The 56,174-nt window shown below is 71.4% G+C and carries 54 protein-coding genes and 2 pseudogenes (1 of these 56 running past the window's edge); 39 read left to right on the plus strand and 17 right to left on the minus strand.

Going from position 1 to position 56,174, the window contains the following annotated elements; translation table 11 throughout:
* Positions 1–87: 87 nt before the first annotated feature.
* Positions 88–843: a DNA-methyltransferase gene (locus tag ACQRUO_RS02960; protein ID WP_428314088.1), complete on the minus strand. Its 756-nt coding sequence runs from the start codon at positions 841–843 to the stop codon at positions 88–90.
* 562 nt (positions 844–1,405) lie between these two features.
* Here ACQRUO_RS02960 and ACQRUO_RS02965 point away from each other — a divergent pair.
* From ACQRUO_RS02965 to ACQRUO_RS03000, 8 genes are all read left to right on the plus strand, one after another.
* On the plus strand, positions 1,406–2,548 hold the full coding sequence (locus ACQRUO_RS02965) for a C40 family peptidase (protein WP_428314089.1): 1,143 nt from the start codon (positions 1,406–1,408) through the stop codon (positions 2,546–2,548).
* Between the two features lie 84 nt (positions 2,549–2,632).
* Complete coding sequence (locus tag ACQRUO_RS02970; protein ID WP_428314090.1) at positions 2,633–2,941, plus strand: DUF6112 family protein; 309 nt, start codon at positions 2,633–2,635, stop codon at positions 2,939–2,941.
* Positions 2,941–3,648, plus strand: a complete 708-nt coding sequence (locus ACQRUO_RS02975; RefSeq protein WP_428314091.1) for a hypothetical protein — start codon at positions 2,941–2,943, stop codon at positions 3,646–3,648. Before ACQRUO_RS02970 ends, ACQRUO_RS02975 begins: the two co-directional genes overlap by 1 nt.
* A 28-nt stretch (positions 3,649–3,676) precedes the next feature.
* A complete protein-coding gene (locus ACQRUO_RS02980; protein WP_428314092.1) occupies positions 3,677–5,107 on the plus strand; it encodes an SCO6881 family protein in 1,431 nt (476 codons plus the stop codon).
* A 66-nt stretch (positions 5,108–5,173) separates the two neighbouring features.
* On the plus strand, positions 5,174–6,646 hold the full coding sequence (locus tag ACQRUO_RS02985; protein WP_428314093.1) for an SCO6880 family protein: 1,473 nt from the start codon (positions 5,174–5,176) through the stop codon (positions 6,644–6,646).
* 37 nt (positions 6,647–6,683) lie between these two features.
* Entirely contained in the window at positions 6,684–7,133 is a 450-nt protein-coding gene (locus tag ACQRUO_RS02990; protein ID WP_428314094.1) for a DUF6238 family protein, read from the plus strand.
* A 25-nt stretch (positions 7,134–7,158) separates the two neighbouring features.
* Positions 7,159–8,664, plus strand: a complete 1,506-nt coding sequence (locus ACQRUO_RS02995; protein ID WP_428314095.1) for an ATP-binding protein — start codon at positions 7,159–7,161, stop codon at positions 8,662–8,664.
* Between the two features lie 19 nt (positions 8,665–8,683).
* The gene (locus tag ACQRUO_RS03000) at positions 8,684–9,019 is read left to right on the plus strand and encodes a hypothetical protein (protein ID WP_428314096.1); all 336 of its coding nucleotides are present in this window, start codon (positions 8,684–8,686) and stop codon (positions 9,017–9,019) included.
* 1,184 nt (positions 9,020–10,203) lie between these two features.
* Here ACQRUO_RS03000 and ACQRUO_RS03005 read toward each other — a convergent pair.
* The gene (locus ACQRUO_RS03005) at positions 10,204–12,414 is read right to left on the minus strand and encodes a caspase, EACC1-associated type (RefSeq protein WP_428314097.1); all 2,211 of its coding nucleotides are present in this window, start codon (positions 12,412–12,414) and stop codon (positions 10,204–10,206) included.
* On the minus strand, positions 12,411–12,746 hold the full coding sequence (locus ACQRUO_RS03010) for an effector-associated constant component EACC1 (protein ID WP_428314098.1): 336 nt from the start codon (positions 12,744–12,746) through the stop codon (positions 12,411–12,413). The genes ACQRUO_RS03005 and ACQRUO_RS03010 overlap by 4 nt, the downstream gene beginning before the upstream one ends.
* A 609-nt stretch (positions 12,747–13,355) precedes the next feature.
* Between ACQRUO_RS03010 and ACQRUO_RS03015 the strand changes: the two genes are divergently transcribed.
* The 14 genes and pseudogenes from ACQRUO_RS03015 (at position 13,356) to ACQRUO_RS03080 (ending at position 26,563) form a co-directional block, all read left to right on the plus strand.
* Positions 13,356–13,973 carry a hypothetical protein gene (locus ACQRUO_RS03015; protein WP_428314099.1) on the plus strand — a complete coding sequence of 206 codons (618 nt, stop codon included), beginning with the start codon at positions 13,356–13,358 and terminating at the stop codon, positions 13,971–13,973.
* Between the two features lie 191 nt (positions 13,974–14,164).
* Positions 14,165–14,923, plus strand: coding sequence for a hypothetical protein (locus ACQRUO_RS03020; RefSeq protein WP_428314100.1), 759 nt, complete (start codon positions 14,165–14,167; stop codon positions 14,921–14,923).
* Positions 14,924–14,950: 27 nt separating this feature from the next.
* A complete protein-coding gene (locus ACQRUO_RS03025) occupies positions 14,951–15,448 on the plus strand; it encodes a hypothetical protein (RefSeq protein WP_428314101.1) in 498 nt (165 codons plus the stop codon).
* Between the two features lie 171 nt (positions 15,449–15,619).
* On the plus strand, positions 15,620–16,894 hold the full coding sequence (locus tag ACQRUO_RS03030; RefSeq protein WP_428314102.1) for a hypothetical protein: 1,275 nt from the start codon (positions 15,620–15,622) through the stop codon (positions 16,892–16,894).
* 35 nt (positions 16,895–16,929) lie between these two features.
* Positions 16,930–17,565: a hypothetical protein gene (locus ACQRUO_RS03035; protein ID WP_428314103.1), complete on the plus strand. Its 636-nt coding sequence runs from the start codon at positions 16,930–16,932 to the stop codon at positions 17,563–17,565.
* Positions 17,566–17,594: 29 nt separating this feature from the next.
* A complete protein-coding gene (locus ACQRUO_RS03040; protein WP_428314104.1) occupies positions 17,595–17,990 on the plus strand; it encodes a hypothetical protein in 396 nt (131 codons plus the stop codon).
* A 31-nt stretch (positions 17,991–18,021) separates the two neighbouring features.
* Positions 18,022–18,438 carry a hypothetical protein gene (locus ACQRUO_RS03045; RefSeq protein WP_428314105.1) on the plus strand — a complete coding sequence of 139 codons (417 nt, stop codon included), beginning with the start codon at positions 18,022–18,024 and terminating at the stop codon, positions 18,436–18,438.
* A 101-nt stretch (positions 18,439–18,539) separates the two neighbouring features.
* Positions 18,540–20,331 (plus strand): annotated as a pseudogene (locus tag ACQRUO_RS03050) (type IV secretory system conjugative DNA transfer family protein).
* Positions 20,332–20,475: 144 nt separating this feature from the next.
* Complete coding sequence (locus ACQRUO_RS03055; RefSeq protein WP_428314106.1) at positions 20,476–20,712, plus strand: hypothetical protein; 237 nt, start codon at positions 20,476–20,478, stop codon at positions 20,710–20,712.
* Between the two features lie 4 nt (positions 20,713–20,716).
* Positions 20,717–21,340, plus strand: a complete 624-nt coding sequence (locus ACQRUO_RS03060) for a hypothetical protein (protein WP_428314107.1) — start codon at positions 20,717–20,719, stop codon at positions 21,338–21,340.
* Between the two features lie 67 nt (positions 21,341–21,407).
* Complete coding sequence (locus tag ACQRUO_RS03065) at positions 21,408–21,599, plus strand: hypothetical protein (RefSeq protein ID WP_428314108.1); 192 nt, start codon at positions 21,408–21,410, stop codon at positions 21,597–21,599.
* A complete protein-coding gene (locus tag ACQRUO_RS03070; protein ID WP_428314109.1) occupies positions 21,599–22,954 on the plus strand; it encodes a DnaB-like helicase N-terminal domain-containing protein in 1,356 nt (451 codons plus the stop codon). Before ACQRUO_RS03065 ends, ACQRUO_RS03070 begins: the two co-directional genes overlap by 1 nt.
* 30 nt (positions 22,955–22,984) lie before the next feature.
* Positions 22,985–23,602, plus strand: a pseudogene (locus tag ACQRUO_RS03075) (methyltransferase domain-containing protein); the annotation flags it as partial.
* A 186-nt stretch (positions 23,603–23,788) separates the two neighbouring features.
* A complete protein-coding gene (locus ACQRUO_RS03080; protein WP_428314110.1) occupies positions 23,789–26,563 on the plus strand; it encodes a BTAD domain-containing putative transcriptional regulator in 2,775 nt (924 codons plus the stop codon).
* Here ACQRUO_RS03080 and ACQRUO_RS03085 read toward each other — a convergent pair.
* From ACQRUO_RS03085 to ACQRUO_RS03095, 3 genes are all read right to left on the minus strand, one after another.
* Positions 26,541–27,017: a cupin domain-containing protein gene (locus tag ACQRUO_RS03085; RefSeq protein WP_428314111.1), complete on the minus strand. Its 477-nt coding sequence runs from the start codon at positions 27,015–27,017 to the stop codon at positions 26,541–26,543. The genes ACQRUO_RS03080 and ACQRUO_RS03085 overlap by 23 nt on opposite strands.
* Positions 27,018–27,070: 53 nt before the next feature.
* A complete protein-coding gene (locus ACQRUO_RS03090; protein ID WP_428314210.1) occupies positions 27,071–27,451 on the minus strand; it encodes a DUF3592 domain-containing protein in 381 nt (126 codons plus the stop codon).
* A gap of 113 nt (positions 27,452–27,564) precedes the next feature.
* Complete coding sequence (locus ACQRUO_RS03095) at positions 27,565–28,506, minus strand: ribosome-inactivating family protein (protein WP_428314112.1); 942 nt, start codon at positions 28,504–28,506, stop codon at positions 27,565–27,567.
* An 850-nt stretch (positions 28,507–29,356) separates the two neighbouring features.
* Between ACQRUO_RS03095 and ACQRUO_RS03100 the strand changes: the two genes are divergently transcribed.
* The 10 genes from ACQRUO_RS03100 to ACQRUO_RS03145 all read left to right on the plus strand — a co-directional run bounded on the left by ACQRUO_RS03100 (position 29,357) and on the right by ACQRUO_RS03145 (position 37,024).
* Positions 29,357–30,562 carry an MFS transporter gene (locus ACQRUO_RS03100; protein ID WP_428314113.1) on the plus strand — a complete coding sequence of 402 codons (1,206 nt, stop codon included), beginning with the start codon at positions 29,357–29,359 and terminating at the stop codon, positions 30,560–30,562.
* A gap of 31 nt (positions 30,563–30,593) precedes the next feature.
* On the plus strand, positions 30,594–31,310 hold the full coding sequence (locus ACQRUO_RS03105) for an HAD family hydrolase (protein WP_428314114.1): 717 nt from the start codon (positions 30,594–30,596) through the stop codon (positions 31,308–31,310).
* Between the two features lie 147 nt (positions 31,311–31,457).
* Complete coding sequence (locus ACQRUO_RS03110) at positions 31,458–32,039, plus strand: DUF4913 domain-containing protein (RefSeq protein ID WP_428314115.1); 582 nt, start codon at positions 31,458–31,460, stop codon at positions 32,037–32,039.
* Entirely contained in the window at positions 32,036–32,527 is a 492-nt protein-coding gene (locus tag ACQRUO_RS03115) for a hypothetical protein (protein WP_428314116.1), read from the plus strand. Before ACQRUO_RS03110 ends, ACQRUO_RS03115 begins: the two co-directional genes overlap by 4 nt.
* Positions 32,527–33,171: a hypothetical protein gene (locus ACQRUO_RS03120; protein ID WP_428314117.1), complete on the plus strand. Its 645-nt coding sequence runs from the start codon at positions 32,527–32,529 to the stop codon at positions 33,169–33,171. The genes ACQRUO_RS03115 and ACQRUO_RS03120 overlap by 1 nt, the downstream gene beginning before the upstream one ends.
* Positions 33,168–33,587, plus strand: coding sequence for a hypothetical protein (locus ACQRUO_RS03125; RefSeq protein WP_428314118.1), 420 nt, complete (start codon positions 33,168–33,170; stop codon positions 33,585–33,587). Before ACQRUO_RS03120 ends, ACQRUO_RS03125 begins: the two co-directional genes overlap by 4 nt.
* A gap of 354 nt (positions 33,588–33,941) precedes the next feature.
* Positions 33,942–34,760, plus strand: coding sequence for a winged helix-turn-helix transcriptional regulator (locus tag ACQRUO_RS03130; protein WP_428314119.1), 819 nt, complete (start codon positions 33,942–33,944; stop codon positions 34,758–34,760).
* Between the two features lie 105 nt (positions 34,761–34,865).
* The gene (locus ACQRUO_RS03135; protein ID WP_428314120.1) at positions 34,866–35,639 is read left to right on the plus strand and encodes a DUF317 domain-containing protein; all 774 of its coding nucleotides are present in this window, start codon (positions 34,866–34,868) and stop codon (positions 35,637–35,639) included.
* Positions 35,640–35,663: 24 nt separating this feature from the next.
* Positions 35,664–36,506: a DUF317 domain-containing protein gene (locus tag ACQRUO_RS03140; protein WP_428314121.1), complete on the plus strand. Its 843-nt coding sequence runs from the start codon at positions 35,664–35,666 to the stop codon at positions 36,504–36,506.
* 29 nt (positions 36,507–36,535) lie between these two features.
* Positions 36,536–37,024, plus strand: coding sequence for a hypothetical protein (locus ACQRUO_RS03145; RefSeq protein WP_428314122.1), 489 nt, complete (start codon positions 36,536–36,538; stop codon positions 37,022–37,024).
* Between the two features lie 7 nt (positions 37,025–37,031).
* Here the strand turns inward: ACQRUO_RS03145 and ACQRUO_RS03150 are convergent, their stop codons facing one another.
* Complete coding sequence (locus ACQRUO_RS03150; RefSeq protein ID WP_428314123.1) at positions 37,032–37,295, minus strand: hypothetical protein; 264 nt, start codon at positions 37,293–37,295, stop codon at positions 37,032–37,034.
* A 195-nt stretch (positions 37,296–37,490) separates the two neighbouring features.
* Here ACQRUO_RS03150 and ACQRUO_RS03155 point away from each other — a divergent pair, with 195 nt between their 5' ends.
* The 5 genes from ACQRUO_RS03155 to ACQRUO_RS03175 all read left to right on the plus strand — a co-directional run bounded on the left by ACQRUO_RS03155 (position 37,491) and on the right by ACQRUO_RS03175 (position 39,865).
* Entirely contained in the window at positions 37,491–37,838 is a 348-nt protein-coding gene (locus ACQRUO_RS03155) for a DUF317 domain-containing protein (RefSeq protein WP_428314124.1), read from the plus strand.
* Positions 37,839–37,866: 28 nt separating this feature from the next.
* Complete coding sequence (locus ACQRUO_RS03160; protein WP_428314125.1) at positions 37,867–38,295, plus strand: hypothetical protein; 429 nt, start codon at positions 37,867–37,869, stop codon at positions 38,293–38,295.
* A gap of 67 nt (positions 38,296–38,362) precedes the next feature.
* Positions 38,363–38,575 carry a hypothetical protein gene (locus ACQRUO_RS03165; RefSeq protein ID WP_428314126.1) on the plus strand — a complete coding sequence of 71 codons (213 nt, stop codon included), beginning with the start codon at positions 38,363–38,365 and terminating at the stop codon, positions 38,573–38,575.
* Entirely contained in the window at positions 38,566–38,991 is a 426-nt protein-coding gene (locus ACQRUO_RS03170) for an esterase (protein ID WP_428314127.1), read from the plus strand. The genes ACQRUO_RS03165 and ACQRUO_RS03170 overlap by 10 nt, the downstream gene beginning before the upstream one ends.
* A gap of 163 nt (positions 38,992–39,154) precedes the next feature.
* Positions 39,155–39,865 carry a PP2C family protein-serine/threonine phosphatase gene (locus ACQRUO_RS03175; RefSeq protein WP_428314128.1) on the plus strand — a complete coding sequence of 237 codons (711 nt, stop codon included), beginning with the start codon at positions 39,155–39,157 and terminating at the stop codon, positions 39,863–39,865.
* A 376-nt stretch (positions 39,866–40,241) separates the two neighbouring features.
* Here the strand turns inward: ACQRUO_RS03175 and ACQRUO_RS03180 are convergent, their stop codons facing one another.
* On the minus strand, positions 40,242–46,724 hold the full coding sequence (locus ACQRUO_RS03180; protein WP_428314129.1) for an acyltransferase domain-containing protein: 6,483 nt from the start codon (positions 46,722–46,724) through the stop codon (positions 40,242–40,244).
* A gap of 130 nt (positions 46,725–46,854) precedes the next feature.
* Here ACQRUO_RS03180 and ACQRUO_RS03185 point away from each other — a divergent pair, with 130 nt between their 5' ends.
* Positions 46,855–47,622, plus strand: a complete 768-nt coding sequence (locus ACQRUO_RS03185; RefSeq protein WP_428314130.1) for a thioesterase II family protein — start codon at positions 46,855–46,857, stop codon at positions 47,620–47,622.
* 349 nt (positions 47,623–47,971) lie between these two features.
* Here ACQRUO_RS03185 and ACQRUO_RS03190 read toward each other — a convergent pair whose 3' ends face one another.
* The 9 genes from ACQRUO_RS03190 to ACQRUO_RS03230 all read right to left on the minus strand — a co-directional run bounded on the left by ACQRUO_RS03190 (position 47,972) and on the right by ACQRUO_RS03230 (position 54,948).
* On the minus strand, positions 47,972–48,373 hold the full coding sequence (locus ACQRUO_RS03190; RefSeq protein WP_428314131.1) for a hypothetical protein: 402 nt from the start codon (positions 48,371–48,373) through the stop codon (positions 47,972–47,974).
* A 116-nt stretch (positions 48,374–48,489) separates the two neighbouring features.
* Positions 48,490–50,238 carry a relaxase/mobilization nuclease domain-containing protein gene (locus ACQRUO_RS03195; protein WP_428314132.1) on the minus strand — a complete coding sequence of 583 codons (1,749 nt, stop codon included), beginning with the start codon at positions 50,236–50,238 and terminating at the stop codon, positions 48,490–48,492.
* Positions 50,235–50,585, minus strand: a complete 351-nt coding sequence (locus tag ACQRUO_RS03200) for a MobC family plasmid mobilization relaxosome protein (protein ID WP_428314133.1) — start codon at positions 50,583–50,585, stop codon at positions 50,235–50,237. Before ACQRUO_RS03200 ends, ACQRUO_RS03195 begins: the two co-directional genes overlap by 4 nt.
* A gap of 263 nt (positions 50,586–50,848) precedes the next feature.
* A complete protein-coding gene (locus ACQRUO_RS03205) occupies positions 50,849–51,073 on the minus strand; it encodes a hypothetical protein (protein WP_428314134.1) in 225 nt (74 codons plus the stop codon).
* An 84-nt stretch (positions 51,074–51,157) separates the two neighbouring features.
* Positions 51,158–52,195 (minus strand): DUF2637 domain-containing protein, encoded by a 1,038-nt coding sequence (locus ACQRUO_RS03210; protein WP_428314135.1) that lies wholly within the window; start codon positions 52,193–52,195, stop codon positions 51,158–51,160.
* Complete coding sequence (locus tag ACQRUO_RS03215; RefSeq protein ID WP_428314136.1) at positions 52,192–52,761, minus strand: WhiB family transcriptional regulator; 570 nt, start codon at positions 52,759–52,761, stop codon at positions 52,192–52,194. Before ACQRUO_RS03215 ends, ACQRUO_RS03210 begins: the two co-directional genes overlap by 4 nt.
* A 108-nt stretch (positions 52,762–52,869) precedes the next feature.
* Positions 52,870–53,577: an ATP-binding protein gene (locus ACQRUO_RS03220; protein WP_428314137.1), complete on the minus strand. Its 708-nt coding sequence runs from the start codon at positions 53,575–53,577 to the stop codon at positions 52,870–52,872.
* Positions 53,577–54,620, minus strand: a complete 1,044-nt coding sequence (locus ACQRUO_RS03225; protein ID WP_428314138.1) for a hypothetical protein — start codon at positions 54,618–54,620, stop codon at positions 53,577–53,579. Before ACQRUO_RS03225 ends, ACQRUO_RS03220 begins: the two co-directional genes overlap by 1 nt.
* A gap of 1 nt (position 54,621) precedes the next feature.
* Complete coding sequence (locus ACQRUO_RS03230) at positions 54,622–54,948, minus strand: transcriptional regulator (protein WP_428314139.1); 327 nt, start codon at positions 54,946–54,948, stop codon at positions 54,622–54,624.
* 504 nt (positions 54,949–55,452) lie between these two features.
* Between ACQRUO_RS03230 and ACQRUO_RS03235 the strand changes: the two genes are divergently transcribed.
* A protein-coding gene (locus tag ACQRUO_RS03235) for a helix-turn-helix transcriptional regulator (RefSeq protein WP_428314140.1) crosses the window boundary here: on the plus strand, positions 55,453–56,174 show its 5' portion. The gene runs 154 nt beyond the window's last position; the window shows 722 of its 876 coding nt (coding positions 1–722); it begins with the start codon at positions 55,453–55,455; its stop codon lies off the right edge, out of view.

The raw sequence follows: 56,174 nt of genomic DNA on the forward strand, positions 1-56,174 counted from the left end.
AGGGCGGCTGGAGCGTGGTGCTCCAGCCGCCCTTCCGTTGTGTCGGCAGGCGGTGGTCGGGTCCGGGTCTGGTGGTGGTTCTCATGGTCAGGCTTCCGGTCCGGCGAGGACGAAGTCGTCCTGAGTGCGAATCTGTTGCATCGTCTGCAACAGTCGCTGTTCGGCAATGTCGGCGTAGTGGGGCGAGAGTTCGACGCCGACGAACTGCCGGCCTTCGCACAGGGCGGCGACGCCGGTTGAGCCGCTGCCGGTGAAGGGGTCGAGGACGGTGCCGTTCTCCGGGCAGATCCGGACGAGCTGCTGCATGATCTCCAGCGGTTTCTGGGTGATGTGGAGGCGGTCCTTGCGGGGCTGGGAGGCGCTGAAGTGGCCGGGCAGGTAGAGGTCCCGGTTGTGGTCGAGGGTGCCCTTGGTCCCCCAGATGATGAACTCGGCGGACTGCTTGAAGCCGCCCTTGCGGGGCCGGCTGGCGGGCTTGATCCACGGGATGGTGCCCTGCCAGGTCCAGCCGGCCATCTGGAGTGCGTCGCTCGTGGTGGGCTCCTGACGCCAGTCGGAGAAGACCATGGCGACCGCGTGTTCGGTGGAGGCCCGGTAGGACTCGGTGAGCAGGTCGGTGAGCCAGGAGCGGTAGGCGCGCTGGTCGCGGTTCTCGCCGGGGAAGGTCTGCAGGTCGTGGGCTGATCCGCTGGTGACGTACTTGGCGCGGGCGTCGCGGCTGGTGCGCTCGGAGCTGGTACGCCCGCCGGAGTTGTACGGGGGGTCGGTGATGACGGCGTTGACGGACTCGTCGGGGAGGGTCTTGAGCACGGTGAGGGCGTCGCCTCGGTGGAGCTTGTACATCGGAGGCCTTTCTGCGGGCAGGGTTGGACCCGCTCCGGGCGGCGCCTGGCGGCGGCCGCCGGGAGCGGGGATGCCCGGGACGGTAGCGGCGATCGGCGGCCGTACCTAACGGCCGGCGTCGGGGTGATCGGCCTGGTCAGGGGCTCGTTTGGTGCGGCCGTCTTTCGCGTCTACTGTCCTGCCATGCCAACCGGGCAGCAGGCCAACTCGGCCGGGCCCGGTGCGTGTTGATCCGTGCTGCCCTGTCCAGGCGGGAGCGTGCGCGGATCACGTCCCCGTCCTTGCCTGCCTTGAGGAGTGCTGTGTTTCGGCTGAGATTACGAGCGCGGCCGGCTGCCGCGCGTGACCCGAGACCGGCGTCCGGGAGCTACCAACTCCCGTGACCCGGGCCCGCCCTGAGCGAGGGCGGTTTCACTACCAGCGCGGTGCCGGCGGCTTCTTCGCACGAGAGCCGGCAGCGCGCCTCCTACAGCCTCCGAGGAGCCGCTGCGATGCAGCACGCCCCGAACCACCCAACCACCCTTCCCTGTCCTGCTGTCGGTGCCGGCGATCGGTGCCGGCGATGAAGAAGACCGTTGCCGTCGTCGGCGTGCTGGCCGCGCCGCTGCTGCTGGCCGGGCCGATCCTCATGGCGACCGCGGGCACCGCCTCCGCCTCCTGCTCCACGGGCAGTCCACAGTCTGTGGACAGTTCGGCGGTCGCCTCCCAGGTGCAGACGATCCTGGCCGGGGGCAGCACCAGCTCAGTGTCCGTGCCGGGGCTGGACGACCCGGCACACCAGGTGCCCAACGCGAAGGCGATCGTGGCCACCGGCGTCGCCATGCACGTCTCGGCGCGGGGGCAGATCGTGGCCCTGTCGACCGCACTGCAGGAAAGCGGGCTGCAGAACCTGACCTCCGGCGACCGCGACAGCCTGGGGCTGTTCCAGCAGCGGCCCTCACAGGGCTGGGGAACAGCGGAGCAGATCCTGGATCCGGTTCATGCGAGCACCGAGTTCTACTCGGCGCTGCTGCAGGTGCCGGGCTGGGAGTCGATGACCGTGACTGAGGCTGCCCAGGCGGTGCAGCGTTCGGGCTACCCGGACGCCTACGCCCCGTGGGAGCCCCTGGCCACCGCGCTGCAGCAGGCCATCACGCCGCTGCTCGCACCGTCCAACGGATCCTCTCCGAGTCCAGCTCCGTCCAGCTCGCCCACCACGGGCAGCCCAGCACCGAGTACCGGCGGCGCCTGCTCGACCACTGGCGGTGGCACCGACGTGCTCGGGACCCTCCCGGCGGGCACCCTGCCGGCCGGCTACACGATCCCGGCCGATGCTCCGCCGCAGGTGCAGACCGCGATTCGCTGGGCGCTCGGCCAGCTCGGCACCCCGTACCAGTGGGGCGGGACCTGCACCGATCCGCACGGCCCGGACCCGATGGGCCGATGCGACTGCTCGGCACTGATGCAGGCCTCCTACCGAGCGGCCGGCGTCACCCTGGGCCGGACGACCTACGAGCAGGTCACCGACGGCCAGCCCGTCTCACCCGACGCGCTCAAATCGGGCGACCTGCTGTTCATCGAGGGCACGGCTCAGGCCCCGGACCACGTCGGGATGTTCATCGGGTCCGGCCTCGTGGTGCAGGCCCCGCACACCGGTGACGTGGTCAAGATCTCGGCTCTCGCCGACTGGAAGCCGCAGATTCTCGCGGCCCGCCGAGTCGTCTGACCGGCGCGTTCTCCCCTCCCCCTCCCCCTTTTTCCTTCCCCGTCGGGCCGCCTTCGCGTGCCCATATTCGAACTGGAGCTCGGCATGCTTCTCGCCGACAAGGCCGTTCAGCTGGCCTATGACCCCGGAATCACCCCGAACGAGGGCGGCCTGCCCGGCCTCGCGGTCCTGAAGGAGGTGATGGGCAGCATCAACCTGTTCGCAATCATCGCGATCGTCGGTGCCATGGCCGTCAGCGCCGGAGTGTGGGCCTGGGGTCACCACTCGGGCGGTCACCAGGCCGAGGCCAACGGCAAGAAGGGCGTCCTCGTCTCCGCCGGGGCCGCGCTGTTGATCGGCGCAGCCAACGGGATCGTGGCGTTCTTCTCCGGGCTGGGCGGTCAGGTCCACTGATGCAGAAACGTTCCGCCTTCTCCGCGGGCGGGTCCGGCGGCGCATCGCGTGTGCGCCGCCGGGCGCTGCTCGGCACCGCCGTCCTCCTGGTGCTGGTCGCCGTGGCCGGCCTCGTGGCCCACCTCACCCGCAGCAACCGGGCCTCCGCCAAGGCCCCGCTGGCCCAGACCAGCCCAGCCGCCCTCCCGGCCTCCTCGTCCGCTTCGCCCAGCTCCCCCGGCGCGGCGCCGTCCGGTGCTCGCGCCTCGCTGCCCGTCCCGCCGTCGACCAGCGATCCGATCGCGTTCGGCAAGGCCGCGGCGGTGGCGCTGTGGTCCTACGACACCCGCGCGTACTCGCAGCCGCAGCTGCTGGCCGCCCTCCACGGCTGGCTGACCGGGGAGATGAAGTACGCCGACCCCGGGTCGGTGGACGCGCTCGTCCCCTCGCCAGTGCTGTGGGGGCGGATGGCGGACAACGGGCAGTACGCCGCCGCCGGCGTGGACGAGGTGCACTTCCCGGCCTCCTTCACCCAGGCCATGCAGGCCGATCCCGGTGCGATCACCACCGCGTACGTGTACGCGGTCACCGTCACCGGCCGGCAGTCGATCGGCTGGAACGGCACGCCGGCCGGTGGTGCGGAGACCCGCACCGCGACCCTGGCCGTCCAGTGCCGTCCCTCCCAGCCCTGCGCTCTGGTCGGCGTCCTGCCCGCCGTCGCGCCCTGACCCCCAACTTCGAGAGGAGGAACCCGTTATGGGAGTCTGCGACCTCCCGCTGATGAGCACCGTCTGCGGCGCCGTCGACTTCGCGAGCAATCCGGCCGGGGCCATCACCGACGGCATCGGTGCCTGGATCGCCAAGAGCATGGGCGAACTGGCCGCAAGCGCCGCCGACCTGGCGGCGCAGGCCGTCGATGCCACCACCACCATCGACCTGAGCGCGCCCTGGTTCCGCAACAACTACGAGCTACTGCTGCCCATCGGCCTGGCCCTGACCGTCGGCTTCTTCTGCCTGCAGCTCATCTTCGCCGCCTACCGCAGGGACGATCGCGCCCTGGCCCAAGCCGCGGTGGGCACCATGACCGGCGTCCTGTTCTCCTTCTGCGCCGTCTCCTTCACCGCGGTCGCGGTCACCGTGGTCGACGCCCTGAGCGACGGACTGTTCAAGGCCGCCGGCACCTCCGTCAGCGACGCCGTGCGACGGATCGTCAAGGTCTCCGAACTCGGCGCGATGTTCCAACTCGGCTGGGTCATCCCGACGGTGGTCGCCATCGGCTGCGCGATCGGGGCGTTCATGTACTGGGGTGTGATGGTCGCCCGCAAGGTCGGCGTGCTCATCCTGGTAACCCTGGCCGTGTTCGCCGGAGCCGGCGGCGGCTGGGAAGTCACGCGGCGCTGGCGCCGGGGCTGGATCGAGGCCACCGCCACCCTCGTGGTCAGCAAACTGTTGATGACGATCGTGTTCCTCGTCGGGGTCTCGGCAATGGGCCAGTCCGACGCCAAGGACGGCCTGGGCGCCCTGTCGGACGCGATGGCGGGCATCGTCGTGATGGTCCTGGTCCTGCTCTGCCCCTACGCGACCTACAAGTTCGTGCACTGGGCAACCGACGGCGGCGGCCACGACGACCTGCACCGCACCGGCGTCGCCGGTGTCGCGGTCGCGGCTGCGGCTGCGAAGACCGCGGGCAGCCTGGCCATGCGCGCCGGCGGTGGCGGTGCTCCCGCACCGCAGGGACCCGGCCAGGTCCCCGGCATGGGCTCGGACGGCGTGGCCTCCGGCATCGACCCCAGTGGCGGCCGGATCAGCAAGGAAGGCATCGACGCCGGGCCGACCCAGCAGCCGACGAACTTCCGCTTCGGTGAGGACACCGGTGCCGGCGGCGACCGCGGACGCGCCCTGGTCACCCGACCCGGCATCCCGAACCTGATCACCCGCGCCTCCTCCGGCAACGGAGGTGGGCAGGAAGGCTCCGCCAGCCAGGCGGCCCCGGCTGTGCCCGCCACCCAGGGCATCACAGCGACTCAGCCCGGCGCTCCCGCCGGAGGTGGTGCTTCACCGGCCCCGAGCGCACCGGCGCCGACTCCGCCCGCGTCTGCGGTCGGCGGCCCGCCGCCGGCAGGAGCACCAACACCGGAACCGGTCCGGTTCACCTACCCGAACCGCCCCGCTGAGCCCGGTGCCTGACCACCATCCCATTCCTGGGGCGGGCGGCAGCCCGCCGCCCGCCCGCTCACCCACCCTGGATCACCGATGTCCTCCAGCCCCACCCCCGACGCCGCACCTGCAGCGGTCAAGTTCCCCCACCGCAGCCGCCGAGGCATCCTGCTGGGCCTGAGCGCCTCGCAGCTGATCGCCGTCACCGCAACCGGCCTGCTGCTGCTCGCCGTCCTCACCACCCGCGGCGTCACCGGCGCAGTCGAGCTCCTGCCCCTGTGGGCCGCGGTCGCCGCCTTCGTGTTCGTCCGCTACCGCGGGCGCACCCCCGCGGACTGGACCCCGGTCGCCACCCGGTTCGCGCTGCGGCGGCTGCGCGGCCAGCTGATCTGGCTCGCCCGCCCCGCCTCCAGGCCGGTGCGCGATGGCCTGCTCAACCTGCCCGGCACGGCAGCGAGCCTGCGTGTGGTCACCGCCCCCGACCGCCGATACGGCGCCGTCCACGACCCGCACGCCGGCACCCTGACCGCGATCGTCAAGGTTTCCTCCCGCGCGTATGCGCTGCTCGACCCCGGCACGCAGAACGCCAACGTGAACGCCTGGGGCCGGGCGCTGGCCGCCCTCGCCCGCACCGGGCAGGTCGCCCGGATCCAGGTGATCGAGCGCACCGTGCCCGACTCCGGTGACGCGCTTCGCCGCTACTGGGAGGAGCACGGCCGGCCCGATGCCCGGCTGGCCGGGGCCCTGTACGGGGAGCTGATCCAGAACGCGGGTCCGGCCGCCGCCCCGCACGAGTCCTACGTCGCCGTGGCCCTGGACTTCAAGGCCGCGAGGCGGCTGATCAACCAGGCCGGAGGCGGCCTCACAGGCGGGTTTGCCGTACTCGCCCAGCTGACGTCCTCGTTCGAGCAGTCCGCGCGCACCGCGGGCCTGAGCCCGGCCGGCTGGCTGTCCGCCACCGAGATCGCGGCCGTAGCCCGCACCGCATACGACCCCAAGTCCCGCGCGGCACTGGACCGCTGGTCGCCCGACGGACGCCCGGCCGCCGACCCTGCCGCCGCCGGTCCGGTGGTCGTGGTGGAGAAGGCCGACCACATCAGCACCGACTCCGCCCACCACACCACCTACTGGGTGGAGAACTGGCCCCGCACCGAGGTCAACCCCGGCTTCCTGCACCAGGTGCTCTTCGCCTCCGGAGTCCGGCGCACCATCTCCCTCTCCTACGAGCCCAAGGACCTGAACTCCGCGATGCGCGACGTGCAGCGCAAGAAGGCCTCGGTGATCGCGGATTCCGCGGAGCGTGCCCGCAAGGGCCAGGTGTCCTCCGAGGCCGACTCGGTGGAGTACCAGGACATCCAGACCCGCGAGCGCCAGCTCATCGCCGGCCACGCCGACGTCGCCCTGACCGGTCTGCTGACCGTCAGCGCCGACACCGAGGACGAGCTGCGCTCCGCCTGCGCGGTGGTGGAGACCGCCGCGGTCGGCGCCCAGCTGGACCTGCGCCAACTGACTTGGCAGCAGCCCACCGCCTTCACCGCCTGCGCGCTGCCGTTCGCCCTCGCCGCCTGATGCCGGCCCACCCTCCCCCACCCGAAAGAGCACCCCGATGCCGGCCACCACCCCCGCCGCGCAGGACGACCTGCGTCATGCGACCGCCGCGATCGACTTCCACCGCGCGCTCAACGTCCACACCGGCCCGCTCGTCGCCTCCCGCCCCGAGCTGGACGCCCTGCACGAGCACCTCCTCGTGCTCCACCGGCTGCTGGACGCCCACACCCAGCGCACCAGCCCGCTGCTACCGGTCGAGGGCGACCACCTCAAGGCCGCCCGCACCCGCCTGTGGCAGGCCGCCGATCACCTCCACGCCGCCTACCACTGCGCTCCCCGCCCCGGCAGCGGCGAGGTCCCCGAGCCCGACGCGTGCCGCGCGCGCCTGCCCGAAGGCGCACCGGAGTTGACCATCTGCCGGCGCCACCAGGAGAGCGCCCAACTGGTGCGCCGCCGCACCACCCCCACCGACCTGCACACCCCGTTCACCGGCCTCATGCGCCACTGAACCCGACCACTTCGGAATCGTGATCATGCCCAGGAACCGCGCCACCACCTCATTCCTGTTCGTCCCGCGCAAGAGCACCCGCGCCCAACAGCGCACCGCCCGCGCCAAGTTCGCCCAGGCCCGCACTCAGGCTCGCCGTGTGGCAGCCCCGATCGAGCAGCGCGAGCATGAGGGCGCCGACCCCGAGCTGCAGCCCACCTACCCGCTCTCCGGTCGGCCGGGCCCCGCCTCCGCCCGCGGCGGCAAGCTGCGTCTGCCAGCGCACCGCATGACCACCGCGGTCGCGGGCGGCGCCTACCCCTTCCTCGCGGAGGCCGGGCTCGGCGCGGAGGGGATGTTCATAGGCCGTGACCTGCACGCCGAGGCCGCGTTCTGCTTCGACCCGTTCTCGCTCTACAACTCCGGGCGGATCGAGGGGTTCACCAACCCCAACGGGATCCTGTGCGGGGTCATCGGCATGGGCAAATCGGCGCTGGCGAAGTCGATCGCCCTCCGGTCCATCGCCCACGGGTACAGGATTTACGTGCCGTCCGACCCGAAGGGTGAATGGTCCGGCCTCGCCCAGGAGCTGGGCGGCCAGACCATCGCCCTGGGCCCGGGGCTGCCGGGCAGGTTGAACCCGCTGGATGCGCCGCCGCGCCCGGTGGGGGTGAGCGAGGAGGACTGGACCAGCGAGGTCCGCAAGCGCCGCCTGTTGCTGCTGGCGAGCCTTGCGGCCACCGTCCTCAAGCGCGACCTGCTGCCGATGGAGCACACCGGCCTCGACATCGCCCTGGACCTGGCCGTCGCCGACGCCCAGGGCGCCGGCGCGGTGCCGCTGCTCGGCGACATCGCACACATCCTCGGCCGACCCGAACGCCTCGATGCCGCCCTCGGCGGACAGGCCGGCAGCCTCGGCCACGCCGCCGACGACCTCGCCCACGCCCTGCGCCGCCTGGTCCACGGCGACCTGTCCGGCATGTTCGACGCCCCCTCCACGGTCACCTTCGACCCGAGCGCGCCGATGCTCTCCATCGACCTGTCCCGCCTCGGCAGCAGCGGCGACGACACCGCGCTCGTCCTCGCCATGACCTGCGCGAGCGCCTGGATGGAGGCCGCCCTCGCCGACCCGAACGGCGGCCGCCGGTGGGTGATCTACGACGAGGCGTGGCGGATCATGCGCCACGTCGGCCTGTTGGAGCGCATGCAGCAGCAGTGGAAGCTCTCCCGCGGACTCGGCATCGCCAACCTGCTGATCCTGCACCGTCTCTCCGACCTGCTGTCCGCGGGCGATGCCGGATCGCGCGGACGGGTCCTCGCCGAGGGCCTGCTCGCCGACTGCTCGACGCGAATCATCTACCGCCAGGAGCCCGACCAGATCCCCGCCGCCATGGCCCTGCTCGGCCTCACCGGAGTCGAAGCCCAGGCGATCGCCGCTCTCACTCGCGGCCGGGGCCTGTGGAAGGTCGCCGGCCTGTCCTTCATCGTCCAGCACCTCCTCCACCCCCGCGAGAAGCCGCTGTACGACACCGACTTCCGCCTCGCCGCCTGAACAGAGAGCACCAACTCCCGTGACCTACCTCGACCACACCCACCTCACCGGCGTCGACTACGCCGCCTTCGAGCAGCTGCTCGCCGCCCAGCACGACTCACGCCCCTACCCCGACTCGGACTGGCAGCTCGTCCTCAGCGAGACCGAGCAAACCGCACGACATTGGGCCTCCACCTTGGCGATCTTCCGACCGGGCGCCTTCAACACCGCACCGCAGGACCACGAGGTCTACGTGCAGGTGTACTTCGACGAGCGCGGCCGGGCCCTGCCAGATCGACCCGACCAGCCCATACCCGACTCACCGCTCGGCACCGAGCTGACCGAGCACCTGCCCGGCTGGTCCATCCAGCCCTGACGCACCAGGCCAGGCCGGGACCTCGCCGACCTGCGGGACCAGACGTGGGGCTGGGGCACGCCGCCGTGGAACATCGCCACCGCCCCGCACACCGCCCTCGCCCTGACCGGCCCGACCGGTGAACGCCTCCTCGCCATCCGGCTCAGCGAGCACTCCCCGCTGCTGGTCGGCTTCGCCCGGCCCGATGCTGTCCACTGGTCCTCCCTGGATGCCGCGGAGGTACCCACTCCGCTGTCGTTGCCCGCCGGCACCGCGCCGGCCACGGTGGCCTGCGAGATCACCACCGCTCTGGGTCCGCGCTACCAGCAATCCCCCTGGCAGGCGCGAACGAGCGCCGTCGCCCACTCCTTCGAGGTCATCCAGGACTTCAGCACCACCTGGATCCCCGCACCCGACTCGCCCTGGCGCAACCATCCCGAGGCCGTCGTCTTCGACTCCGAGGCCGACCGCAACCGCGCCGCCTGGCACCGCATCGAGACCCTCATCGACCAGGGCCCACACCTCGTGGCCGGCATCCGGGCCGCAACCGTGGCCGCGGACCACCACGACCCGGCCATCGCGCCCGCCCTGCGACAACTGTCCGGCACCGAAAACGCGCTCACCCGCCTCCAGGATGTCCGCAGCTGGTGGCAGAACGTGCAGGCCACCACCAGCGGCCCCGACGCCGGACCAGGTCTGGCAACACGCCGAGGACCTGCGCAACCAGCATGCATGGACGAGCGCCTTCGAGCTCGCCAACGGGCCACTCGTGGCCCTCGCCGCCCACCTCACACCGAGGATCGGCCAGCCGCTCCCCACCCGGGAGCAGCAGGTCAGGGCGGCCACCACGCGCACCGGACGGCTCCAGAGCCACAGCGGGCCTGCCCCCGAAACACCAGTCCCGCCGCGTCACTACTGGGGACTGTAGCCAGGTGCTGGCCGCGCGGCCATCCCCGCGCAGCTCCTTCAGATCGGGGATTTGGTTGTAGATGGTGCCGGGGCCCACGCCGAGCAGGCGGGCGATCGAGGTCATCGACTGGCTCGGGGTTGGGCAGCAGGCTGCGGGCGGCCTGGATGATCTCGAGGGTGGCGACGACGGGCCGGCTGCCGACGGCGAAGACGTGGAAGATGAACCTGGCCGTCTCCAAAGCCGCCTGCACGGATGACTGAAGTTCCCTGTACGCGCTGATTGGTGAGCCGCCGGCTCAATCGAGTGGATCTCCCGGGAGGAAGCGGGGCAGGAGGGGGGTCGGGATGCCAGTCTTGGCGGCGATCTCGTGGTAGTCGGCACCCCGGTTCCTCAGCATCCGCGCATGCTCAACGTTTTCATCGGCGCGGGGTAGAGCCTGGACGATTTCAAGCAATTTCCTAACCTGATTTTGTGGGTCGCCAATGGTGCGTGCCAGCCGTACGTCCACGGCTGGGTCCTGCTTGACTACCTCGTCGGCTGCGGCCGGATCCGGCTTCGCCTGCGCACGCGCAATGTGGTTGAATGCTAATTTCCGGTAGCCCGGCCTCTTGATGGCGCGGGCCACACGCTCGGCCTCCGCGCGGTCCACCGCGCCCAGCGCGCCTGCGATAAAAGAAGAAATTATGTCCCCTCTGTCGCCCCTGTTGATGCTGCGTGCCATGTGGTTGGCCCCGAGGAGGATCTCCTTGGACGCCGAGGGATCTCGCTCGGCCGCCGTCTTGCCCACCGCCAGCAGCGCCCAACTGCGCCCCTCCAGATCGCTGATGGCATGGGCTAGACGCTCCGCCCTGCGAGTGTCCATTTTGCCCATGGTACCGGCAACGGCTTGAAGCGCCTTGTCCCGGAGGGATTGGTGGTCGATCAGGTACGCCAGGCGTTCGGCTTCGGCAGCGTCTCGCTTGGCCACGACCTCAACGATTTTCAGCAGCGCGAGAGCCTCGCCGCCGGCGATACGCTCGGCTTCGGCTATGTTGCGCTCGGCCATCGAGGCGGCAACCTTCTGCAACGCGTGGCTCCGGCCCTCTGGCCGAAAAATGGTGCCTACCAACTGTTCTGCACTGGCGGGGTCTTGCCAGGTTACGAATTGGAAGATCTTTTGAAGCGCATTGCCCCGGTGGAAGGGGTGGTTGACGGTGCGCGCCAGGCGCAGAGCTTCGGCAGAGTCTCGCTCGGCCATGGCTTCAGCGACACCTCCCAGCGCCTGAGCCTGATCATCCGGATCGTCAATCGAGTGGGCCAAGCGCAAGGCTTCGGCGTAGTCCTGCTCGGCCACCGCGGCAGCAACCAGTGACAATGGCATGTTCCGGCTTAAGGGATATGGAGTTTCGATGGAACGGGCCAGGCGTTCTGCCCTGACAGGATTCAGCCTGGCCAAAGGAGCTACGGTCCACAACATGCCATGGGCCTGGTCGTCGGGGTCTTCGATGGTACGGGCCACTTGTATGACCTCGTCGCACAACTGCTCGGCGGTGTCGGGATTCCACTCGGCCATAGCAGATGCGATCATCCGCAACGATCGGGAACGGTCCTTCGGTTCGTTGATGCCGCGTGCCACAACTGCGGCCTCGGCGAGGATTTCCTCGGCAGTAGTTGGGACGAGCTTGGTCGATGTCTCCACTGCGCCCATTGCCGCCTTGGTCTCGGCATTCGGGTCACTGACGGGCCGTGTCGGATGATCGGTTTCGGCGCTGGTGTTGCGGGCGAAGATGAATTCTTCGGCAGTATCTACGCTCAGCACACTCGGCTCGGGCCTAACCTGACCGTCCGGTAGATCCAAGCGCAGGAAGCGTGCGGCTACCTCCTTGTGGATGTCCGCCAGAGTCAGCCCTGTGCCTGCGCCAGGGATGCCGCCACGCACGACCCGAGCAAAGATCTTGGTGAAGTAGGTCAAGCCAGCTGGGCCGTCCTCATAGATCGCGCTTTGCGATGCGCGCGAGGCGGTCAGCGTGTAGGCGCCCTCTACTTTCGCGGCTATTTTGACCTGGTCGGCTACTCCTGCCCCCTGGGTGTTCCTAGTCCCCAGACCTGAGAAACAGCAGTCAAGGATCATAACCTTCACCCGGGCCTTGCACCAGTTGAGCTCAGTTCGCACGTCGTTCAAGCGTAGGGAGGTACTGTGGCGCATCTTCGGCTCGGCGTGGGTGTCGACCAATGCCATGCCCAGATGCTCGCCAGCCATTAGCTGCCCGTGCCCGACATAGTAGAACAGCAGCACATCCGTACTGTCGTGGATAATCGAGGCAATCTCCTGCATGACGCCGTCGCGCGTGGTTCTGTCCAGGAGCACCGTGATGCGGGATTCCGGCCAGCCACACAGCGGCCCGGTCAGCAGGTCCGTCATGGCAGCAAGGCTGTTTCGCGCGGCGGGCATCTCAGTGAGCCCGTGGGTGTAGTGGGCGGTGCCGATCAGAATCGCCCGAGACTGGGCGAAGTCGATGCCGCTCATGGCTTGATCTCGGCCGCCTTGCTGGCCGCTTCCATCAGCCGCGCCAACGCCTCTGGATCAGGTCCGCGGAGCTCCACCTCCACCTCGCCGATCTTGACCTTCGCCTGGGTTGTTTTCGACTCTATCCAGGCGGTCAGGGCGTTGAGCGTGACGGTAACCGCACCGCCGGTGCCGCAGAGCACGCTGAGGAAGTCCCATGCTCCGCCCTGTTCACCGGGGCGCGACGGGCTCGGCACCGGTGTTGCGACGACCTGGGGCACGTCCTCCAGCCAGGCGTGCAGCGAGCTGATGTCGCCGCCGTCTGTGAGGTAGACCTTGATCTCAACGCTCATGCAGGCACCCCATTGTGTTCTGGATCTACGGACCCTGAAAATATCTGCCGCCAGGAGAGTACGAGTACTTGCCGTGTGTGGTCGACTCGTGGAGCCACGCGTGGTGTTCGGGGGTGCCCCAACAGCACTGCCGGCTACTGCCCTTCCCCTCCCCTGTGATGACGACGCCCGGCTCAGCGCTCCACCCACTCGTACCCGTCGTCCTCGCCGAACAGGTCATCGGCGTCCTCGCCGACCTCGTCCAGGTCCAGTGCGTCGGCTTCGCTCGCGTCCATGGGCACCATGATGCCCGCGCGGACGAGCGCCTTGGAGATCGCCGACGGGCCACTCGTGGCCCTCGCCACCCACCTCACACCGAGGATCGGCCAGCCGCTCCCCGCCCGGGACCAGCAGGTCAGGGCGGCCACCACGCGCACCGGACAGCTCCAGGGCCACAGTGGACCGGCCCCCGCAACACCGGTCCCGTCACGTCCCGAAGGACGCCGTCCGAGCCGGTGACCGGCCGCTGTACCACCCTCTCGCGGCCGGTCCAAGCCCGAGATCCCCGACATCCTCAACCCCGCCCCCGTTCACCAGGCCCCTGGGGCCCGTCCTTCGCAGGAGACTGCCGTGCAGCCCGTCACCGTCCAGCTCGCCGAGACGCGCGAGAGCGTCACCGCCGTCGTCTACGGTCCGGGAACGATGCCCAGGCAGCTCGGCAGCCTCTACTCCGCGCTCCACCTGGCCGGCTTCGAGAGCGTCGTCACGCCTGACGGGCTCTACCACCGGCTGCCCGCCGAGATGGACCGCATCGAGCACCGAGCCGCGGTGACGCACGCCGTCGACCGCTTGCAGGCCGAGGGCTACCACTGCGTGGGCCACGAACGCCTGACCGCCCCCGCCCACCCCAAGTCCCCGTCACGATCACTGACCGGCCTCCCCGAGGCGATCAAGCACGCGCGGCACACCGACGAGGTAGCCGCCTCACTGAGCCTGCTGACCACTCCCGGACACGGCGTCCTTGACCAGGCGATCGACGCTCTCACCGATTCGGCCACCTGGCGGGAACAACTGGGCTCCACCGCCTCCGATCCGCACTACGCCGCCCGGCTGCGCTACATCACCGACAGGCTCGACGGGAGATCCGTGCACCGCGCGGCGACCTCGCCGAACGCAACGCCAGCCACCCCGCGTTCGCCGCTACTCAGCGCAACGCGACAAGCGCCTCGACGGACCGCGCGGCCGTAGCCCGCGCGACATCCCCCACCACCGGCACGCCAGCCGGCCAACCGATCGACACGGCCCCGCCACCCGCACCGGCCGTCGCCCGCGGCCCCCGCCGCTAACAACAGGAAGGCCACCACCGTGAAGCACCCGGTCAGACCGCTCCGCTCACCCCCGACGCCAACCACTCGTTCCCCACGAAGCGGAGCCCCACCATGCCTGCCACCCAGCTGCCCGAGGTCGCCATCGGGCGCCACCCCGAGCACGGCATCGTCGCCACCCTCCCCACCCGGTCACCTGCCGCCCAATGGATGCTGGAGAGGCTGGAGTTCCAGCCCTTGCCCGGCCGCCCGGACCTGTACGCGCTCACCGATCAGCACCGCGAACCCGCCGAGCGCACCGCCTGGGCCATCAGGCTCCTGAACGGCGCCGGCTACCGCGTCGACACCGACCCGGCCCTGGCCCACGAGCCGCCCACCGAACAGGCAGCGGCGCGTTCCCGGCCCGAGGCGGCCAAAGAGCAGCGCCCCCAAGCGCCTGATCCCGCCCCGGATGTCGCCTTCGCCGAGCACCCGCGTCTGGGCATCGTCGCCGCCACCGCCGACACGATCAACGCCGTCGAGCGCGGCGGCGAGCTCCTTGAGGCCCACGGCTGGCAGTTCAACCACCCGCTCGACGTGTACACCCTGCCCTCCACGGTCGGCCGAGGCGAGTCACTGGAGCGTCTGACGTCCGCGACTGCGGCCATGCACCTTGCGGGCGACCTACGTGTGGCCGTGCAGCCGCATCTGGCCGCGGACGTCGCCGCCCATCGCAGCCAGGCCCACCAATCGGCGTTCACCACGCGCAAGTTCCGCGTCGACGAGGCGGCCCTCGCGCACCGGCCCGGGCCCGCCGCGTCGCCCGGCGTGGTGCCTGCCGGCCCGCCGCCGGCGGCCATCGACCCGCGCATCGCCTTCGCCCGCTCCCGCTGACCACCCCACCCCGAAGGAACAATCGACATGGCCGTGAAGACGATCTGGCAGATCACCCACTCCTGCGGACACGAGACCGATCGCAACCTCGGCGACCGGCCGGCCGACCGCCGCGCCGGCTTCGCCGAGTGGCTGGCCAAGCAGGAGTGCACCGACTGCTGGCGCCAGGGGAAGGACGAGGACGAGGCCGGCAAGGAGGCGTGGCTGGAGGCCAAGCGCGCCGCCGAGCAGGCCGAGTCGCAGGCCTGGTCCGAGCAGTACCGGATGCCGCCCTTGGAAGGCACCGAGCGTGGCATCGCCTGGGGCATCCGCAGCCGCCACCAGGTGTTGGCCGCGGCCTACAGCGCGCTCGTCCTGGACGGCGGCATGCCGGAGTCCGCCTGGGAACAGGTCGAGGGCCAGGCCCGCACGGTGACCCGGGCCGGGTGGTGGATCGACCAGCGGACCTGCGAGCCCGGTGACCTGCCCGAGCTGCTGGCGGCGGCCACGGACGTCGACCGGCCCACCGAGAACCCGTTCGTGTGAGCGGAAGAGCGTCGCCCGCTGCCGGGCCGGGCTGCCGGCTCCGGGTCCGGGTCCGGTGGCGGGCTTCTATCAGCGATCGGCGGCCGGGCCAAACCCCGGATCCCGCGGATCCTCTTCCTCGTCGCCCGGCCTATCGGGCCGACGACCCGATCGACCCAGAAAGGGGTTGCCGTGATCGTCCACCTGCAGCGCGCCGCCACCACGGCCGCCCTGGTGCCCACGTTCGACCGGCTCGGTGAGTCGGGCCACGCGTTTCGGCCTCGGCTGATCGCTGCCGAATGCCGATCCGACAACGCCCGGGTGGCCGTCCCGGGCGACCCGGGGCAGGTGCTCGGCAGTGGGCTTCTTGAGGTCCCGGTCGTGCGGCTCGGTCCGCTGGCGCCCGAGCGGCCGCTGTGGATGTGCTCGGTGCGCTCCGATCCCCGCCGCCCGGACCTGAGCGACGCCCAGTGGGCCGATGTCGCACGCCGTCTGGTGGCCACCGCCGGCCTCGCGCCCGACGGCGATCCGGGCGGCTGCCGCTGGGCGGCGATCCGCAACCAGGACCGCACAGTGCACATCATCGCCACCACCGTCCGCGAGGACGGCCACCTGCACCGCTCCTACCGCGACGCGTTCCGTCTCCAGTCCGAGTGCCACCGCATCGCCACCGAACTCGGCCACGCTTCCCAACCCCTCACCCCCGCCCGGCCGGAGGTCACCATGCCCAGGCTCATCACCATCGCCGTCGAACCCAGCGGGGCCATCTCCGTGCGGGGCGCTGATGACGACCTCACCGCCGGCCTGCTCCGGCACGCCGGATTCCAGCAACTCGAAGGCTGGCTCGGGCGCCGCCACCGCCTGCCGACCAGCACCCCGCCCGAGGAACGCGCCGCCATCGCCGCCCACGCGGCCCAGATGCTGCGTGCCGCCCGGTACACCGTTGCTCTCGACCCGAAGCTCGGCGGCGGGCCGGTGACCACGCCCACCGATCCGGGCGGGCTGAAGGCCGCCGGCCACCCGGTCCTCCAGCTGACCGACCGCATCCGCGGCGCCACCACCGCAGCCCAGGCGGCCGAGGCGCTCGACCAGCTCCTCGACCCCGACGACGGCGTCCTGCCCCGCCTGCGCGAAGCACTGGAGGCGGCAGCCGAGCGCGTCACCGACCTGGACCCCGACGAGTACGACCTGTCCGAGCGATTCTCTATCGCGGCCGACTGGATCAACAACGCCGAAGCGGAACTCGTCGACGCCATCGGCGACCTGCGCTCCCTCGGCGCGCCGCCCGACCTGCGCGAACTCGCACGGCAGAACCAGGCCGCGGCTCACGACGCGACCCCGTTCACCCGCGCGGCACTCGCTGCCTCCCCTGCTGCCGTGGCCCTCGGCCTGCGCGCCGGCACCGCTCCTGTCACAAGGCCGCCGGCACCAGCCGCCATCGGCCGCCCCGTTGGCCACAGCCGCTGACACCCTCCCTCCCCGTCCCACACTCAGGAGCCTCGATGCCCTACTCGTCCATCGGAGAAGCGGTCGGCGCCGCCATGCAGCACAAAGTCCGCCTCGCCCACAGCGGTCAGGCCCCGGTCGACCCGCCGCTCCAGATCCGCTACATCCCGCCGCCGTCCGCCGACCCCCGTTCGCTGCCGGGCATGGTCGCGCGACTGGAGGAGGACGCGCACCCGCACGACGTGGCGGCGATCATCGAGGAGACGACCAGCGCGCTGATCGGCCCGCTGACCCAGCTGACCGAGCTGGTCGCGGCAGCAGCGGACTGGGCCCGCGCCCGCCTCGACTTCACGGACCCGCACGCGAACCCCGCCTTCGTGGTCTGGACACAACTGGCCACGGCCCACCACATGTTGGGCCTCGCCAACCAGGACCTCGACACAGCCCTCAGTGGCATCGCCGAGTGCCCCATCGAGGTCACCGATGCCCGGCATCACGACAAGGTCCAGGTCCTGCGCACGCGTGAACTGCTGCACGACGTCATGGGATCCGGGCGGACGGACCCACACGAGGCACGCCACCGGGCCGCTCTCGCCACCTCCCCCACCACCCCCGGCCTCGGATCAGCCGGCCAGGACACCGCCGCCCCGCCCGGCAAGGCACCCACGCCTCAACCGCGGCGCGCCCGGTAGCGGCACCACCGAACGGAGTGAACAGCACCGTGAACTTCTACGACGACGTCGAGATCGTCCGCTTGGCCGACGGCCTCGTCCAGGCCACCGTCGCCCCCCATGACGGAGAGCAGGTCGATGAGGTCCTGCGCCTGTGCGGCTTCACCCTCGCGCCAGAACCAGGAAGCAGCTCCTTCTATCTCCTCTCCCCGGACCTTCCCACCCCGCAGCAGCAGCTCGCCGCTGGCATGGCGGCCACCCTGTTGGATCGCCTCGGCTACTTCGTGGCTCTCGCCCCAGAACTGCGCTCAGGCCGAATCGAGCCAGGCGAGCGGCGGGCTGCCGCAGCCCGCGCCACCTCCCCAACGACTGTCGCTAGCCCGAACGCCCCCGTGCAGCAGCCTCCGCTACCGGCACCAGAACGCCCGGTCGGGCGTAGCCGCTGACCCCGCCTCACCCCCTCAAAGGAGAACCTCCATGGGCAACTTCGCCGACGACTACGGCACCGACGTCGAGATCTACCGCGGTGGCGACGGCCGGATCTGGGCCGACTGCCGCACCGACGCCCCCGCCCACATCGGCCACACCCTGCGCCAGTTCGGTTTCACCGCCCTGCCCGAACCCGGCAATCCCGCCTCCTACAGCCTCCCGCCGGACCGGCCCCGCGTCGACCAGCTGACCGCCGCGTCCGGCGCAGCCGGCTGGCTGGACGATGCCGGCTACCGGGTCGCCATCGAGCCGGACCTGGTCGTCGGCATCGACAGCATCGTCCTGCCGGACGAGGAGCGGCTCGGCGCCGCCCGCCAGACATCCCCTTCGGCCGGGGCCGTCACCGGCCAGCCGCCCGCCGCAGCCGTGCCGGCCGTCACCCGTACGACCGGCCGCATGCGCTGAGACGTTAAGCCACCCCGCCTCGAAGGAGACCAGCCCCGTGATCCGGTCGAGAGCCGAGCGCGCCCCGCCCACTGGCCGCTCGCACCTCCTTGGAACCTCTCTTGCCCTCTCAGCGCACCAGCGCGCCGTCCACCAACACGGGCACGGACGCACTCCTCTACCTCCTGTTCGGCATCCTCGGCGCCGCTCTCGGCTTCGGCGCTATCGCCTGGCTGACCGGCAACACCACCAACGCCCTCGTCGGCTCCGGCCCCTGGGCCCCCTTCCGCGTCACCGACACGCTGCTGCACCCCGACCAGGTGTGGCCGCACCTCAGCCCGACCGCCGTCCTGGTCGGCGCCCGCATCGTCCCCGGCGCCCTCACCCTCGCCCTGACCATCACCGCGCTCGTCCTGTGGCTGCGCCACCGCGCCGGGACGAAGAGCGGCCTTGCCCGCAAGGCGGACCTCGCCCCGCTCCTGGACAAGGAGATCACGCAGAAGGCGAAGAGCCTGCGCCCGAGCCTGAACGGCCGGGAGTGTAAAAGAGGTCGCACCCGCTGACCGCGGCATCCTCGTCGGCACCCTCTCCCCCGGCAGGGCCGAGGTCCGGGCCAGCTGGGAGGACGTGATGGTCGCCATCATGGCGCCCCGCTCCGGCAAGACGAGCGGCATCGCGATCCCCGCGATCCTCGCCGCCCCCGGACCCGTCCTGCTCACGTCGAACAAGGCCGCCAACGACGCCTACACCGCGTGCGTCGATGCCCGCGCGCAGGTCGGCACGGTCTGGACCCTGGATCCGCAGCAGATCGCGCACCACCCGCGCGAGATGTGGTGGGACATCCTCGCCGACGCCCGTGACCTCGCCGGCGCCAAGCGCCTGGCCGGGCACTTCGTCACCGCCTCCGTGGACGAGTCCAGCGGCTCCGACTTCTGGTCCACCGCCGCCGCCAACACCCTCGGCGCACTGTTCCTGGCCGCCGCCAGCCACCGCCGCCCGATCACCGACGTGCTGGCCTGGCTCGCCTCCCCGGCCGACCGCACCCCCGTCGACCTGCTCACCGACGCCGGCCACCACGCGGTCGCCGCCCAGCTCCAGGGCACCGTCACCGGCGCCACCGAGACCCGCGACGGCATCTACGAGACCGCGCGCCAGTACGCGAGCTGCCTGCTGGACCCCGAGATCGCCGCCTGGGTCACCCCCACCCCCGGCCTGCCGCAGTTCCAGCCCTTCGCCTTCGCCTCCTCCCGCGACACGCTGTTCCTGCTCTCCAAGGACGGCGGCGGCAGCGCGTCGGCGATCATCGCGGCGGCTGCGGACGCGGTGATGCGCGCGGCCGTCATCGTCGCCGAGCGCAACGGGGGCCGACTCGACCCGCCCGCCCTGTGCGTCCTGGACGAGGCCGCCAACGTCTGCAAGATCAGCGACTTGCCGGACTTGTACTCCCACCTGGGCAGCCGGGGCGTTATCCCGATCACCATCCTGCAGTCCTACCGACAGGGCCAGCGCTGCTGGGGCGAAGCCGGCATGGACGCCCTCTGGTCCGCCGCGACCGTCAAGGTCATCGGCAGCGGCATCGACGACGCGGACTTCGCCGACCGGCTCTCCCGACAGATCGGCGAGCACGAGGTGCAGACCGTCTCCGTCTCCAACTCCGACAGCGGCAAGTCGACTTCGGTGTCGATGCGTACCGAGCGGATCCTGCCGCCCGACGAGATCCGATCGCTGCCCAAGGGCAAGGTCCTGCTGTTCGCGACCGGCATGCGGGTGGCGATGCTCGACCTCAAGCCCTGGTACAAGGAGCTCTCCGCCAAGGAGATCGGCCCGGCCTCCGCCCGCGCCACCCAGGCCATCACCGAGCGCGCCCTTGCGAAGACCGCGCCCGGCCGCGATCAGTTCGGCCTCACTGCCTGACCCCCTCTCCCTCGGTGCCGATCCGCACACCGCGCCGGTCGGCACCGCCCCACCTCACACCCCACGGACACCTTCATGAGTACAACTTCCCTTCCTTCCCTGCGAGTTCTGTCACTTGGCGCTGGGGTTCAGAGCACATCCCTGTTGCTGCTGGCCGCTGAGGGCCACCTGCCGCCTCTGGATGCGGCGATCTTCGCCGACACCGGCTGGGAGCCGCGCGCGGTCTACGAGCACCTGGACCGCATCGAGCGGGAGATCGCCGCCCCCGCCGGGATCCCGATCCTGCGCGTGTCCTCCGGCAACATCCGCTCCGACGCCCTCGACCCGAGCAAGCGCTTCGCTTCGATGCCGCTGCACATCCTCAACCCCCCAAGGCAGTGACGGGATGTCACGTAGGCAGTGCACAGGCCAGTACAAGATCCGGCCGATCAAGGAGAAGGTCCGCGCGCTTCTCGGGTACCCGCACCCGCAGCGGGTGCCGGCCGCGGTGTTCGTCGAGCAGTGGATCGGCATCAGCACCGACGAGGTGCACCGTGCCAAGGACGCCGACGTCGCCTACATGAAGAACCGCTTCCCGCTGATCGAGCACGGCTTCTCCCGCTCGGACTGCCTGCGGCTGCTGCGCTCGCGCGGCCTTGAATCCACCCCGAAGTCGGCCTGCCTGGGGTGCCCGTACCACGGCAACGCCCAGTGGCGTCAGCTGCGCGACGGCTCGCCCGAGGAGTGGCGTGACGTCGTCGCCTTCGACGCGGCGATCCGTTCGGGCAACGCCAGGGCGACCGCGGAAGGTACTCCGCTGCTGGGACAGGCCTACCTGCACCGCTCGCGTCGCCCGCTCGACCAGGCTCCGATCGACCGGGTCACGGCCCACGAGTGGTCAGGGCGCCAGGGTGACATTCTCGACGCCATCGCGGATGCCGAGCTGGAGAGCGGCGATGCGGACGGCTGCTCGCCCTGGGCCTGCCGCTCCGGCACCCCGGTGACCGCTGGCTTCGACCTTGCCGCCTGAACCTCCCCTTCAGAAAACGGGACTCACCATGCACAACAACTCTTCGCCCCGCTCGCGGCGTTCGCGGGTGCTGGCTGGAGCACCGGTCGTCCGGCGAGGCGGCCAGTGGTGGCTGATCGTCGGCGAGGGGTCCGTCCTTGCCACCGACCCCTCGTTCACCGGGGAGCTGGACCGCTTCGCCGCGGCGAAGGCCGCGGCCGACCGGGCCGTCGAGCAGCTTCGCTCCCGGCAGGCCAAGCGCCCCCGGCGGGGGCGGTGATGGATCCGCTGCTCACGGGTGAGCAGGCCGTTCTCGGGGCGATCTTGATCGATCCCCGCCAGCTCTCCCGGTTGGACTGGCTGGAGCCGCGCGACTTCTACCGGCCTGCTCACCGGGCGCTGTTCAGCGCGCTGCGCAAGCTCCGTGACGACGGTGAGCCTGTGCTCGATGCCGAGGGCGAGGTGCCGCTGGAGTGGCTGACCGCCACGGCCGCCGAGGCCGGCAGGCACGTGCGCGGGATCACCCCCTCCTACCCGCACACCCTCATCGCCGCCTGCCCCCGTCCCGCCAACGCGCCGGTTTACGGGCGGATGGTCCTCGAAGCCTCTATCCACCGCACCGTCGCCGAGCACGCGGCCCGCCTCCTGGCCATCGCCCGGGAGGACACCGGGCAGCGTGAGATCGACGGCACCCTCGCCCAAGCCGACGTCCTGGCCGCCGTTCTGGACGACCTCTCCCGGCGTTGGGGAACCCAACCCCGTACCCAGGCCCCGACGCCCGGCACGTCTCAACCCCCTGCCCCGGCCGTCGCGCCGGTGCCGGCGGCCCAACTGGAAGACGAGCAGTTCCTGCTGGCACTGCTCGTCAACCGGGGCGGAGCGATCGAGGAGGTCTTCGACTGGCTGCGTCCCCAGGACTTCGCCGATCCCGGTCACGGCCAGCTCTACCGCTGCGTGGGTGCACTCCACCACCGCGGTGAGGCGATCGACCCGGTCACCGTCCTGTGGGAGGTGCAACGGCGCGGCCTGCTGGCCGACGGCACGCTCACCCAGCAACAGCCCACTCCCCTCCTCGGCGATGGGGCAGCTGGCTCGGCCGAGTGGCTCGGCGAGCAGCTGCTGCGCTCCTCCCTCACCCGCGCAGCGGCCGGCGCCGCGCTGCAGATCGCCGCCCATGCCGACGACCAGCGCCTTACTCCGGGGCAGTTGATCGGCCACGCGCTCCACACCCTGGGCCCACTCGACGACGTCCGAGCCCGCTGGAGCAAGGACCTCTCGCCTGCCGCTCAGCAGCCGCTGGCGGACCAGGCGGCTCGCGTCAGCGCCGCACTGGCACGAAGCCCGCAAGGAAAACCCGGCAACCGCAGGCTCCCCGTAGCGCGCACCGACCCCATGAGGCCACGTGCAGCCGACCCGTCGGCCTCACCGCGGCAGCCCGGCCCACCCCGTTCCCGGGCCCCGCCGCAGCACCGCCTGCCCTCCCACACGACCTGCCGCTCGCCACCCGCCCTTACCGATGGAGTCTCCATGCGCACCACGCCCACCGACTGGACCCGGCTCTCTGCGCCGACGTTCTGCGCGACCTGCACCACAACCTCGACAAGCTGCTCAGCGCCCGGCCCGAGGCCGCAGTAGTGATCGACCCGTCGACCATCCTTGATGCCATCTGGCATCTCGGAGCCCACCGACCGTGTGGTCGCGGCGGTGGAACCGTCGGCGGTCATGCGGGCGCTGCGTCCCGCGGGCGCGGCGCCGTGCGTGGCCGCCGACGCGGCGCGCCTGCCGTTCGCGGACCGGTCCTTCGACGCCGCGATGGCCTTCAGTACCGTCCACCACTGGCAGGACCCGATCGCCGGGCTGCGCGAGATGCGACGGGTGGCCCGGCGGGTGGTGGTGTTCACGCACAACGGCAGTGACGTCGGCTGGCGCCACCGGTTCTGGCTGAGCCGCGACTACCTCCCCGAGGTCTCCTGCCTGGTCGCCGGCCGGCCCTCGGTGGACCAACTGGCCGACGCGATCGGGGCCAGGCTGGAGCCGGTACTCATCCCCTGGGACTGCGCCGACGGCTTCTTCGAGGCCCACTGGCGCCGCCCCGAGGCGTACCTGGAGGAACACGTGCGCCGCGCGATGTCGGTCTGGACCAGGGTCGGGCCGGAGGCGGCGCGGCGGGTGGTGCACAACCTCCGCGCGGACCTCGCCTCCGGCCGCTGGGCCGAGCGCAACCAGGAACTCGTCGCCCTCGACGCGGCGGAGCTGGGCCTGCGCCTGCTGGTGGCGGGCTGACCCGGCGCCGGCGCCGATCGGGGCCGAGGCTTGGTGAACCTGTCGGGCACCGTGTGGCATGATTGCGTTACGGAGTGTCATCCTCCGTCGACCGAACGGCTGACTGGCAAGGGGAAGCCAGACGTGGGTGAAGGATGGGAAATCCGCCTGTTGAGGCCGCTGGAGGTCTGGCACGACGGTGTGCCGGTGCCCATCGCCGCGGCGAAACAGCGGATCCTGATCGCGGTGCTGGCTCTTGCGGCCGGTGGGCCGGTCACGGTCGAGCGGTTGATCGCGTGCCTGTGGGGCGACGAACCTCCGCTCACTGCTCGGAACACGCTGCAGAACTATGTGTTGCGGCTGCGTCGCACCCTTCAGGTCGATGCCGAACCGGTCCCGCTGGTCAGTTCGGTCGCCGGATACCGCCTTGACGTGCGCGCCGATGCGGTTGACCTGAACCGGTTCCGCTCCCTGGTGCGGTCCGCTGCGGCGGCTGGTGAGCCCGAGTCGGCCGCGGCGCTGCTGGAGGAGGCGCTGGAGCTGTGGCGCGGGGAGCCGTTGGCGGACGTGCCCAGCGAGGTGCTGCACCGTGAGGTGGTGCCGGGGTTGGTCGAGCAGCGGTTGGCCGCCTTGGAACAGCGCATCGATCTCGATCTGGACCTTGGCCGACACCGGGAACTGATCACCGAGCTGGCTGCGTTGACTACCGAACACCGGTTGCGGGAGCGGCTGTGGGCGCAATTGATGCTCGCCCTGTTCCGGTCCGGGCGGGCCGCCGAGGCGCTGGACGCCTACCGCCGGGTGCGCGGGGCTCTCGCCGAGGAGCTGGGCATCGACCCCGGCCCCGAGCTGCAGCGACTGCACCAGGCGGTGTTGACCAACGACCCCACGCTGACGATCACCGGCCCGACCCCCGGGCCCAGCTGGCAGCGCGCCTCCGCGCCGCGCGTCGTGCCACGTCAACTTCCGCCGTCCAGTGCGCATTTCGTCGGCCGCGCCACACAGGTACGCCGTCTCGACGCCCAGTGGGAAGCCGCGGCTGGAGCGCCGCTGATGGTGATCTCCGCGATCGGCGGCACCGCCGGGATCGGCAAGACCGCGCTTGCCCTGTACTGGGCGCACCTGCACGCCGACCAGTTCCCCGACGGCCAGCTGTACGTCAACCTGCGCGGCTTCGACCCCACCGGAGCCCCCCTGCCGCCCATGACCGCGCTGCGCGGATTCCTGACCGCGTTGGGGGTGCCCGCGCAGGCCATGTCGGCGGACCCGGACGAGCAGGTCTCGCTCTACCGCTCCCACCTGGCCGGCCGGCGGATGCTGGTGGTCCTGGACAACGCCCGGGATGCCGAGCAGGTGCGGCCGCTGCTGCCCGGTGCCCCCGGGTGTCTGGTGCTGGTGACCAGCCGCGACCAGTTGGCCGGCCTGGTCGCCCTGGACGGCGCCGTGCCGCTGACGCTGGACCTGCTGACCCGGGACGAAGCCCACGATCTGCTGATCCGCCGCCTCGGCCGTGACCGCGTCGCACGCGAACAGGCCGACGTCGACGAGCTGATCGAGTGGTGCGTTCGGCTGCCGCTGGCGTTGAACATCGCCGCGCGGGCCACCCTGCAGGTGAACCGGCCGCTCGCCGGCTTCCTGGACGAACTGCGCGACACCCACCGGCGGCTGGACGCGCTGAGCACCGGGGAGGCCGCGGCGGACGTACGGGTGGTGTTCTCCTGGTCCTACCGGACCCTCACCCCCGAGTCGGCCCGGGTGTTCCGCCTCCTGGGCATGTACCCGGGCCCGGACATCAGCCTCTCCGCCGCCGCCGGCTTGGCCGGCCACGATCCCGACACGACTCGCCACGCCCTTGACGAGCTGTCCCGCGCGCACCTGATCACCGAGCACTCCCCGGGCCGCTACAGCCTGCACGACCTGCTGCGCGCCTACGCGGCCGAACAGGCCCAGGTCCACGACGACGACGTCGAGCGGCAGGCCGCGCTGCGGCGAGTGGTCGACTTCTACGCCCACACCGCTGACGCCGCCCACCGTTTCCTGGACCCCCACCGCCCACCCGTGCTGCCGCTCCCTGCGCCCGCACCCGGCTCCCGGCCCCACCCGCTGCCCGACCACGCGGTGGCGCTGGCTTGGTTCGACGCCGAGCACGCGTGCCTGCTGGCCGCCCAGCACATCGCCACCGCCTGCGGCTGGCACCGGGCCGTCTGGGTCCTGGCCTGGGCCCTGGACGCCTTCCACCACCGGCGCGGACACCGGCACGACCAACTCGCCGTGTGGCGGGCCGGGCTGACCGCCGCCGAGTACCTCCCCGACCCCACGGCCCGGGCCCGCGCCCACGTGTTCCTCGGTGACGCCTGCACCAACCTGGGGCGGCACGAGGAAGCGATCGAGCACCTGCACCAGGCCCTTGCCCTGGCCGAGCACCACCCCGACCTCACCGCCCAGGCCCGGGCCCAGCACTCGCTCGCGCTGGCCTGGGGACAGCAGGGGGACGACGGGCGGGCACTGCTGCACGCCGCCCATGCCCTGCCCCTCTACCGCGCCCTCGACAACCCGGTATGGGAAGCCAACGCACTCAACCTGGTGGGTTGGTACGCCGCCCGACTCGGCGAGTACGAGCGGGCCCGCGAGCACTGCCAGGCCTCACTCGCCCTGCGCCACCGCCACCACGACCCCCAGGGCGAGGCGAACACCCTGGACAGCCTGGGCTACATCGACCACCACACCGGCCACCGCGACCAAGCCATCGTCTCCTACCGGCAGGCCGTCGCCCTGTACCGCGACCTCGGCCACACCTACTCCGTGGCCGATGCCCTCGACGGGCTGGGCCATCCGCACGCCGCCCTCGGTCAACACGACCAGGCCCGCACGGTGTGGCGGGAGGCGCTGGAGCTGTACCGGCAGCAGGGGCGCGACCAGGCCGTCGACCGCGTCCTGCGGCAACTCGAAGCCCTCGACCTCAGTCCTCCGGCAGAACGATGAGACCGGTGCGCTCCACCAGGTGCGCGATCTGCGCCACCCGGTCCATGCCCCAGACCTCGGGCTGCTCACCGGGGCGCGGATCATCGCCGCCCTCGACGAACAGGTCCTCCGGACCGGCCGGGGTGAACAGGAAGAGGGTCTTGGCCGGGGTGTCGGTGATGTTCTTGAAGCGGTGCCGACGGGTGCGCGGAATGAAGACGAAATCACCGGGGCCCGCGACGAAGGTGCGGTCGCGGTCGAGGAATTCCAGTTCACCGTCCAGCAGGTAGTACGCCTCGTCCTCGGCGCTGTGCGCGTGCGCGATCGGCCCGCCGCCGGGCGGCACGATCGCCTCGATGAAGGCCAGCGAGCCGAAGGTGTGCCTCTTGGTGACCTTCATGGTGTACGCGTCGCCCGAAACCCACTTGGTCAGGCCTTCGCCCGCCGGCACGTACAGACTCTCACTGTGGCTCATATTCCATCCTTGCGTTGTCCGTTCATGCAGTTGCTGCTCCGGCCATGGCCGACTCAGACGGCGATGACGATCACGACCGCGCCGCCGAGCCACATCAGACCCATCAGGAACAAGAGGGCCTGGTTCGCGCGGTGGCGTTTGGTGAGTACCCGCGCGACCTTGGGATCCTCGGGGGAGTAGAGAAGCGGAACCCGACTGCCCACGGCCAGGTCCAGGCCGTTGGTCGTGAACTCGGTACGGCGGCCCTGACCGTCCATGAACTCGATGACGGACGCCCAGGTCCAGTCATCGCCGGAACGCTTCCGTTCCCTCTGGGTCACGGTCCCTTCGGTACGCAGTCCGGACCGGCGCAATCGCGACATCAGGCGGCCCTCCCGGACGGAGAGTCTCAGGCACCACGCTCCGGCGCCGGCAAACATCGCGCCGAAGAACATTCCCGTCAACGACACGTCCTCCCCCTGCCTGTTCGAAGGGCCTGTTCGAAGGGTTCCCGCGGCTCCGGTGAGCAGCACACGGACCAGTGCCGTGTGCTGCGACCGGAGCCGGATCAGTACTCGCCGTTCAAGTCCCCGGCGGGAGGGACCTGGTTGAGGTTGCCCAGCAGGAGCATCACCACCTCGCGCAGTTGTGTGTAGCTGGTGATGCGTCCGTAGTTGGGTCCGACAGTGAGCGGGGGCGGGGTGTTCCCGTTCAGCGAGTCATAGGCGTACCGGGACAGCGCGGACCAGTCGTTCTCGAGTTCCTGCAGCCCGATCGGCACGCCGGGGGCCACGGCCTCGGGGTCCTGCATGATGCGGATCATCCCCCTGGCCACGGGTTGGAAGCGCGCGGCCTCGGAGAGGTACTGGATGAAGAACATCAGCGCCCTCGCGACGGCCGGGTCCCGGCCGGGCGGCGTCGCGGTCCGCAGGGTGGCCTGGGCGTCGAGCAGGGCTTGGTAGGACACCGTGGTGGTCGACCGATCGCGGCCGGCAGCCTGGGTGAGGGCGGTGTAGCTCGAGCGGTAGGGCAGCTGCCGGTGGCCGCCAGCGGGTGGCAGGAGATTACGGTCCGGGGAGCCGGCCGCGGCGAAGTCCGCCATCACCTGCTGCAACGGATAGTCGTTGAAGGCGAACGTCAGGCCGTTGGGAGTGGTGAAGCCCCGCAGGTACATGTCGTTGGGGGTGAACCACAGGATCAGCCGCGTGTCCTGGATGATGTCGACGCGCAGGAGCGCGCGCGTGTTGGTCTGCGTCTGCCCGACGTTCTGGTCCCAGCGGTGGGCGGCAGCTTCCTGCATGCCCTGGATCAACTGCCCATAGGCTTGCTGCTGCTGGGTGCTGGGCTCTCCGGTCAGTGTCAGCGTGACGTTGCTGATGTGGTTGTCGGGGGTGTCGGCGCCGGCCTGGCCGGCGGTCGCACCGAGCACCGTCGCACCGAGCAGCAGCGCGACGGCCAGGGCCAGCAGCCGGGACAGCGCCCTGCCACCGGCTCTCGGAATGTTCAGCATGGGGATCCTTGCCTTTCCGCGGTCAATGGAGACCTGCCCGTCAGTATGCGGACGGACACGGACTTCCTGGTCGCCGCGCGGTCGCCGGACAGTCGCGCGGCCGGTCGTTCCGCGGCAGGAGCGTTGCCGAGGCTGGCCAGCGCCCTGCCTTCGTGCGGGGCCGGGCCCGGCTGTCCACTGACGGGGCTATCCACCGACGGCGGCGACGGGCCGTGCTCAGTGCGGGGCCGTCGGCAGGTGGGCGGCCGAGCGCTTGGCTGCGTCACGCGCACGGAACCCGAAGCTGATGAGAGTGACGCTCTCTCCGGCGCCGATGGGTGTCCTGCCATGCGGGGTGACCGCCCCATCGAAGACAACGCACTCGCCCGGTGCGAGGTCGCAGGCGCGGTAGCCGTCAGCGCCGAGGAAGACGGTGGTGCCAGAGCGGTGGGGACCGTACGCCTCCGCCGTCGCCCGATGGGAGATGCTCACCCGCCCGGGCCACCGCCCACCGATGAGGGCGGGCGTCTGCGGCCGGAGTTCGTCGAGTGGATGCAGGGGCTCCCCGCGGGCTGGGTAACCGCCACCCCCGGGCTCGGCCGCCCGGCCCAGCTCACCGCCCTCGGCAACGGTGCCGTCCCCCAACAAGCAGCACGGGCATTGGAGTTGCTGGCCCCACCCTTTCATCGTTGTCCGAGCTGCGGCGGCGACTGACCGGGCTTCTACCCGGCTTTCGCGGCCGTACCAAATCCCTGATTTCGCGGATTCTTCTCTCCGCAGCCGCACCGACCGAGGGGGCTGTCATGCCTGCGCATGCCCAGGTCCGGCGTGCCCGCGCGCCGCCGACCGCACGACCGAAGGACGCACTCGCTTGAGCACCACCACCGTCTGCGGCCCGGCCCAGGACAGCGGCTACCGCGCTGTCCTGGGTGCGCCGCACGTCGCCCGCCTGATGGGCGGCACCCTGATCGGCCGCCTGCCCACCGGCATGGCGCCGATCGCGATCCTGCTGCTGGTACGGGCCGAGCACGGCTCGCTCGCCTTGGCCGGCCTGCTCGGCGCGCTCTACGGCCTGGCCTGCGCGGTCGGGCAGCCGCTGCTCGGGCGCCAAGTCGACCGTCACGGCCAGACCCGAATCCTCGTGCCTGCCGCGATCGCGGCCAGCACGGCGTTCCTGCTGCTTCCGTGCACCGGACCGACCGGCCACCCGGTGCTCGCCGCGCTGGCCGTCCTGGTCGCAGGGCTCGCCTCACCCCCATTGGAGTCGGGTCTCCGGGCCCTGTGGCCGCATCTGCTGCCCGAGCCCGGGCGTCAGCGGGCGGCTCTCGCCCTTGACAGCAGCACGCAGGGTCTGGTGTTCATCGCCGGCCCGCTGCTGGCCGCCGGCTTCGCCGCCGGGGCCGGGGCCTACACCGCCGTGGTGGCGACCGCGGCGCTCGGCCTGCTCGGCTCCGGTCTGGTCGTCACCGCAGCACCCTCGCGGACGTGGGCGCCCCCGGCCGGCAGGCGGGTGCACTGGTCGGGCCCTGTGCGGGTGCCGGGCCTGCGGGTGCTGTTCGTCGCGCTGATCGGCACCGGTGTCGCGCTCGGCGCGGTCAACGTCCTGGCCCTGTCCGCCGGTGAGCGCCACCACGCCGGGTGGCTGTCCGGGGCGATGCCCGCCGCGCTGTCTGTGGGCAGCATGCTCGGCGGCCTCGTCTACGGCCACCGCACCTGGCCCGGCGCCCCCGCCAGGCACCTGGTCGCCGCGTCCGTCGGCTTTGCGGCCGGGTGGCTGCCGCTGCTGTCCGACCCGCTGCCGACGGTGGCCGTCGTCCTGGCGGCGCTGCCCGGTGTCTTCCTGGCACCGCTGCTGACCGCGGCGTTCGTCACCGTCGACCGCCTCGCCTTGAAGGGCGAGAGCACGGAGGCGTTCGCCTGGCTGATCGCCTGCATCGGCCTCGGCCAGGCCGCCGGCACCGGCCTGGCATCCCTCGCCTCCACCACAGGTCCCCTGCTCCTCGCCGCCGTCCCGTTCGCCGGAGCCTGCGCAGCCCTGGCCCTCCTGCGCCGCTTCACCCACCACCTGTCCGCCTGATCGAACCGCGCCTACCGCTGAGGAATCCGCCGTGAACACCGCCTTCTCCCTCTCTGACCCGACCGCCTCGACCCGCATGCACGTGGTGTGGGACTGGAACGGGACCGTCAAGGACGACCTGGACGACCATGTCGCCGCGCTGAACGCGACCCTGCCTGCGCTCGGCGGCACCCCGGTCGACCGGGAGACCTACCGGGCCAAGCACACCGTGCCGATCCCGAACTTCTACGCCCGCCTGCTCGGGCGCCCCATCACCGAGCAGGAGTGGATCTCCAGCGACAACGCGTTCCTGGACCACCTGCGGATCCAGCCGGTGCGTGTGCGCGAGGGCGCCGTCGAGCTGATGACCGCGCTGCACGAAGCCGGGCACACCCAGTCCCTGCTGTCCCTGTGCCCGCACGACACCCTCGTGCGCGAGGTCGAGGAGGCCGGGATCGGGCACTTCTTCGAGCGGGTCGAGGGCCGCACCGGCCTCTCCGGCGGTACCAAGGCCGCCCCGCTCGCCGCCCATCTGCAGGCCCTTGGACTTACCGACCAGACGTGGCGGGTGCTGCTGGTCGGGGATGCGGTCGACGACGCGGATGCCGCCCACGCCAACGGCACGGTGGCGGTGCTGCACACCGGCGGTCTGCACCACCCCGCCGAGCTCGCCGCCGCCGGCCATCCACTCACCGACACCCTGGCCGATGCCGTCGCCCTCGGCTCCCGTCTCATCGGCGCGCGGGCCACCCAACTGGTCTGCGTCTAGCACGAATCGACGGCCGTACCAAGCTGCCGATTCTGCGGATCCTCTTCCCTGCCAGCATCACCAACCCGAGCGGAGGCCTGCCGTGACCAGCCGAAGAAGACCACCTGTCCACACCGTTCCTGTCCGTTCGAACCCCTTGGATGTGCCATGTCCGACCCGATGCCGGGCACCCCCGCCCCCGATCCGATCCGCGTCCCTGACGAGGACCTCGACGACCTCGTCAGCGCCCTGAACCGCACCATGGCCGAGGTCCGCCAGCACGGCGTCATCCTCGACCGCCTCGGCGCCGAACCCGACACCTGGCCCGACGCAGAGCAGCCAGGCGCCGCGACCACCGAGGGCGAACCCGAGGCCACCGCACCGCTGTTCATCCTCGCCATGGGCGGCGCGCAGTACGCCGCCGAACTGGCCGGCCTGTCGAACTGGGTCAACCACCTCCTGCTGCCCGTCTACGGCCGGGAGATCAGCTCGACTCGCCCGTGGTGCGCGCGCTGGTACGAGCATCCCGAGGCCGTCGCCCGGCTGCACGCGCTGTGGCTGGCCTGGCAGCAGCTGACCGCCGCCGAGGCCGGCCACGCGGGTCCCGCCACGTGGCACCGCGACCACCTGGACCACACCCTGCTTCAACTGCGTGTACCGGATGGCCCGTTCGCCGCGTGTGCTACCAGCCCGGCCCGGCCCGCCCATCGCCTGCTGGCAACCCCCGACCGCTTGGGGCTGGCCGCATGAGCCGCGCCAAGTTCGGCTTCGCCTCCCACCCCGACGCCATCGCCGACCTGCGCCAGCTCCCCGACGCCATCCGCGACCAGGCCCTGCTGCACCTGCAGGACTTGGTCCATGGGGAGCGCGTGGCCACGCGTCTGGAGGGCCGGCTTGAGGGCTGCCACAAGATCTACCTCGGTGTCGGTGACCAGTGGGCCAGCCACCGCCTGGTCGTACAGATCCGCGATGCCCCGCCCGCCTCCGAGCATTCCCGCGAGGTCTACCTCGTCGCTGCCGGCCCCCGGGTCGACTACCAGGTCTACCGCGCCGCCCAGAACCGCCTGGGCCGGACCGGACTCAACCTCCCCGCCAGCCTCGGCCCAGGCGAGGAGGCCCGTGTCCGCGCCGCCCGCGCCCGCTCCGGCCCCTCGGCCACCGACCGCAGCGCCGGCCCCGCTTACACCACCACCTCCCCCGGTTACTCCCCCAACCCCGTTGCCCGAAAGGCCCGATGATGACCACCACTGCCATCAGCCACGCTGAACTCGCCAAGTGGCTCGTCGAGGCCTCCCAGGCCGTCTCCGGCATCGTCACCGCCGAGCACACCGCCCCGCCGACCTGCTCCTACCTGGGCCCCGTCCTTGGCTCGCTCGCGGCAGGCCCGCAGGTGATCACGACACTCGCCTTGCGACTGGAGGGGCTGCTGGCCGAGGAACCGAGCCCGGCGGTCCTGTTCACCCTCGCCTCCTACGCCTCTGCCCTCGGCTGGCTCACTGAGTCGCTCTCCGACCTCACCCAGGTCATCTCCCTGCTGTGTGCCCAGGCCGGCATCCCGGCCGACGGTGCTGAGGCCACTGCCCCGCGCGAGGTGGCGAACTTCGACCTGTCCGCCTACGCCCCGCAGGACTGGCAGGCCATCACCGACCTCGCCGCAGCAGCCGCGCTCCCGCCCGGCCTCTACCTGGAGATCCTCGGCCAGGCCCTGCTCGCCGGCGCCTCCTTCACCGAGGCGTGCACGGAGATCACGGGCGCCCTGTCAAAGGACGCCCACCGCCTCCTGGACGAACCCGCCGCCTCCTTTAGCCTCGTCGGCGAGGGCCCCGACAGCCTGCCCACCCTGGTCCGCTCCCTGCTCACCCGGCTGGAGGCGGACCAGTGAACCCGCACGATCCGCGCAAGCGTCCCGGTGCCCACCTCGTCCACGACCGGCTCGGCGTTTCGGACCCCTGGACCCTGTACTCCCGCCACCCGTGCGAGAGCCCGCTCGGTCGGCTCGCCTGGCTCCTCGCCACCTCCGCCCGCGACCTCGACCACCTCCACGCAGAACTCGCTGCCCAGGCCCGGCAGGTGATCGAACGTCTGGAGCCGATCGCCCGAGGCGACCACACCTCGCTGCGTAGCGACGACACGGTCCTGCAGTCCACCAGCCTCCAGGTCGACGTGCTCACCGCCCGCCGCGGCACGGCCTACCAGCAGCTCATCGGCGCCCTCGACGACTACGAACGCACCACCAGGCGAGCCCGAGCAACGCTCAGGCGCTCGCCCTGGCCAAGGCGCCCCAAGGCCATGCGCTGAGCCTGCTCGCCGCGGTCGAGCGCGGCAAGTGGTGGCTGCACGAGAGCGCGTTGGGCCACACGTTCGTCATCTCCCCCAGCGGTGTCTGTGCCCCGCAGAAGGCCGAGACCGTCCAACGGCTGATCAATGGCGGGCTCGTCACTGCCACTGCCACTGCAGGTGCCTCCGCATCCCAGGTCAGCCACAGGCTCTCGCTCACCCCGGCAGGCCACGAAGCCCTCGAAGCCTCACGCGCCGCCGCGCTGCACCGCAACACCGCTCCGGCCTCCACAGGTCCAGCCGCCGCACCGCGGGCCACCGTGCCAGCACCGCTCTCCCCGCCCGCCAATCCCCGCTGAACCAGGATCCCCGACCATGCCCGTCCAGCCGACCACCGCCATGACCGCCGACCACGCGCAGCACGTCCAGAGCATTCTGCGCCGGCTGGCACCGAAGTGGACCACCCACATCGTCCACACGATGGCCAAGTACGGTCCGGAGCTGCGTATTCGCGATGTCGCGCAGTACTATCCCCAGCTCGCCACCTCGTACGTCAGCAAGCGGCTGTCCACCATGGACAGCGCCGGCCTGCTGACCCGCGGCGATGCCCAGTTCGACCAGCGAGCTCCCTACCGGCTCACGCCTGGCGCGCTCACGCTCGGCCCGCTCTACCGCGCTGTCGCCCAGTGGTCCACCGACCACCTCGATCGCACCCCGCAGGGCCGGTCCGAGCGGATCGAGGACGCTCTGCACCGCCTGCAGCTGGCGGACACCACCGAGGTCATCCGGCTGCTCTCGCACAACGGCACCATGCACGTGAGCGATCTCGCCGAGCACGTCGGCGTCTACGAGCAGTTCGTCGCCACCCGCCTCAACCGCATGCAGACGGACGGCCTGGTCACCCGCACCGGCACCCGGCATGGCGACCCCTACATCCTCACCGACGCCGGGCGAGCCCTCGGGCCCGTCTATACCGCCGTCCAGCAGTGGGACAACCGCCACACGGCCAGCGCCCAACCGACGGTGCCGGCTGCCACCCGCACCCTCGACACGCCGGCACCAACGGCCGGCCGGACCGCGGCGGCGCTTCGCCGCAGCGCAGCCCCCTGGGCCCTGTTCAGCCACGCCCAGCTGCCGCCGCAGCGCGTCCCTGCCTATGTCACGGCCGCATCCCACCCCTCCCGCAGCCGGTGATCGCCATGGACGCCCAGAGATCAGGCCTGCCCCGCGCTCTCGGTCCGCGTGCCGCCGTCGCCGACGGCACGCGGGCCCGCTCGCCACCACGCTCCGGAGCCCCTGTTGCCCGCCACCACCCCCCTGCTCGTTCGACCGCGCCACCTCGCCGGACCCGGCGAGGTGCGGCTGATCACCGCCCCGCTTGACGTCGCGACCGGTTGGACCCGGACCCGTACGCCCGACGGCGTCCTCCTCTACACCAGCCCGTGCCGCCGTGCCCTGGTCACCCACGAGGATTCCGGGACTTGGACCGTGCGCGAATACCGCGCGCCGGGCGCCGAGGTCCTCTGGCGCGCGACCTTCAGCCCCGGCACCCCCTCGGAGATCGCCGGAGCCTTCACCGGCACCCTCATCGACGGGCTGCGCAGCGTCCACCGTGACTACCTCGAAGGCGGCCCCCGCCACCAACCCGGCAGCCCAGCCTCGACGCTGGCCCAGCGCGGTTGGCGGCCCGATCCAGGCCCGAAGGGATTCCACCACCAGGTCTCGCCCGACGGGCGCGCTCTCTACCGTCACCGCGTCGGTTACCAGCCGGCCGACGTGGAACTCGAAGGCCGGGTGCCGTCCGCCTGGAGCATGCTCGTCGGCGATCCCCACCGGCCCTCGTGGCGGGCCGACTTCACAATCGGCACGCCGTTCTACCTCCTCACCCATGCCGCTCTCGCCTTCAGCGACCCGGCACCAGCGAAGCGGCACCTCGGTGACATCCCCGAGCATCACCTGCCCCACGTCACCGCCAGGCCCGCCAGCGCGACCGCTGCCCCGAGCCGCCCGCAGCACCCCATCTCGACCCCACCGGCTGTGGTGCCATCGGCTGCCGCGCCGCGCCGCCGCTGAATCACCACCCCACTGAGGACTGCCATGTCGACTACCGCTGAGCGGGCGCGCGAGTACCGCATCGCACCGCGCTACCTCGCCGACGCGATTCCTGACGTCGCCGACGCCGTCACCCCGCTGATCGCGGCGGGCTGGTCCGTCAGCAACGACGAGGTTGGCAACGCCTACCTCACCGCACCGGACCTGCGGGCGCGCCTGGCCTACCTGCCCGAGGGCGAGGACTCCACGCTCTGGAAGATCAGCGCGGGACCGGACGCCTTCGCACCACCCGAATGGCTGGTCACCTTCGACAGCGGCACCCCCACCGAGATCGTTCAGGACTTCGTCGTGGCCCTCGCCGACGCCTACTCCCGCGGCCCGGACCACTACCTCGGTGCCAGCAGCCTGACCCGAACCCGCGTATTCGACCCGCTCCTCGCCGCCGGCTGGAGCCCGGCCACGCCCTTCAGCAGCATCCAGTCCCCCGACCAGCTCGTCCGACTGCACCGGCGCACCGGCCACCTTCAGCACGCCAAGGAGATGACCGGCGACACCGAACGCTGGCTCTTCGAGATCGGCCCACCGCGGCACATCTGGTACGCCACCGCCTCCACCCACCTCCCCGACCACCTGCTCCAGCAACTCACCACCGCCATCACCAACCCCGCCCCGGCCATCCGCCACATGAAGCGCTACCAACTGGATCTCCTCCCCGCGCAGGCCGTGGTCACCCCCACCGCACCGAGCCCGCTGGAGATGGCACGGATCCGAGCTGCCACCGCCCGCTCGGTCACCATGCCCCGCGCACCGACCTCCGCACTCGCCTACACCACCGCCACCCCGCGAACAGCGCTCCCTCAGCCCGCGCTCACCGGGCGCTCCCGCTGACCCTGCCCGCCGACACCCTGGAGGACACCGTGCCGGACGCCACCCCTCTCGATCACGCGGACGCGATGATCGAACGGGCCTGGGGCCTGCCCATCGCCGAGTTGGAGAAGGCCGCGGTCCGCCGGCCCGTCGAGGACCCGCTGCTACGCGCGGCCATGCACAGCCGATCCTCCCTGATCATCGTCTCCAACTCCGTTGCCGTGCATCAGGACCGGCTGCACGCCCTCACTCGCCCCGGTCACGTTCCCGCCTTCTACGACCTCGACCGGATCACCGACTCCGCCATCGCGCTACGGACGGCCTACGCGGAGAGCAACACCGCCCTGCAGACGATCCGGCACATCGTCGAGGCCCGCGAGACCGCGCTCACGAGCGAGGACCGCGCCGCGGTCGACCACCGCCAGGAGGCGGCCACCGCCCGCTCCACGCGCACCCCGCGCCCCCTGGGCCTGCCGGCCGGCCACCCCGCCCCGCCGGCCGCCACAGGCCCGCACGCGTCGGCGGTGAACCGGCGCTAGCGGCCGGTCAGTTCCCGCCGTGGTCGCGGTGGGCGTCTAGGTCGCCGGCGCCCACCACGCGGGCCAGTTCATCCAGGCTCAGTTCCACCCGCCGCCCCTCGGCCAGCCGAGCCTCGACCGCCGCGTCCTGTACCCGCTCCGCGCAGGACTTCGTGTGCACGGCCCACTGCCCGTCGGCGATCATCACGACGTCGCCCATCGTCCACGCCCGCCCCGCGGCCCGGATCTTGCGCTCCAGCCCGCCCAGGTCCCGGCCTCTGCTCGCCACCACGCCTTCATCCCCCTTCACACTGTGTGCGGCCCCACACCGCAACCCCCGTTCAGCACCCGGGCCCACCGATCCATTCCCGGCCCAGTTCGCCCACGGCAGACCGCCACCCACCCCAAACGACTACGCACTTCGGCATGGCGCATGCCAACGTACGGGTGTCGGCGAAACCGCAGGTCAACGAAGGGACCCGACCCCGTGAACACACCCACCAATCTTCTGCCCGCCCCCGTCCGCCCGGCCGCCGAGGAGCGCGGCTGGCTCTCCAGCGACCACAGTGCCGAACCGGTGCTCGCCCTGCTCTCCGGCCTCGGCTGGCCGATCGTCGACACCCCCGAGGGCAACGTGCACGGCACGAGCCCGGACGGGCGCGTCTACGTCGGCTGGCTGCCCGAGGACCCCGGCGCCTGGCAGCGCGACATCGTGTGGCGCATCCGGGTCCAACCCGCCGACGCCAAGGCCTGGACCCAGGAGTTCGGCATCCACACCCCCGCCGAGACCGTCGCCGGGTTCCTCGCGGCCCTCGTCGCCAACCCCGCGCACTGACCCCCAACCCGCAGCCTCAGCTGACGGATTGACTCCCGTCGCTAGGAGAGACATCACGAGCACCCACCGGATCGGCCTTCACCCGGTCGTCGTCACCGCCACCACCGAGCGCCCCGCTGCCCGTCCCCTGCTCACCAGCCCGGACCTGCGCGTCATCCGCGCCGACGAGGTCGGGCCCGGCGACCTGATCGTCTCCGCCTTCCAGCCGGCGCCTCCCGGGCACCTGCGCCGCAGCGACTACTTCACCTACGGTCCCTACCCGGCTGCTCCCGCTCCCTATGACCCGACGTGCGGCTGCGGCGTCTGCGGCCTGCCCGAGGTCGAAGGACCTCAGGGCACCGTCATCCTGAGCACCGGCTTCCCCTGGGACAGCTGCGACCCGTGGCCCGCCGACGAACCCGTCCTCGTACTACCCAACCTCCTTCGGCGGGTCCCCGCACGTGGAGCTCGCGACTGAACAGGTCGGCTCCCCCTTCAGCGCCCCCCTCAACCACCCTCCATCTCTTACCTCCTGGAGATCTGCCATGCCCCAGCACCTGACCGTCGCGCACCTGATCGCTCAACTCCAGAACCTCGACCCCACGCTGCGGGTGCGGCTCGCGGTCAACCCCGACTGGCCCTTCTCCCACCTGCTGGCCGCGAACGTCGTGGTCGACAACGGCCTGGTCTACCTCGCCGAGGACGGCCAGGAGGGCTACCTGCCGCCCGCCGTCCGCGACGAACTCGCATGGGCCTGAGCCCCATCCGACCGCAGGAGGACCGCATCCCGACCCACGACAGCCCCAACCTCCCCCGCCCGCTCGACAGCCTGGCCCTACGGCCGATGCCGCGCTGGGCGAGCGGAGCACTCGTGCGTACCGCCCCCGCCCATCCCGAGCAGCCGATCACGGTCCTCTGGGTTCCCGACACCGCTCCGCGTCTGCCCTTCGGCCGCGTTCTCCTGCGGTGGGAGAAGGCCGCCGAGGCAGGCTGGGACGTCACCGCCCACCTCGGCCTGGCCAGCACCGACGTCCACCTCGCCACCTGGCCTGCTGCCCCCGACGACTGGCCCCACCTCGTCCGCCCCACCCTGCACGAGGTCACCTGCCTGTGCCCCGCCCTGGCCGTGGCCACCGCAGCACTCGACCTCGCCAACCGCATCGCCAGGCCGTGATCCACCCCACAAGAAGGCCGCCCCACGCCGACCCGGCCCGGGGCGGCCTTGTCGTACTCCCACCCGCGCTCACCAGATCAGCGAGGCCCGTACCGTGCAAGCCCTGGTGGTCCGTTAGCCGAGCGTTTACCGGGCCTGCGGCGGTCCCCGTAGCCTGGAATGCATGACCACCGAGCGCACACACGTGATCACCGGCACGGCCACCCGCGAGGGCACCACCGCGCCCAGCGGAGACGCCTTCGCCGTCCACGTCCAGGCGGACGGGACCACGGCAGCGGCCGTGGTCGACGGCATCGGGCACAGTCCCCGCGTTACGGCGGTCGCCCAGCTGCTCGCCGACGTGGTCGCGCGCATCTCTGCCCGCCGCAGTCCCCTGGGCGGACTCCTCACTGCTACAGACCTGGTCGCCGACCCCGGGGCCGACGAGGAGCCCGAACCGGACGCGGTGGCCGTCGTGGCCGTCGCGGAGCCGGGTGACGATCGGATCCGGATCGCTTGGGTCGGCGACTGCAGGGCGTACGCACTGACCGCCAACGGCGAACTCGAACTCTGCACCGTGGACCACAACCTTGCCGAACAACTGGCCATCGCTGGTTACAAGGGCGAGGTAACCCGGCACGCCTCGCAGTGGGTTCGCACCTCGGTGGCCACAGCGGCGGTCGCCACCGTCGCCGAGGCCTGGACCGAGCACCCGCTGGTCGTCCTGACCTCCGACGGCGTTCACGACCAGGTGCCGCACGACGTCCTGCAGGCTCTGGTGGTCAAGCACGCTTGCGATCCCCAGGCCCTCGCCGAGGCCTTGGTTTCCGCCGCCACGTCCGGCCCCGACGGCGAACGGGACGACGCGACCGCCGTGGTGCTCCGTCACTTGTGACGGTCTGAGCCCAAGCCAGTGCCTGCGCCGGCTGACCGACCAGACACCAGCGATGACCAACCTGAACCACTGCAAGAGGACCGCCACCGACACCGGTGGCGGTCCTTCCTGTTGCCTGCCTATACCGGTGGAGAGCAGTTATTCCCGGGCGTCGTATTCTTCGGCTGCCGCGCGCAACCGATGGTGACCGTCTCCTACGGCAATGCCTGGGCCCTCCTCGAGTTCTCCTCGTAGAGCGTGCTGCAGGACCTGGTGCCGCCGCAGGCGTCCGGAGTACTGGTGACCCCGCCGGCGCCAATCGCCCTGCCTGTCTTCTCGGGTGGGGAAACAGCCTTTGTCCGGAGGCGCGCAGAGGACCCTGTCGGTTGGGGGTGGTTCACTTGGGGCGCTGTTGGCCGCGTTCTGCCCCGGCGGGGCCGTGGTTGTCGATGCGATTCAGGATGTGGTCGGCGAGCTGAGCGGGCGTTGGGTGGGCCCATACGGCTTTTGGGCTGAGCCAGACGGTCAGTTGGCGCTCAACGCGGGTGCGCAGTTCGAGGACGCCGAGGGAGTCGAGGCCGTGGTCGGTGAGTGACTGGTCGGGGTCGAGGGCGGTGGGGGCGGTGCGCAGGATGGTCGCGGCGTGGTGGATGAGGATGGATTCGAGCTGTGTCCGGCGTTGCTCGGCTGGAAGTTCGATGAGTTCGGCGAGTAGTGCCGTGGCGGTGTGGTCCTGCTGGTCCCCGTCTGCCGTGGTTTGCGGGGTGAGGGCTGAGAGGTAGCGGGGTGCGTGGGGTGCGTAGGCGGGCAGCCATCCGGAGCCGTGGATGGGGAGGTAACCGCTGTGGGTACGGGTGTGGCGCAGGAGTTGGTCGAGGGCGTTGATGCCTTCGTCGGGGGTGATCATGGCGTAGCCCTGGTCGGCGAGGTGGGTGCCGCGTCCGCGTTCGGCCCAGGCTCCCCAGCCGATGGAGGTGGCGGGGGTCCCTTGGGCTCGTTGGTGGTGGGTGAAGGCGTCGAGCCAGCTGTTGGCGGAGGCGTAGGCGCTCTGGCCGGGCAGGCCGAGGAGGGCGGAGCCGGAGGAGAAGTTGCACCACCAGTCCAGGGGCTGGCCCTGGACGGCGTGGTGGAGGTGGAGGGCGCCGAGGGTTTTGGGGGCCCAGACTCGTATCAGGAGGTCGGGGGTGAGGTGGGTGGCGGCGGCGTCCTCGACGACGGCAGCGGTGTGCAGGACTCCGCGGACGGGCAGGCCCGATTCGGTGGCGGTCTGGAGAAGGCGGTGGGCGGTGGTAGGTGCGGAGATGTCGCCGAGTTCGATCCGGATGTCGCAGCCGGTCGCGACCCGCAGGGCGGCGAGTGTGGCCCGGCTCCGGTCGTCGGGTGGGGTCCGGCCGTTGAGCACCAGGCGTCCGGCGCCGCTTTCGGCGAGGTGGCGGACGACGAGTTGTCCCAGGCCGCCGAGGGCTCCGGTGACGATGTAGGAGCCGTCGGGGCGGACGGGGGTGGCCTGCTCAGGCGGGACGAGGGCGGTGACTGCGCCCTGTTGGGGCATATCGATGACGAGCTTGCCGAGGTGGGCCCCGGCGCCGAGGGTGCGTAGGGCGTCGCTGGCAGTCGCCAGGGGGTAGGCGGTGACGGGTACGGCCGGCAGGCTGCCGTTGCGCAGGGGTTCGGCGACTTCCCGTAGGAGGGCCGCGAAGCGGGCGGGGTCCTGCAGGAAGACAAGACGCAGGTCGAAGGCGTGGAAAGAGATGTTGCGTTTGAGGGCGCCCATGTCGAGGCGGGTGTCGGCGTAGAGGTCGTGCTTGCCGATCTCGACGAAGCGGCCGCCGGGGCGCAGGAGGTCCAGGCTTGCGCGCAGGGCTGGTCCGGTCAGGCAGTTGAGGACGACGTCGACGCCTTCGCCGTGCGTTGCCGTGCGGATCTCGTCGGCGAAGCTGAGGGAGCGCGAGTCGTGGACGTGCTGGATGCCGAGGGAGCGCAGGTAGTCGCGTTTGGCTTCGGTGCCGGCGGTGGCGAAGATCTCGGCGCCGATGGACCTGGCCAGGGCGATGGCGGCGTGCCCGACGCCGCCGCTGGCGCAGTGGATCAGCACGCGTTCGCCGGCCTGGAGGTGGGCGAGGTGCCGGAAGGCGGCCCACGCGGTCAGGTAGACGGCGGGCAGGCCGGCCCCTTCCTGGAAAGACATACCCGCGGGCAGTTCGAATGCAGCGTCCGCGCTGGAGATGGCGTGGCTGTTCGTCGCCGTGGCCACGGCCACGACCCGGCTGCCGGGGCGCAGGTGGTGGACCCCCGGGCCGACGGCGGTGACCGTGCCAGCGATGTCGTGCGCCATCGAGGTCCGGTCGCCGTCGAGGTACTTGCCAACACCGGCGGCCGCGAGGGCGTCGACGAAGTTGAGGCCGAAAGCGTGGACGCGGACCTCGATCTCGCCGGGGCCGGGCGGTCGGCGCCGGTGGGTCAGCAGGGTGACGGTGTCCAGGTCTCCGGGAGAGCGGACCTCCAGGGTCAGGCCTTCTTCGGCGGGGTCGGCAGTGACGGTGCGCAGGTCGGCGTCCTTCAGCGGCGCCAGGCGCAGTCGGGCGGCGTAGCGTCGTCCGGCTCGGATCGCGATCTCCTCGTCGGTACGGGGGGCCGTCAGTTCCGCGGCTATCAGTTCCGCGGTTCCCGGGGCGCGAAGGTCGTCGACGTCGAGCATGGTCACGGCGATGTCGGGGTGCTCGTTGCGCAGGACCCGGCAGGCGCCGGTGAGTCCGGCGTAGCGGGAGTCGGGGAGCTCGCCGTCCGCCACGGCCTGGGCCCGGGTGGTGATCACGCACAGGCGTGGCGGGCGTGCCGGGTTCTCGGCCACGACTGTGGCGATGCGGGTCAGTTGCTCGACCAGTCCCTGCGCGTGGGTGATCGTCTCGGGGGTGATCGGGAGGCGGGAGTCGTCGATCTGCTGCTCTCCCGTTCCGGCGAGCAGCGCGATTCCGCTCCAGGGGGTGCTGTCGGCCAGGTCGGGGGCCAGGGTGCCGTCTGCCGTGCAGAGGTGGGCGAGGCGGCATTCGGTGATGCCGCGCTCCCGTAGGGCCGCCGCGAGCACGTGCGGAGCCGTTGTCGCCGTCTGCCCACCGGTCTGGTGGCTGACGGTGTCGGTCAGCAGGAGCCAGGGGCCGGCCAGTTGTCCGTCGTCGGTGGTGTCGAGCGGGTATGGAGGGGCCTGCGCGCCCGCTACGGGGTCCCACTCGACGGTGACGAGGCGCTCGTCCAGCAAGGCGGGGTCGGTGGACCTGGGCCGGCCGATGTGGACGCCCTCGAGTTCCGCGACGACCGCGCCGGTGGGGGTCAGCAGTTGCACGTCGCCGGCGAACGAGCGGTCGTCGTGTTCGTGCAGGGTTGCCAGGCAGTAGCGGGCCCTTGCCAGGTCGCCGTGGGCGCGCAGGGCGTCGATACTGCGCGGGAGAACCAGGCGGTCGCCGGCGAGTTCCGGCGCGGCGAGCAGGGCCAGGGCTTGGAGTGCGCAGTCGAGCAGGGCGGGGTGGACGCGGTAGGCGGCGGCTTCGGTGCGTTGGGCGGCCGGCAGGCGCAGTTCGGCCAGCAGCGTGCGGGGCAGGGCTGCCTTCGCCGGGGCGGTCGGGAGGGTGCGGGCCGTCGTCAGGCCCTGGAAGGCGGACCCGAGGAGGATGCCGTGCTGCTGTGCCCAGGTGTAGAAGCCGTCGGTGTCGACCGGTTCGCAGTGACGCTCCGTCAGATCCGCTAGGTCCTGCGGGGGCGGTGCGGTCGGTGGGGTGGTGTGGTCGGGGACGGTGGCCCGGGCGTGGGTGATCCATTCCTGGTCCTGGGCACTGAGGACCGCCAGCTGCGCGCCGTCGGCGGAGGGGGCGAGCGTGGTGGTCAGGGTCGTCGGCTCGGCCAGGAGCAGGAGGTCTTCGAAGCGCAGGTCGGTGATTTCGACCGAGCCACCCGGTCGGTCCGTGCCGGCGGTGGCGCCGGTCGCCGCTGCCAGGGCGATTTCCACGTAGCCGGCGGCTGGCATCGCGGGAACGCCACGAACGCGATGGTCGGCCAGCCATGGGACGGTGTCGGTGCCTACCAGTGCGGTGTACAGGAACTCGCCGTCGGTGCGCGGCACTTCCGAACCGTGGCCGAGGAGGGGATGGCCGCCGGTGCGGTGGCTGGTGGGAGCGGCGGCGCCGGGCAGCTTGGCTGCGGGGACGGCTGGGCGGTCCCAGTGCGGCAGCGGCAGGTCCACCAGGTGGCCGGGGGCTGTGGGGGTGTCCCAGGTGGTGCGGTCGGCGGCGGCGCCGGCGCAGTGGGCGGCGCCGAGCGCGTCCAGCAGGCCACGTCCCTCGCTCTCGCCGCGGCGCAGGGTGGCCAGAGCGGCGACCTCCCGTCCGGCTTGTCGGGCCGTCTCGGTGATCGCCCGGGTCAGCAGGGGATGCGGGGACAGTTCGATGAAGATCCGGTGGCCGTCGTGGACGGCTGCCTCGACGGCTGCGGCGAACCGGACGGGGCAACGCAGGTTGTCGACCCAGTAGGTGGCGTCGAAGGCCGGAGCGGCCCGCGGGTCGTCGAGGACGGTGCTGTAGAACGGCACCAGCGGAGCCCGGACGGGCCGGACCCGTGCGACGGACTCGGCGAGGTCGTCCAGGACCGGGATGACCTGCGGTGAGTGGGAGGCGACGTCCACGCGCACGAGCCTGGCCATGAACCCCCGTGCGCTCCACCTGTCGACCAGTTCGTGGACGCGCGCCGTGTCACCGGCGACGACCGTTGAGGTGGGCGAGGTGAACACCGCCACAGTCACCTCCGTGATGCCCGCCGCGTCCAGCTCCTGCTGCACCTGATGCGGGGGCATCTCGACCGAGGCCATCGCACCGCGACCGGACAGGCGGCGCATGTGCCGGGTGCGGCCGCACACGATGCGGGCCCCGTCGGCCAGGGTGATCGCCCCGGCGACCACCGCGGCGGCCGCTTCCCCCATCGAGTGCCCGATCACCGCGGCCGGCTCGACGCCGTGCGCCCGCCACGCGGCGGCCAGGGCAGTCTGCAAAGCGAAGAGCACCGGCTGCACCCGGTCGATCCGCTCGCTCGGTTCCGAAGCGTGCAACTGCTCCAGGACGGAGAAGCCCCCCTCCACGGCGATGAGCCGCTCCACCTCCGCCAGGGCGGCTGTGAACGCAGGCTCGGTGTCCAGAAGGTCCCGTGCCATGCCAGGCCACTGGGAGCCCTGCCCCGAGAACACCCACACCGGCGCCGACCCGCGCCCCTTGACTCCGTCCACCGAGAGGCCGACCGCGCTGTGCCCGGCTTCGGCGGCTCGCAACTGCGCCACCAGTTCGGGGATGTCGGCGGCAGTCGCCGCCAGTCGGAACGGCAGGTGGTCGCGGCGCACCGCGAGCGTGTGGGCGAGGTCGCCGAGCGCGGGAGGCGACGGGTGGGCTTCGAGCCAGTCCGCGAGCGCGCCTGCGCCGGCATCGCGCGCCTGGGCCGTGGAGCCCGACCACACCACCAGCCGGGCCTGCCCACCCCCGGGCGGTTTCTCGCCACCATCAGCGGCATCCGCAGGGGGAACGGCCGACACGGGCTGCGGGAACTGTTCGAGTACGACATGAACGTTCGTGCCGCTGAACCCGAAGGAGGAGACCGCCGCCCGGCGGGGACCCACGGTCACCGGCCACGGTCCGAGGGCCTGCGGAACGAAGAGCCGCGAGCCGGCCGGGTCGATGTCCCGGTTCCACCGCCCGAAGTGCAGGTTGCCGGGCACCGCTCCGGCGTCCAGCGCCAGCACGACCTTGATCAACCCGACCGCGCCGGAAGCGGACTCGGTGTGCCCGGTCTGCGACTTGACCGCTCCCAGCGCGCACGGCTGCTCACCGGCCCCGTACACCGCGCGCAGCGCGGCGAACTCGATCGGATCGCCAAGCTGGGTCCCCGTGCCATGGGTCTCCACCAGTCCGACGGTCGCCGGATCCACCCCGGCTTCCCGCAGCGCCCGACGGAAGACCGCTTCCTGCGCGCTCGCGGAGGGCGTGGTGATGCTCTCGGAGCGACCGTCCTGGTTAACCGCCGTCCCCGAGAGCACCGCCCACACCCGGTCACCATCGCGCAACGCCGCCGCCAACGGCTTGAGCACCACCACCGCGCATGCCTCGCTGCGCACGTACCCGTCGGCGTCCGCGTCGAAGGGCCGGCAGCGGCCGGTCGGCGACAGCGCACCCAAGCCCGTGAGCGCCACCTCGGTCTCGGGGCGCTGCATCACCGTCACGCCACCGGCCAGAGCGAGATCGCAGTCCCCTGCCAGCAGGCTGCGAGCCGCCAGGTGCACCGCGAGCAACCCCGAGGAGCAGGCCGTGTCCACGGTGGCGGCCGGGCCGTGCACGTCCAGGTGGTAGGCGACCCTGCCGGCCGCGATGCTGTGCGCGTTGCCCGTGGTGGAATACGGATGGCCGGTCAACCCCGAACGGTCCAGAAGGAGTTCGTGGTCATGGTGCGACAGGCCCAGGAACACCCCAGCCGCCGTGCCGGCCAGAGACGAGGGCGCGATCCCCGCGTGCACCAGGCCTTCCCAGAACACCTCCAGGACCAGGCGCTGCGCCGGATCCATGAACTCCAGCTCGGTGGCGCCGATTCCGAAGAACCCGGCATCAAAACCGTGCAAGTCCTCCAGAAAGCCGCCCCGGCCCGACACCGACCTCCCCGGCACGGCGGGCTCGAGATCGTGGAAACCGGCGCTGTCCCACCGATCCTCCGGCACCTCCCCCACCAGGTCCCGGCCGGTGACCAGGGCCTCCCACAGGGCCGCGGGCGAGGCCACCCCACCGGGTAACCGGCACCCCATGCCCACCACCGCGATACGACCGTCCGCCCCTTGCGCCCCGCCAGGTGAAAGCTGCATAACGTCACTGTGCGGATGCTCCGTTGAACCGTCAACGGAGCAAACCATCCCAATCCGCACACCCGGCAGCGCGCTGCCGTGCACCGTGCGAGCGGCGCTCCACACCCGCCCCGGCCCAGGAAGGCATCCAGTGAACCCGAACACCACCACCCCGCTGACCGTCCCGCTGCGCGCCCCCGCCCCCGGCGCCTCCGCCACCCTCTACTGCTTCCCCCATGCCGGGGGCGACCCCGACACCTTCCTGCCGCTCGCCCGCCTGCTGCCTCCACACGTCACCCCCGTGGGTATCAACCTGCCAGCCGACGAGACCGGCGGGTCCGTCTTCCCCACCGTGCGGGCTGCAGCGGCCGCGATCGCAACCGCCGTGACCGATCGTCATGTCACCCCTGGCTCCGCGCAGGGCGACGGATTCCAGACCATCGGCCTCCTCGGCCACAGCGGCGGTGGGCTCCTCGCCTACGAAACCGCCCGGAGTCTGCACGACCACCGCGTCCCACTCGCCCTGCTCGCCGTCTCCTCCGTCCCTGCCCCTGCAGCAGCGCCCCAACTCATCCGGCAACTCAGCAACCCCCAGCGGTTCGAACAGACTGTCCACGAAGCCCTGGGCCTCGCCACCAACAACCGCACTCTCGCCGCGTTCGCCTTCCGACGGGACCTGCCCATGTACACGGCGTACACGTACGAGGAAGGTGCTCCACTCGACTACCCCATCGCGGTGCACGGCGGCGACGAGGACCCCGTCGCTCCCCATACCGACCTTGCCGAATGGGCCTCCTACACCACCGCGCGCTGCACCGTCCGCACCTACCCAGGCGGACACATGTACCTGCGCAACCACTGGGGCGCGCTCGCCACCCATCTTGGAAACGCCCTGACCGCTGGCCGGACTGACATCTGACAGTCGACACGGAGGAGAGGGCCCCTCCCCGCCCCAGACTCGAGCAGGCAAGTGGGCGGGCGTCCAGGAAACCGAGCCCGCTGCCGCTGCGATCATCCGTCCAGTATCGGCCCGAAGACCGCAGGCTCCAGGTCGAGGATCGCAACGCCTGCGCCTGCACCAGATGCGCTGAACCGGGGAGATCCACCGCTCGACTCACGTTGCATCCAATGCAACATCGTTGCATCTGTTTCCCGCCCTGATCCTGGGGCCGGGCAAGGGGCCGACCCGAAGGCGGCCCCTTGGAAGTCAGCAGGTCAGCAGCCTGCACCGGTCACGCCGAATGTTGCATCCAATGCAACACCGCTCGTTACTCCAGGTAGATGCCAGCGAAAGTCCCGTCGAAGCCGAGGCCCACGAGCCCGGCGTTGAGCGTGGGGTAATGCGTCCAGCTCGGGTTGGCGAGCATGGCGTCGAAGTCCCGTCGCGTGATCTCGGGTTCCAGCCACTGGTGCGCGCAGCGGCAGCGGATCCAGACGTGGCGGCGGTGGTTGATCAGCAGCCAGTCGCGGCGAGCCGTGCAGTTGGAGCAGGTCACTGGCATGCCGCGCAGGGCCAGTTCGGTGGGGCACTGGAGGCCGCGGACGGCCTCGGGGCCGCTGGGCGGCTGCGTCTCGTACTGGAGTTGCAGCAGCGGGTCGGCGGCTTCCGGGGTCGGCGTGATCGTGATGGGGGCTTGGGTGGTGCTCACAGTCTGGTCGGTTCTGGGCATGGGCTCTCCGTTTGGGCGGCTCGGGTTTCTTGCGTAACACCTGGTGGATGCGGGTGGCCAGGGGTTTGGGGTGCACGGCCGGGCTGGCCGCGATGGTGGTCAGCCCGGCCGTCGGCTCAGCGGCCCGGCGCGCGACGCGGGTCGGTTGCCGGCAGGGGCGCGGGGCGGCCTGGCTGGTCGCCACGGGTGTGGACGCGCCCTGGTTCGGCTCGGGTACGTGGGGCGGGGGCGCCGGCGGTCCGGGGTGGTTCGGGGTTGGCGGGCAGGTCAGCCAGGCGGCGGATTCGCCAGACGATGACGTCGTTGCTGTTGCGGGCGGTTCCCAGTTCCCGCAGGTCGACGGCTTTTTCCAGGAGGGTCTTCGGGTCGTGGCCGGCCTTCTCGGCCTCGGCGAGCACGGCCGCCAGGGCGTCGTGCTCGCCGTCCGGGCCCTTCTGGGTGTCCGTGTCGCCGAGTGCGTCCCGGATGGTTGCGTTGTGGCGGCGGCGCTCGGTCTCGGGTAGGGCGCGGCCGATCTCGCGCATGGTGCGCATGGGGGTGGCGGCGGCCTGGTGGTAGGCGGTGCGCAGGTGTTCAGCGGTTTGGCGGGCGGCTTCGGCTTGTTGGGCGTGGCCGCGGGCGGAGTGCCAGCGGGCGGCAGCCAGGGCGAGCAGGACGAGGGTGGATAGGACCATGGCGGTGGTGCCGCCGTCTTCACCGCGTCCCAGTGCGGTGCCAGCGTGGGCGATTCCGCGGGCGGCGGAGCGCATGGCGCGGATGTCGGCGTTCTCGGCGCGGATGTGGCTGCGGGTGGCGCGTTCGAAGGCGCGGGCGGCTTCTCGCAGTTCGGCGCGGTTGGCGGCGGGGGCGGTCTGGGCGAGGGCGTCGAGGATTTCGCCTGCGCCGATCAGGTGGGCGGCGGCTTGGTCGTCGTCCTGGTCGAGGAGGGCGGTAGCGTGCTCGGCGATGCCGGCGGCCTCGCGGCGCCGGCGCGCGGCGGCGGAGTTGTCGCTGCCGGCGGTGCCCGAGCGGGGCGGGGTGGTGTCGATGGGGTTGTCGGTCAGGTGGCGGCGGATGCGCGGCAGGGAGAGGTCGGGGGCGAGCTTGGAGCCCGGGAACCAGATGGGTTCCTTGTGAGCGTTGCGGTCGCCGGGGAGGGCGACGTTGTAGCCGAGGACGTCGCCGCTGGGTGCGTGGCGGAGCTTGATCCGCAGGCCGGCATCGCGCAAGCGGGTGAAGAACTCCTCCTCGGTGGCAGCTCCCGCGACGGCTTGGCGGACGGCTTCGCGCAGGGTCTCGCGTGGGGTCTCGGTGCGGCCGGTGCGTTCGGCCTTGAAGCGTTCCTGACTGGTGGGGTTCTTGGCGGCGGTGCCGTCGCCGGGGTGGAGCTGGCGCAGGCCGTACTCCTTCTCGATGTGGCGGGCCTCGGCCTGGGCCTTGCGCTTGTCGTAGCTGAGGCCCGCGTGGCGGCCGTCCTGGCGGACGAGGGTGGCGGCGATGTGGATGTGGTCGGGTGCGTGGCGGACGGCGACCCAGCGGCAGGCGGTGGTGTCGCCGTGGCGGGCGATGCCGGTGGCGTGGACGATGCGGCGTGCGATGGCGGCCCACTCGGCGTCGTCGAGGTGGCGGTCGCCGGGGTCGGTGCGCACCGAGCAGTGCCAGATGGTGGTGGTCGGGGCGCGGTCGCCGATGGCTTTGACGGGCTGGTCGAGTTGGGCGGCGAGTTGGGCGATGGTGTGGTGGGGGTTGCGGCCGGGGTCGGGGGCGAAGCTGTTCCAGGAGGCGACGAGGTGCTGGTCGGTGTGTTCGTCGCGTTTGCCCGGTCCGAAGAGGTAGCGGATGAGGCCGTAGGTGCCGCCGGTTCCGGTGCGGATCTTGGGGATCACCGGCGGACCATCCAGGCGACCGCTTCGTCGACAGCGGTGATGGATGCTTCGATGCGGTGCAGGAGGTGGCGGAGGTCGGTTGCGGGTTGGCCGCCGGCATTGAGGAAGTGGGTGAGCTGGTTGAGGTTGTTGCCGACGGCACCGAGCTGGCGGTTGGACTCCATGAGTTCCTGGATGCCGCGCCGGTAGTCGGCGACGGCGGCGCTCGGGTCGGTACTGGCTGCGGCCGCCAGGGCGGCGGCGGCCGTGTATCCGCCAGGGGCAAGTTCTGCTCGGTCGGCGGCGCGCTGGAGGAGGGTCCACTCGGCGTCGCTGAATCGGGGGCAGACGCGATTGGTGCGCGGCACGCTCTGGCGCAGACGACGACGGGTGGCCGGGCTGGCAGCTCCGGAGGCGGGCTGCTGCGGCGGTTGCTCCCCTGTGGTCGGCACCCCTGGGCCGACTCCCCGGTCGTCGGCAGGCCCCCCTGGGTCTGCCGACGACCGGGGTGCCCTCGTCCCCTTGGGGGCGGGGGCGGGGTAAGGACTCCTTACCCCACAACTTGCTCCGCCAGGAGCCTGATCGCGGTCACCCTCCGGTCCGTGGGTAGCGCCGGCCGGTTCGGTGGTGGTCATCGGTTGGCCTCGGCGTCGCGCTGGCGGATCTCGCGGACGAGGTCTTCGACGAAGTCGAGGGCGAGGACCGGGTGGTGGAGGGTCCAGGGGCGCGAGTGCCGGCCGCGCTGGACGCTTCGGGCGCCGTCGGGGCCGGCTTCGACGTGGTGGAGGTGGCCGCGCTGGGTGAGGACAGCGAGCCAGGAGTCCGCCTCGGCCCAGGTGGCGGGGGTGATGCGCATGCCGGGTGCTCCGGTTCGAAGGGGTAGTTCGGGTGGGTGACCGGCCGGGGTGACCTGGTCGGTCACCCCGGCGGTTCGGGTCGGTCAGTTCAGGTCGGCGCTGACCGGCTGACCGTGCTGTTCGCGGAGCTGGGCCATCAGCTGGGTCAGGGTGTCGCTGGACAAGGGGATCTGCTGACCGCGGATCGCCTGGGCGACAACCTTGCGGGTCAGTTTGTCCTCCTTCTTGACCGCCTGCCGGGCGATCCTCAGCAGTTCCTCGGTGTCCAGGTCAGGGCGGCGGTTTCCGTCCCGGTCAGTGACCGGCGGGGCAGTGACCGGGACGGTGGCCGGCTGGCCTCCGGTCTCGGTGCGGCTGACCGGCGGGATAGTGACCGGCGGTCGGTCAGTGAGCTGCCGGTCGGTGTCCGGGTGACCGCCCAGGTCAGAGGGCTTGGTCAGGCCGACCGGGCTGACCGGGGTCAGCTGCGGGGCAGTGACCGGATAACCGACCGGGACGGTGACCGGGCGGCTGACCGGCTGACCGAAGGCGGGGTGACCGGCACTGTCCTGACCGGCGGTCAGCACAGCGCCCTCGGTCAGTCCGGCTTTCTCGCCGGTGACCTGACCGGGGTCAGACGTGGCCTGACCTCGGTCAGCCTCAGCTGGTCGGTCGCCGTGAGCGTCCCGGTCGGCAGGACTGACCGGTCCTCGGGCGATGAGGATGTAGAGGTGGACGGCGCCGGCCAGCGCGAGCGGGGCGATGGTGGACAGCACCGCGACCACCGTGTCGCCCAGCCGAAGGCCGGTGGTGGCGTTCTGCTCGTTCAACCGGACGGCGTGCAGGGCGTTGGCCCACAGGCTCGTCCCGGTGGCCGCGCCGAAGAGCAGCCATACGTAGGCGCGGGCCCGCAGCGGTGCGGTGCGCAGGACCAGCAGGGCACGCACGCCGTAGGCGATGAAGCCGTCGACGATGATCGGGAAGAGGTAGGTGAGGAAGCCTCGGACGTGGATGGCGACGGCCATCTGCTGGAGGGCGGAGAAGCTCAGCGCGCAGCCGGAGGCGCCGAGAGCGATGACGACGGCCCGGTCCCAGCCGGTGACATGGACGGTGGCCGGGGCAGTCGCGGTGGTGGTGCTCATGCGGCCGTCCCGAAGTCGTCGCGGGTCAGCTGCTCGGTGCTGGTGGCACCGTGGTCGGCCGAGGCGGCGCGGGTGGCGTCCTCCGCGATCTGCCGGTGGCGGATGGCGCGGCGGGTTTCGCGGTAGAGCTTGAGGGCGTGCTGCGGTGTGATCTTGAGGAGCCAGGCAAGGCGATCGACGGGGACGCCCTGGCGGTAGCCCGCGAGGACGACGGCGCGGCGTTCGGCCTTCGTGAGGGAGATGTCGCGCCCGGCGAGCGTGGCGTTGACGCGGCTGTAGTCGAGTCGGTTGTGCTGGTTGGTGTGCAGGGGTTCGCGTTCCTCCTCGGTGTAGCCGCCCCGAATGCCGTGGGTGTCGCCCGTCTCCAGGGCGGCATCCAGGCAGATGCGGGCGACGGGGCACTGGGCACACATCGCCTTGGCAGCGGCGATCTTGTCGACGTCCTCCGGTCCGGGGAAGAACACCTCGGGGTCGACGGGGTTGTACTCGGTCGGACTGCAGACAGCCTGGTCCTGCCAGGTGTAGTCGCCGAGCGAGCGGTGGCCGGCAGGGGTCGTGGTGATCATGCGGGGTTGCTCCGATCGCTCTCCGCGCGCAGGGCTGCGTCGGCGGAGAGGTGCGCTGGGTCGGTGAAGGGTGTGGCGGCAGGCCGAGGGGGCCGGTGGCGTGGCCGTTCAGGCGGCGTGCTGGAGGCTTCTGCGATCGACCGGCTCGAAGCTGACCTGCGTGGTCATCTGCCGCAGGCGGGAGGCGACGCGGTCGCCGAGGTAGGTGCGCAGTTCCCTGATCGGCAGGTTGGTGGTGATCAGGGTCGGGAGCATGTGGTTGTAGCGGCGGTTGATGAGCCGGTAGGTCTGTTCCTCGGTCCACTCGGTGGCCTTGGCGGCGCCGAGGTCGTCGAGGATGAGCAGCGGTACCCGGCTGTAGGCGGCGAGGACCCGTTCGGTGTCGGTGTCGGGGCTGGGCCGCAGTTCGGCGTAGAGGTCGGAGGCGGTGGTGGCGCGCCAGCGCACGCCGATGCCGGCCTGGACCAGGGTGCGGACCGCGCCGTAGGCCTGGTGGGTCTTGCCTGCGCCGACGACTCCGGCCATCAGCAGGCTGGGTCCGATGGTGAGTTGGCGGCGGGCGCCGGTGCTCGGGGCGAGGGCCTGGTCGGCGACCTGGCGCGCCCAGGCGAGGACCTGCGGGTGCGTCGCGAGCGCGTCGCGGTAGCGCGGCGGCATCCCGGCCGACAGGGCCTCCAGCGGCGAGTACGGCTCCGGCTCGTCCGGGAGGGCGGCGACCGTGGCCTGGTCGATGCCCCTGGCCGCGAGGATCCTGGCCATCCGGTCGAGCACCGAGGTGCCGTCGGCGAGGATCTGCGGATCGCGGTAGGTGCGCATCACAGCTCCTCGGCGTAGGCGGCGACGGCGTCGACCGGATTGGTCCACGCCTGGTGGCTGGCAGGCACGTTAGACCGGAACCCCGGCCGCGCCAAACCGGCGGTCCGTGCGTTCATGGCGTCGTTGACCAGGCTCGGCAGCCGGGAGGGGTGACCCTGGATCTCGGCGAAGCGCCGCAGCCCGGCCCGGACGTGCTCGGGCGCAATGCCCTCGTCCAGCAGGGCCTTGGTGAGCTTGCCGAGGTGGCCGAGCACGCTGCCCGGCGGGCGCTGGGTGCACGCAGCGACGTACTCGCCGATCAGCTGGTTGGCCGAGACGGCGTCAACGTCGGGCGCCTCGCGCCCCGTAGGGAAAGAAGATCCAGGATCCAAGATCCTAGATCCAGGCGCCGAGGGCTCCGGGAGGTTTCGGGGAGCCTTCGGGGACTCCTCGGCGAAGGCCGTCTGACCTGCGGTTTTCTTCTCTGTCCCGACGGGTTCCTGCACGAGGTCGAGCAGGGTGTCCTCCCCGTCAGCCGCGGCGGTCAGTGCAGGGGCATCAGGCGCCTGCGGGGCCTCGACGGGGTGATGGAGGACTCCGGGAGTGGTCGGCGAAGCCTCGTCGAGTCCTCGGGGAATGTGCGGTGAAGGCACCCCGGTACCGAGCGAAGCGGCACACCGCTGGCTGCACGGGCCCTTGCAGGGGCCGCAACGCTCCGGCGCACAGTGCGGGCAGGCGGGAAGCCGGGACAGGCTCGGCTTGTCGATCTTCTGGTGGCGGTCCCACGTGATGTAGTGGAGGTACCGCTTGCCGTCGCAGCCGGTGTACCGGTGGATCAGGCCGACCCGCTCCATCTGCATGAGGTGATCCTCGACGTCGACCGGCGTCTGGTCGGCGCGCACCACCCAGAGCTTGCCGTAGATGATCGCGGCGTGGTCCTTGTGTCGGCCGCGGTCGTCGCACTCGGTGGCCAGCCCCATGAAGGTGCGCTCGGCGTAGATGGACAGCTCGGCGAGGGTCTCGGAGGTGTACGCCTCCGGCTTGACCGGTCGGATCCGGGACATGTCAGCGGCCCCGAGCCGCGGAGACGAGTGTGCCGACGGTCAGCTGGCCAGTCGCGAGGTCGAGGACGTGCGGGCGCGTCCAGTCCGCGTTCGGCCAGGTGCGCAGCACCCAGCGGGCAGCGACCTTCGTCGTCGTCCGGCTCAGCGGCAGTTTCGCTCCGCTCGCGGCGAGCGCCACCGTGTAGGGGTGGGGCCACTGCCACCGGGGGTCGGCGAGGCTGACGCAGACGATGGCCGCACCCGGGATCATGTCGGCCAGCTGGAGAGCGAGGCGTCGTTGACTCGGGCTGATCGCCGAAAGATGGGTTTCCGTGGGCATGGCGAGCATGCGATACTCCGTGGTTTGTAGGAGCGCGCGCGGCGGTCTCGTGCCGAGATGTCCCGCCGCCCGCGTGGTTGTGAATCGGCGCCCTTCGAGGTGCCGGCCCGGCGTCCAGGAGTTGGTAGCTCCCGGGCGCCGGTCTCATTTCCGGCCGCGTACTACGACATCCACCCCTCCCTCTGTCCCCGCCTGCCGTCGCGGCGGGAGCACGACCATAGATCGACTAGGTGCCGCGCATCCAGCCCTTAACTCCCAGGTCAGTGCAGGATTTTCCGCTCCCGCAGCCGAATCCCAGGCGTCATGCAGCCCGAGCCGTCACCATCAGGCCCCCGAGGCGGACAGCGAAGCTCACATGCCTTGCGCTATCGACCCGTATGCGATACTCGGTATCGAGAAGCATGACGGGCTCCATCTGATAGCGCACAGTATGCTACATGCATGACGCTATCAAGCCGATAGCCCGGCGACTTCCCAGATTCGTGATCGCCAGCCGCCGCCAGGAGTACCCGGATGCCCGTTCGCCAGTTCGACGGCCAGCACCTTCGCCGCGCCCGCAGAGCCCGCGAGCTGTCGCAGGAGGCCCTGGGGCGTGCCGAGGGCGTAGGGGTCGAACAGCCCACGGTTGCCAAGTGGGAGACCGGGGCCACCTTCCCCGAGCCGGAGCGGCTGCCTGCCATCGCGCGGGCGCTCGGCGAGTCGCTGGACTCGCTGTTCCCGCGCCTCGGTGAACCGGACCTGGCCGATCTTCGGTGCGATGCCGGCTACCCACAGAAGAGGACCGGCGAGCTGATCGGCGCCAGGTCTCACATCCCCGTCAGTAACGCCGAGCGCGGAGTACGGCGACTCAACGCCGCCTACGTCCCTCTTCTGGCCGCTGCCTACAAGGTGGGCGAGAAGGAGCTGCTGGCGGCGCAGGACCGGTCGTTCGGCATCGTCGTCGAGCCCACCGTCCCCGCGCTGCCGGTCCCCCGGACGCTCGCCGAGAAGCTCACGTACCTCCTTGAGACCACCTTCCCGCACGAGCAGCCCACGGACGCGCAGATCGCGGTGGCCGTCAATGGCCATGCCGGTGTCGAGGTCATCTCCGCGGGCACTGTGGAGGCGCTGCGCACGGGTACGCCGCCGGCGACCGAGGTCCTCAGCGGGCTTGCGGCCGGCGTTGTCCTCGAAGGCCTGGCCGAGTTCTTCGGCGTCACCCAGTTGTACTTCCAGAGCGACGAGGAACTTGAGCG

The organism is Kitasatospora sp. LaBMicrA B282, from assembly GCF_050325825.1.
Lineage (GTDB): Bacteria > Actinomycetota > Actinomycetes > Streptomycetales > Streptomycetaceae > Kitasatospora.

Excerpts from the sequence above, each read along its gene's own strand:
- ACQRUO_RS03210 (WP_428314135.1), bottom strand. The coding sequence starts at position 52,195 with ATGAGCACCACCACCGCGACTGCCCCGGCCACCGTCCATGTCACCGGC.
- ACQRUO_RS03045 (WP_428314105.1), top strand. The coding sequence starts at position 18,022 with ATGGGCAACTTCGCCGACGACTACGGCACCGACGTCGAGATCTACCGC.
- ACQRUO_RS03060 (WP_428314107.1), top strand. The coding sequence starts at position 20,717 with ATGTCACGTAGGCAGTGCACAGGCCAGTACAAGATCCGGCCGATCAAG.
- ACQRUO_RS03175 (WP_428314128.1), top strand. The coding sequence starts at position 39,155 with ATGACCACCGAGCGCACACACGTGATCACCGGCACGGCCACCCGCGAG.
- ACQRUO_RS03225 (WP_428314138.1), bottom strand. The coding sequence starts at position 54,620 with ATGTCCCGGATCCGACCGGTCAAGCCGGAGGCGTACACCTCCGAGACC.
- ACQRUO_RS03070 (WP_428314109.1), top strand. The coding sequence starts at position 21,599 with ATGGATCCGCTGCTCACGGGTGAGCAGGCCGTTCTCGGGGCGATCTTG.
- ACQRUO_RS03140 (WP_428314121.1), top strand. The coding sequence starts at position 35,664 with ATGTCGACTACCGCTGAGCGGGCGCGCGAGTACCGCATCGCACCGCGC.
- ACQRUO_RS03230 (WP_428314139.1), bottom strand. The coding sequence starts at position 54,948 with ATGCTCGCCATGCCCACGGAAACCCATCTTTCGGCGATCAGCCCGAGT.
- ACQRUO_RS03085 (WP_428314111.1), bottom strand. The coding sequence starts at position 27,017 with ATGAGCCACAGTGAGAGTCTGTACGTGCCGGCGGGCGAAGGCCTGACC.
- ACQRUO_RS03010 (WP_428314098.1), bottom strand. The coding sequence starts at position 12,746 with ATGAGCGTTGAGATCAAGGTCTACCTCACAGACGGCGGCGACATCAGC.
- ACQRUO_RS03170 (WP_428314127.1), top strand. The coding sequence starts at position 38,566 with ATGGGCCTGAGCCCCATCCGACCGCAGGAGGACCGCATCCCGACCCAC.
- ACQRUO_RS02985 (WP_428314093.1), top strand. The coding sequence starts at position 5,174 with ATGTCCTCCAGCCCCACCCCCGACGCCGCACCTGCAGCGGTCAAGTTC.
- ACQRUO_RS02980 (WP_428314092.1), top strand. The coding sequence starts at position 3,677 with ATGGGAGTCTGCGACCTCCCGCTGATGAGCACCGTCTGCGGCGCCGTC.
- ACQRUO_RS02960 (WP_428314088.1), bottom strand. The coding sequence starts at position 843 with ATGTACAAGCTCCACCGAGGCGACGCCCTCACCGTGCTCAAGACCCTC.
- ACQRUO_RS02970 (WP_428314090.1), top strand. The coding sequence starts at position 2,633 with ATGCTTCTCGCCGACAAGGCCGTTCAGCTGGCCTATGACCCCGGAATC.
- ACQRUO_RS03130 (WP_428314119.1), top strand. The coding sequence starts at position 33,942 with ATGCCCGTCCAGCCGACCACCGCCATGACCGCCGACCACGCGCAGCAC.
- ACQRUO_RS03090 (WP_428314210.1), bottom strand. The coding sequence starts at position 27,451 with ATGTTCTTCGGCGCGATGTTTGCCGGCGCCGGAGCGTGGTGCCTGAGA.
- ACQRUO_RS03120 (WP_428314117.1), top strand. The coding sequence starts at position 32,527 with ATGACCACCACTGCCATCAGCCACGCTGAACTCGCCAAGTGGCTCGTC.
- ACQRUO_RS03220 (WP_428314137.1), bottom strand. The coding sequence starts at position 53,577 with ATGCGCACCTACCGCGATCCGCAGATCCTCGCCGACGGCACCTCGGTG.
- ACQRUO_RS03165 (WP_428314126.1), top strand. The coding sequence starts at position 38,363 with ATGCCCCAGCACCTGACCGTCGCGCACCTGATCGCTCAACTCCAGAAC.
- ACQRUO_RS03025 (WP_428314101.1), top strand. The coding sequence starts at position 14,951 with ATGGCCGTGAAGACGATCTGGCAGATCACCCACTCCTGCGGACACGAG.
- ACQRUO_RS03215 (WP_428314136.1), bottom strand. The coding sequence starts at position 52,761 with ATGATCACCACGACCCCTGCCGGCCACCGCTCGCTCGGCGACTACACC.
- ACQRUO_RS03095 (WP_428314112.1), bottom strand. The coding sequence starts at position 28,506 with ATGCTGAACATTCCGAGAGCCGGTGGCAGGGCGCTGTCCCGGCTGCTG.
- ACQRUO_RS03180 (WP_428314129.1), bottom strand. The coding sequence starts at position 46,724 with ATGCAGCTTTCACCTGGCGGGGCGCAAGGGGCGGACGGTCGTATCGCG.
- ACQRUO_RS02990 (WP_428314094.1), top strand. The coding sequence starts at position 6,684 with ATGCCGGCCACCACCCCCGCCGCGCAGGACGACCTGCGTCATGCGACC.
- ACQRUO_RS03205 (WP_428314134.1), bottom strand. The coding sequence starts at position 51,073 with ATGCGCATCACCCCCGCCACCTGGGCCGAGGCGGACTCCTGGCTCGCT.
- ACQRUO_RS03020 (WP_428314100.1), top strand. The coding sequence starts at position 14,165 with ATGCCTGCCACCCAGCTGCCCGAGGTCGCCATCGGGCGCCACCCCGAG.
- ACQRUO_RS03110 (WP_428314115.1), top strand. The coding sequence starts at position 31,458 with ATGTCCGACCCGATGCCGGGCACCCCCGCCCCCGATCCGATCCGCGTC.
- ACQRUO_RS03035 (WP_428314103.1), top strand. The coding sequence starts at position 16,930 with ATGCCCTACTCGTCCATCGGAGAAGCGGTCGGCGCCGCCATGCAGCAC.
- ACQRUO_RS03115 (WP_428314116.1), top strand. The coding sequence starts at position 32,036 with ATGAGCCGCGCCAAGTTCGGCTTCGCCTCCCACCCCGACGCCATCGCC.
- ACQRUO_RS02995 (WP_428314095.1), top strand. The coding sequence starts at position 7,159 with ATGCCCAGGAACCGCGCCACCACCTCATTCCTGTTCGTCCCGCGCAAG.
- ACQRUO_RS02965 (WP_428314089.1), top strand. The coding sequence starts at position 1,406 with ATGAAGAAGACCGTTGCCGTCGTCGGCGTGCTGGCCGCGCCGCTGCTG.
- ACQRUO_RS03005 (WP_428314097.1), bottom strand. The coding sequence starts at position 12,414 with ATGAGCGGCATCGACTTCGCCCAGTCTCGGGCGATTCTGATCGGCACC.
- ACQRUO_RS03190 (WP_428314131.1), bottom strand. The coding sequence starts at position 48,373 with ATGCCCAGAACCGACCAGACTGTGAGCACCACCCAAGCCCCCATCACG.
- ACQRUO_RS02975 (WP_428314091.1), top strand. The coding sequence starts at position 2,941 with ATGCAGAAACGTTCCGCCTTCTCCGCGGGCGGGTCCGGCGGCGCATCG.